General features: G+C 64.8%; 58 protein-coding genes and 1 tRNA gene (1 of these 59 cut by a window edge). 21 read left to right on the forward strand and 38 right to left on the reverse strand.

Annotated elements, in window-relative coordinates; all coding sequences use genetic code 11:
• The coding region (locus NN5_RS05085; protein ID WP_245656244.1) for an OmpA family protein at positions 1-390 on the forward strand (390 nt) is incomplete at its 5' end.
• 155 nt (positions 391-545) lie between these two features.
• On the opposite strand, the gene queC is transcribed toward NN5_RS05085, so the two are convergent.
• The 6 genes from queC to NN5_RS27155 form a co-directional block, all read right to left on the reverse strand.
• The gene (gene queC, locus NN5_RS05090) at positions 546-1,241 is read right to left on the reverse strand and encodes a 7-cyano-7-deazaguanine synthase QueC (RefSeq protein WP_067732944.1); all 696 of its coding nucleotides are present in this window, start codon (positions 1,239-1,241) and stop codon (positions 546-548) included.
• Between the two features lie 50 nt (positions 1,242-1,291).
• Positions 1,292-1,609 carry a hypothetical protein gene (locus tag NN5_RS05095; RefSeq protein ID WP_084384745.1) on the reverse strand — a complete coding sequence of 106 codons (318 nt, stop codon included), beginning with the start codon at positions 1,607-1,609 and terminating at the stop codon, positions 1,292-1,294.
• A gap of 172 nt (positions 1,610-1,781) precedes the next feature.
• Positions 1,782-2,690, reverse strand: a complete 909-nt coding sequence (gene hslO, locus NN5_RS05100; RefSeq protein ID WP_067732945.1) for an Hsp33 family molecular chaperone HslO — start codon at positions 2,688-2,690, stop codon at positions 1,782-1,784.
• Positions 2,687-3,613 (reverse strand): ornithine carbamoyltransferase, encoded by a 927-nt coding sequence (gene argF / locus NN5_RS05105; RefSeq protein WP_067732946.1) that lies wholly within the window; start codon positions 3,611-3,613, stop codon positions 2,687-2,689. The genes hslO and argF overlap by 4 nt, the downstream gene beginning before the upstream one ends.
• Positions 3,613-4,803: an aspartate aminotransferase family protein gene (locus NN5_RS05110; protein ID WP_067732947.1), complete on the reverse strand. Its 1,191-nt coding sequence runs from the start codon at positions 4,801-4,803 to the stop codon at positions 3,613-3,615. The genes argF and NN5_RS05110 overlap by 1 nt, the downstream gene beginning before the upstream one ends.
• A 136-nt stretch (positions 4,804-4,939) precedes the next feature.
• Positions 4,940-5,698 (reverse strand): cold-shock protein, encoded by a 759-nt coding sequence (locus NN5_RS27155; protein WP_067732948.1) that lies wholly within the window; start codon positions 5,696-5,698, stop codon positions 4,940-4,942.
• A 297-nt stretch (positions 5,699-5,995) separates the two neighbouring features.
• Here NN5_RS27155 and NN5_RS05120 point away from each other — a divergent pair, with 297 nt between their 5' ends.
• Positions 5,996-6,424: a protein tyrosine phosphatase family protein gene (locus NN5_RS05120; protein WP_067732949.1), complete on the forward strand. Its 429-nt coding sequence runs from the start codon at positions 5,996-5,998 to the stop codon at positions 6,422-6,424.
• A gap of 12 nt (positions 6,425-6,436) precedes the next feature.
• On the opposite strand, the gene NN5_RS05125 is transcribed toward NN5_RS05120, so the two are convergent.
• The 13 genes from NN5_RS05125 to hisN all read right to left on the reverse strand — a co-directional run bounded on the left by NN5_RS05125 (position 6,437) and on the right by hisN (position 18,687).
• Complete coding sequence (locus tag NN5_RS05125; RefSeq protein WP_067732950.1) at positions 6,437-6,775, reverse strand: P-II family nitrogen regulator; 339 nt, start codon at positions 6,773-6,775, stop codon at positions 6,437-6,439.
• Positions 6,776-7,049: 274 nt separating this feature from the next.
• Positions 7,050-8,375 carry an ammonium transporter gene (locus tag NN5_RS05130; RefSeq protein WP_067732951.1) on the reverse strand — a complete coding sequence of 442 codons (1,326 nt, stop codon included), beginning with the start codon at positions 8,373-8,375 and terminating at the stop codon, positions 7,050-7,052.
• A 14-nt stretch (positions 8,376-8,389) separates the two neighbouring features.
• A complete protein-coding gene (locus NN5_RS05135) occupies positions 8,390-8,728 on the reverse strand; it encodes a P-II family nitrogen regulator (protein ID WP_007687500.1) in 339 nt (112 codons plus the stop codon).
• Between the two features lie 151 nt (positions 8,729-8,879).
• Positions 8,880-9,587 carry an endonuclease/exonuclease/phosphatase family protein gene (locus tag NN5_RS05140; protein ID WP_067732952.1) on the reverse strand — a complete coding sequence of 236 codons (708 nt, stop codon included), beginning with the start codon at positions 9,585-9,587 and terminating at the stop codon, positions 8,880-8,882.
• A gap of 203 nt (positions 9,588-9,790) precedes the next feature.
• The gene (locus NN5_RS05145) at positions 9,791-11,314 is read right to left on the reverse strand and encodes a peptide chain release factor 3 (RefSeq protein ID WP_067732953.1); all 1,524 of its coding nucleotides are present in this window, start codon (positions 11,312-11,314) and stop codon (positions 9,791-9,793) included.
• Positions 11,315-11,358: 44 nt separating this feature from the next.
• Positions 11,359-12,108 (reverse strand): SDR family oxidoreductase, encoded by a 750-nt coding sequence (locus tag NN5_RS05150; protein ID WP_067732954.1) that lies wholly within the window; start codon positions 12,106-12,108, stop codon positions 11,359-11,361.
• Between the two features lie 23 nt (positions 12,109-12,131).
• On the reverse strand, positions 12,132-13,013 hold the full coding sequence (locus NN5_RS05155) for an aldose 1-epimerase family protein (protein WP_067732955.1): 882 nt from the start codon (positions 13,011-13,013) through the stop codon (positions 12,132-12,134).
• A 32-nt stretch (positions 13,014-13,045) separates the two neighbouring features.
• Complete coding sequence (pheT, locus tag NN5_RS05160) at positions 13,046-15,460, reverse strand: phenylalanine--tRNA ligase subunit beta (RefSeq protein WP_067732956.1); 2,415 nt, start codon at positions 15,458-15,460, stop codon at positions 13,046-13,048.
• Between the two features lie 30 nt (positions 15,461-15,490).
• On the reverse strand, positions 15,491-16,591 hold the full coding sequence (pheS, locus tag NN5_RS05165) for a phenylalanine--tRNA ligase subunit alpha (RefSeq protein WP_174523877.1): 1,101 nt from the start codon (positions 16,589-16,591) through the stop codon (positions 15,491-15,493).
• 119 nt (positions 16,592-16,710) lie between these two features.
• Positions 16,711-17,070, reverse strand: coding sequence for a 50S ribosomal protein L20 (gene rplT, locus NN5_RS05170; RefSeq protein ID WP_067732957.1), 360 nt, complete (start codon positions 17,068-17,070; stop codon positions 16,711-16,713).
• Positions 17,071-17,083: 13 nt separating this feature from the next.
• Entirely contained in the window at positions 17,084-17,287 is a 204-nt protein-coding gene (rpmI, locus tag NN5_RS05175) for a 50S ribosomal protein L35 (protein ID WP_067732958.1), read from the reverse strand.
• A gap of 155 nt (positions 17,288-17,442) precedes the next feature.
• On the reverse strand, positions 17,443-17,880 hold the full coding sequence (locus NN5_RS05180; RefSeq protein ID WP_067732959.1) for a gamma-glutamylcyclotransferase family protein: 438 nt from the start codon (positions 17,878-17,880) through the stop codon (positions 17,443-17,445).
• A 24-nt stretch (positions 17,881-17,904) separates the two neighbouring features.
• Positions 17,905-18,687 (reverse strand): histidinol-phosphatase, encoded by a 783-nt coding sequence (gene hisN / locus NN5_RS05185; protein WP_067732960.1) that lies wholly within the window; start codon positions 18,685-18,687, stop codon positions 17,905-17,907.
• A 170-nt stretch (positions 18,688-18,857) separates the two neighbouring features.
• Here hisN and NN5_RS05190 point away from each other — a divergent pair, with 170 nt between their 5' ends.
• Complete coding sequence (locus NN5_RS05190; protein WP_067732961.1) at positions 18,858-19,820, forward strand: helix-turn-helix domain-containing protein; 963 nt, start codon at positions 18,858-18,860, stop codon at positions 19,818-19,820.
• 17 nt (positions 19,821-19,837) lie between these two features.
• Here the strand turns inward: NN5_RS05190 and NN5_RS05195 are convergent, their stop codons facing one another.
• Both NN5_RS05195 and glpX read right to left on the reverse strand, forming a co-directional pair.
• The gene (locus tag NN5_RS05195) at positions 19,838-20,773 is read right to left on the reverse strand and encodes a ribose-phosphate pyrophosphokinase (RefSeq protein ID WP_067732962.1); all 936 of its coding nucleotides are present in this window, start codon (positions 20,771-20,773) and stop codon (positions 19,838-19,840) included.
• A gap of 170 nt (positions 20,774-20,943) precedes the next feature.
• Entirely contained in the window at positions 20,944-21,927 is a 984-nt protein-coding gene (gene glpX / locus NN5_RS05200; protein WP_067732963.1) for a class II fructose-bisphosphatase, read from the reverse strand.
• A 207-nt stretch (positions 21,928-22,134) separates the two neighbouring features.
• On the opposite strand from glpX, the gene NN5_RS05205 reads away from it, so the two are divergent.
• Positions 22,135-22,485 carry a hypothetical protein gene (locus tag NN5_RS05205; RefSeq protein WP_067733020.1) on the forward strand — a complete coding sequence of 117 codons (351 nt, stop codon included), beginning with the start codon at positions 22,135-22,137 and terminating at the stop codon, positions 22,483-22,485.
• Between the two features lie 36 nt (positions 22,486-22,521).
• Here the strand turns inward: NN5_RS05205 and NN5_RS05210 are convergent, their stop codons facing one another.
• Together NN5_RS05210 and NN5_RS05215 are read right to left on the reverse strand one after the other, a co-directional pair.
• Entirely contained in the window at positions 22,522-23,829 is a 1,308-nt protein-coding gene (locus NN5_RS05210) for a homoserine dehydrogenase (protein WP_067732964.1), read from the reverse strand.
• A 121-nt stretch (positions 23,830-23,950) separates the two neighbouring features.
• Positions 23,951-24,796, reverse strand: coding sequence for a hypothetical protein (locus NN5_RS05215; protein ID WP_067732965.1), 846 nt, complete (start codon positions 24,794-24,796; stop codon positions 23,951-23,953).
• 363 nt (positions 24,797-25,159) lie between these two features.
• Between NN5_RS05215 and NN5_RS05220 the strand changes: the two genes are divergently transcribed.
• From NN5_RS05220 to NN5_RS05240, 5 genes are all read left to right on the forward strand, one after another.
• The gene (locus tag NN5_RS05220; RefSeq protein WP_067732966.1) at positions 25,160-25,816 is read left to right on the forward strand and encodes a TonB family protein; all 657 of its coding nucleotides are present in this window, start codon (positions 25,160-25,162) and stop codon (positions 25,814-25,816) included.
• Positions 25,817-25,879: 63 nt separating this feature from the next.
• Positions 25,880-26,647, forward strand: coding sequence for a MotA/TolQ/ExbB proton channel family protein (locus tag NN5_RS05225; protein WP_067732967.1), 768 nt, complete (start codon positions 25,880-25,882; stop codon positions 26,645-26,647).
• A 120-nt stretch (positions 26,648-26,767) separates the two neighbouring features.
• Positions 26,768-27,301 carry an ExbD/TolR family protein gene (locus NN5_RS05230; protein ID WP_174523878.1) on the forward strand — a complete coding sequence of 178 codons (534 nt, stop codon included), beginning with the start codon at positions 26,768-26,770 and terminating at the stop codon, positions 27,299-27,301.
• A 29-nt stretch (positions 27,302-27,330) separates the two neighbouring features.
• Positions 27,331-27,765, forward strand: coding sequence for an ExbD/TolR family protein (locus NN5_RS05235; RefSeq protein WP_067732969.1), 435 nt, complete (start codon positions 27,331-27,333; stop codon positions 27,763-27,765).
• Between the two features lie 122 nt (positions 27,766-27,887).
• A complete protein-coding gene (locus NN5_RS05240; protein ID WP_067733021.1) occupies positions 27,888-28,316 on the forward strand; it encodes an ExbD/TolR family protein in 429 nt (142 codons plus the stop codon).
• Between the two features lie 36 nt (positions 28,317-28,352).
• On the opposite strand, the gene NN5_RS05245 is transcribed toward NN5_RS05240, so the two are convergent.
• Positions 28,353-30,818, reverse strand: a complete 2,466-nt coding sequence (locus tag NN5_RS05245) for a ligase-associated DNA damage response DEXH box helicase (RefSeq protein ID WP_067733022.1) — start codon at positions 30,816-30,818, stop codon at positions 28,353-28,355.
• Between the two features lie 171 nt (positions 30,819-30,989).
• Here NN5_RS05245 and NN5_RS05250 point away from each other — a divergent pair, with 171 nt between their 5' ends.
• Positions 30,990-32,264 (forward strand): MgtC/SapB family protein, encoded by a 1,275-nt coding sequence (locus tag NN5_RS05250; RefSeq protein WP_067732970.1) that lies wholly within the window; start codon positions 30,990-30,992, stop codon positions 32,262-32,264.
• On the opposite strand, the gene pgmG is transcribed toward NN5_RS05250, so the two are convergent.
• The 3 genes from pgmG to NN5_RS05265 are packed head-to-tail and all read right to left on the reverse strand — an operon-like array spanning position 32,261 to position 34,813.
• Complete coding sequence (pgmG, locus tag NN5_RS05255; RefSeq protein WP_067732971.1) at positions 32,261-33,679, reverse strand: phosphoglucomutase/phosphomannomutase PgmG; 1,419 nt, start codon at positions 33,677-33,679, stop codon at positions 32,261-32,263. The two genes, NN5_RS05250 and pgmG, sit on opposite strands and share 4 nt — an antisense overlap.
• A gap of 7 nt (positions 33,680-33,686) precedes the next feature.
• A complete protein-coding gene (locus tag NN5_RS05260; protein ID WP_245656248.1) occupies positions 33,687-33,974 on the reverse strand; it encodes a J domain-containing protein in 288 nt (95 codons plus the stop codon).
• A gap of 29 nt (positions 33,975-34,003) precedes the next feature.
• Positions 34,004-34,813, reverse strand: a complete 810-nt coding sequence (locus tag NN5_RS05265; RefSeq protein WP_067732972.1) for a division plane positioning ATPase MipZ — start codon at positions 34,811-34,813, stop codon at positions 34,004-34,006.
• Positions 34,814-34,952: 139 nt separating this feature from the next.
• On the opposite strand from NN5_RS05265, the gene panC reads away from it, so the two are divergent.
• From panC to NN5_RS05315, 9 genes are all read left to right on the forward strand, one after another.
• On the forward strand, positions 34,953-35,816 hold the full coding sequence (gene panC, locus NN5_RS05270; RefSeq protein ID WP_067732973.1) for a pantoate--beta-alanine ligase: 864 nt from the start codon (positions 34,953-34,955) through the stop codon (positions 35,814-35,816).
• Positions 35,817-35,931: 115 nt separating this feature from the next.
• A complete protein-coding gene (locus NN5_RS05275; protein ID WP_067732974.1) occupies positions 35,932-36,702 on the forward strand; it encodes a CsgG/HfaB family protein in 771 nt (256 codons plus the stop codon).
• 560 nt (positions 36,703-37,262) lie between these two features.
• Positions 37,263-37,949: a response regulator transcription factor gene (locus NN5_RS05280; RefSeq protein WP_067733024.1), complete on the forward strand. Its 687-nt coding sequence runs from the start codon at positions 37,263-37,265 to the stop codon at positions 37,947-37,949.
• Complete coding sequence (locus tag NN5_RS05285; RefSeq protein WP_084384746.1) at positions 37,946-39,301, forward strand: sensor histidine kinase; 1,356 nt, start codon at positions 37,946-37,948, stop codon at positions 39,299-39,301. The genes NN5_RS05280 and NN5_RS05285 overlap by 4 nt, the downstream gene beginning before the upstream one ends.
• A 228-nt stretch (positions 39,302-39,529) precedes the next feature.
• Positions 39,530-40,534, forward strand: a complete 1,005-nt coding sequence (locus tag NN5_RS05290) for an MlaA family lipoprotein (protein ID WP_067732975.1) — start codon at positions 39,530-39,532, stop codon at positions 40,532-40,534.
• On the forward strand, positions 40,531-41,769 hold the full coding sequence (locus NN5_RS05295; RefSeq protein WP_067732976.1) for a glycosyltransferase family 4 protein: 1,239 nt from the start codon (positions 40,531-40,533) through the stop codon (positions 41,767-41,769). The genes NN5_RS05290 and NN5_RS05295 overlap by 4 nt, the downstream gene beginning before the upstream one ends.
• Positions 41,770-41,865: 96 nt before the next feature.
• Positions 41,866-41,939: transfer RNA gene (locus NN5_RS05300), tRNA-Gly, on the forward strand.
• 75 nt (positions 41,940-42,014) lie between these two features.
• Positions 42,015-42,266, forward strand: coding sequence for a hypothetical protein (locus tag NN5_RS26580; protein WP_067732977.1), 252 nt, complete (start codon positions 42,015-42,017; stop codon positions 42,264-42,266).
• Positions 42,267-43,010: 744 nt separating this feature from the next.
• Positions 43,011-43,283 (forward strand): hypothetical protein, encoded by a 273-nt coding sequence (locus tag NN5_RS05315; RefSeq protein WP_067732979.1) that lies wholly within the window; start codon positions 43,011-43,013, stop codon positions 43,281-43,283.
• Positions 43,284-43,312: 29 nt separating this feature from the next.
• Here the strand turns inward: NN5_RS05315 and NN5_RS05320 are convergent, their stop codons facing one another.
• The 10 genes from NN5_RS05320 to NN5_RS05365 all read right to left on the reverse strand — a co-directional run bounded on the left by NN5_RS05320 (position 43,313) and on the right by NN5_RS05365 (position 51,977).
• On the reverse strand, positions 43,313-44,347 hold the full coding sequence (locus tag NN5_RS05320; protein WP_067732980.1) for a hypothetical protein: 1,035 nt from the start codon (positions 44,345-44,347) through the stop codon (positions 43,313-43,315).
• 4 nt (positions 44,348-44,351) lie between these two features.
• Entirely contained in the window at positions 44,352-46,883 is a 2,532-nt protein-coding gene (locus tag NN5_RS05325; protein WP_157081018.1) for a fimbria/pilus outer membrane usher protein, read from the reverse strand.
• 3 nt (positions 46,884-46,886) lie between these two features.
• Complete coding sequence (locus NN5_RS05330; protein ID WP_245656250.1) at positions 46,887-47,639, reverse strand: fimbrial biogenesis chaperone; 753 nt, start codon at positions 47,637-47,639, stop codon at positions 46,887-46,889.
• A gap of 47 nt (positions 47,640-47,686) precedes the next feature.
• A complete protein-coding gene (locus NN5_RS05335; RefSeq protein ID WP_067732982.1) occupies positions 47,687-48,280 on the reverse strand; it encodes a hypothetical protein in 594 nt (197 codons plus the stop codon).
• Positions 48,280-48,900, reverse strand: a complete 621-nt coding sequence (locus NN5_RS05340) for a hypothetical protein (protein WP_067732983.1) — start codon at positions 48,898-48,900, stop codon at positions 48,280-48,282. Before NN5_RS05340 ends, NN5_RS05335 begins: the two co-directional genes overlap by 1 nt.
• Position 48,901: 1 nt before the next feature.
• Complete coding sequence (locus NN5_RS05345) at positions 48,902-49,468, reverse strand: hypothetical protein (protein WP_067732984.1); 567 nt, start codon at positions 49,466-49,468, stop codon at positions 48,902-48,904.
• Between the two features lie 18 nt (positions 49,469-49,486).
• Positions 49,487-50,062 carry a hypothetical protein gene (locus NN5_RS05350; RefSeq protein WP_157081019.1) on the reverse strand — a complete coding sequence of 192 codons (576 nt, stop codon included), beginning with the start codon at positions 50,060-50,062 and terminating at the stop codon, positions 49,487-49,489.
• A gap of 48 nt (positions 50,063-50,110) precedes the next feature.
• Complete coding sequence (locus NN5_RS05355) at positions 50,111-50,635, reverse strand: hypothetical protein (protein WP_067732986.1); 525 nt, start codon at positions 50,633-50,635, stop codon at positions 50,111-50,113.
• Between the two features lie 29 nt (positions 50,636-50,664).
• A complete protein-coding gene (locus tag NN5_RS05360) occupies positions 50,665-51,246 on the reverse strand; it encodes a hypothetical protein (protein ID WP_157081020.1) in 582 nt (193 codons plus the stop codon).
• Between the two features lie 98 nt (positions 51,247-51,344).
• A complete protein-coding gene (locus NN5_RS05365) occupies positions 51,345-51,977 on the reverse strand; it encodes a hypothetical protein (RefSeq protein ID WP_157081021.1) in 633 nt (210 codons plus the stop codon).
• Between the two features lie 462 nt (positions 51,978-52,439).
• On the opposite strand from NN5_RS05365, the gene NN5_RS05370 reads away from it, so the two are divergent.
• The gene (locus NN5_RS05370) at positions 52,440-53,096 is read left to right on the forward strand and encodes a hypothetical protein (RefSeq protein ID WP_067732989.1); all 657 of its coding nucleotides are present in this window, start codon (positions 52,440-52,442) and stop codon (positions 53,094-53,096) included.
• Positions 53,097-53,206: 110 nt separating this feature from the next.
• Here NN5_RS05370 and NN5_RS05375 read toward each other — a convergent pair whose 3' ends face one another.
• Positions 53,207-54,748, reverse strand: a complete 1,542-nt coding sequence (locus NN5_RS05375) for a bifunctional aminoglycoside phosphotransferase/ATP-binding protein (protein WP_245656251.1) — start codon at positions 54,746-54,748, stop codon at positions 53,207-53,209.
• Between the two features lie 153 nt (positions 54,749-54,901).
• On the opposite strand from NN5_RS05375, the gene NN5_RS05380 reads away from it, so the two are divergent.
• Positions 54,902-55,477: the beginning of a UbiA family prenyltransferase gene (locus NN5_RS05380; RefSeq protein WP_067732990.1), read on the forward strand. It continues 810 nt past the right edge of the window; only the first 576 of its 1,386 coding nucleotides appear in the window; its start codon is at positions 54,902-54,904; the stop codon falls past the right edge of the window.

The raw sequence follows: 55,477 nt of genomic DNA on the forward strand, positions 1-55,477 counted from the left end.
CCGCCCCCGCCGCCCCCGCCGCCCCCGCCGGCAGTGGTCTGCAACAAGGGTCCGTACATCGTGTTCTTCGACTGGGATAAGTCGGACATCACGCCGGAGGCCGCGACCATCCTCGACAGCGCGATCAGCGCTTACGGCAACTGCGACAATGTTCCGATCATGCTGGCCGGTTACACCGACCGTTCGGGCACCGTGCAGTACAACATGGGCCTCTCGGAGCGTCGTAACGCTTCGGTCCGTGCGTACCTGACCAGCCATGGCGTCGCCGACGGTGCGATCTCGAGCCAGGCGTTCGGTGAAAGCAACCCGCGCGTTCCCACCGCTGACGGTGTGCGCGAGCTGCAGAACCGCCGCGTCGAGATCACTTACGGTCCGGGCTCGGGCATGTAAGCGAACCGGCAACGGTAAAGATTGGGGGCTCGGAGAAATCCGGGCCCCTTTTCTTTGGCCGCCGCCATACACGCAAAGAAAAAGCGGCGGTGGTGCCTTGGCACCGCCGCCGCTTTTGTTGTGATGCCGGGGAGCCCCGCCCCTCAGCCCGAGTGTCAGGCCGCGTAAGGCGTCGGGTCGATCAATCCGGCCTCGGCAAAGCCCGCCTTGCGCAGGCGGCAGCTGTCGCACAGCCCGCAAGCGCGCCCATCGGGCTGGGGGTCGTAGCAGGACCAGCTCATGCCCGCATCCAGCCCCAGCCGGTGCGCCTCGCGCGCGATATCCGCCTTGCCCAGATACTGCAGCGGAGCATGGATCTTCATGCGCTGCCCTTCCGCGCCCGCCTTGGTCGCCAGTTCGGCGATATTCTCGAAGGCCGCGATGAATTCCGGACGGCAATCGGGATAGCCCGAATAGTCCAGCGCATTGACGCCGATGAAGATGTCGCTCGCCCCGATCGCCTCGGCCCAGGCCAGAGTCAGCGACAGGAACACCAGGTTGCGCGCAGGCACATACGTGACCGGGATTTCCGGCCCCACGCCGTCTTTGGGAACAGCGATATCGTCGGTCAGCGCCGAACCGCCGAACTGCCTCAGATCGAGCGGCAGAACCACATGGCGCTGCGCATTCAGATGCCGCGCGATTTTGCCCGCCGCCTCGATCTCGCAGCTGTGGCGCTGGTTGTAATCGATGGTGAGCGCGTTGATGGCAAAGCCGGCTTCACGCGCGAGGCCAGCCGAAACCATCGAGTCGAGACCACCGGACAAGAGTACGACGGCCTGCCGGGGTTGGGAGGATGAAGATGTCTGCATAGCCGACGGCTACGCTGCCGGGAGCCCGCTGACAACCAGCTCTTCGCGGCTCACTTGCCGCAAGCGCCGACCTTGCGCCCTTCCGCCGAGAACGAGAAGGGAAGGCCGTTCTCGATGCCCTGGCTGTCGATCTGGACAAGGCCGTTGCTTTCACGGCGGACGCGGGTTCTGCCATAGCCCCGGCCCTTGCAGGTGTACTGCACCGTGACTTCGTTCGGCTTGTCGTCGACGACAACCTGCGTGCAGGCAACTCCCCGGTGCCTGAGCTGGATCAGCTTGCGGCCATTGTCGAGGCACAGGTTGTGCACCGCGCCGCCCTCACCGCGCTCCCGAAGCTCCCAGGCGCCGGTTTCGAGCTGATCGAGCATCCGCAGTTCCTGAGCCTGAGCCGAAACCGCAAGCCCTCCCAGGGCCGCGACGAGTAAGGACGCACACCAGCGCTGCAACTTTCTTCTCCGGGACACGATAACCGCCATTATCATGCACAATGTATTGTTAGCAGGACGCCGGAATTCAAGCACAGAACGGATGAAGCCACGCTTAAACCGGAATGCGAAGGATCTTCGAACAGAAAGCACAGTCGACCGGAATCGTACCATCGTCATCGCGCATTTCGGCCCGCTGGTCTTCCGGAAAGCGCGAGAGGATCGACTGATAGTGCTCGACAGTGCAACGGCATCCGCGCTGCAACAGGGCAAGCGGCTCCACCCGCACTTCCTTTTCCTCGTGGAACAGCCGCCAGACCAGTTCTTCCATCGTCAGCGCGGGATCGACGAGTTCCTCGGGCGTGATGCTGCCCGCCATGATCGAGACATGCTCCCAATCCGGGTGATCCTCGCCCGCGTGCAGCCGTTCCTTGCCTTCCTCGCTGTCCGGCAGGTGCTGGAGGAGCATACCCCCGGCCATGCAGCGCGGGCCGTTCAAACGTACGGAAATCCGGATGAGCGACGGGATCTGCTCCGACTGCGCGAAGTAGTTCTCGCAAGCTTGTGCCAGCGAGGCGCCTTCGAGCGGAACCACGCCCTGATAACGCTCATCGGTCGCGGCCAGATCGAAAGTGATGGCCAGATAGCCCTTGCCGAACAGCGCTTCGAGCGTGGGATAATCGCCGAGCGCGGCAACGGCCGCCTCGTCGTGGCGCACATAGCCACGCACTTCCCCGTCGCGGTAATCGCACACCAGAAGATCGACCGGGCCGCCTTCCGACTGGGCCTGGATCGTCAGTTGCGATCCCTTCTCCTTCAGCAAGGCCCCCATCAGCGCCGTCAGCACCAGCGCTTCGGCCAGAAGCTGCTTGATCAGCGGCGGATAGTCATGCGCCGACAGCACGGTTTCCAGCACGGGACCAAGCCGGACCACCCGCCCCCGCGCATGGCGCGCGGGAACGGAAAAGGCCAGAACCCGGTCGAAACCGGTGTCGTTGTCCCGAAGCAGGTAGCTGTCGGTCACAGCTTGCCCAAGGACCAGAGCAGGACCGATTTCTGTGCGTGGATGCGGTTTTCCGCCTCGTCCCAGACCACCGACTGCGGTCCGTCGATCACCTCGTCGGTCACTTCCTCGTTCCGGTGGGCCGGCAGGCAGTGAAGGAACTTCGCGTCCGGCGCGGCCGCTGCCATCAGCGCGGCATTGACCTGATAGGGCTGCATCGCCGCGACATGCTGCTCGCCGCCGGCCTGGCCCATCGAAACCCAGGTGTCGGTCACGACGACTTGCGCACCGGCCACAGCTTCGAGCGGGTCCTGCGTCAGGATCACCTCGCCGCCCGCCGCGCGGGCACGGGCGATGAAATCGGCATCCGGTTCATAGCCTGCAGGGCCGCCGATGCGGATCGTGAACTTCATCAGCCCCGCCGCCTCGATCAACGAGTTGGCGACATTGTTGCCGTCCCCCAGCCAGGCCATCTGCAGGCCCGGCAGAGCATGGCCGTGTTCGACGACCGTCAGCAGGTCCGCGACGATCTGGCACGGGTGCGACAAGTCGGTAAGGCCATTGATGACAGGGACATCGGCGTAATGCGCCAGTTCCTCGATCTTCGCATGATCATCGGTGCGGATCATGATCGCATCGACCATGCGGCTGAGCACCCGCGCGGTATCGGCCACGGTCTCGCCGCGGCCGAGCTGGGTGCTGCCGGCTTCCATGATCAGCGCCGAACCGCCGAGCTGGCGCATGGCCATGTCGAAAGAGACACGCGTGCGGGTCGAGTTCTTCTCGAAGATCATCGCCAGCACATGCCCCGCAAGCGGCGCATCGGCGTCCGACTGGCCCTTGGGCCAGGCCTTGCGCGCCGTTTTGCGGTCCATCGCATCGTTGATCATGGCGGCGAGCACGTCGCCGCCGGCATCGGACAGGCTCAGAAAGTCACGTGTCATCAGCCGACCCCTTCAAGCTGATAGCTGGCAGCCGCCGCCGACAGCTTGTCCATGAATTCGTCGATGTGGCTGTCGTCGATCACGAGCGGCGGCAGGACGCGCACGACATTGTCGCCGGCCGATACGGTCAGCACATTGTGGTTGTCGCGCATGTGCGCCACGAAAGCGCGCGGTTCGGTCTTGAGCTTGATGCCGATGAACAGGCCGCGGCCGCGCACTTCCTCGAACAATTCCGGATAGTTGCCGATGAACTGTTCGATGCGCGATTTGAGGCGTTCGCCCTTGGCCCGCACTTCGGCCAGAAAGGCCTCATCCGGGATCACATCGAGCACAGCGCCGATTGCCGCCATGGCGAAAGGATTGCCGCCATAAGTCGAACCGTGCGTGCCGATCACCATGCCGCGCGCCGCCTTTTCAGTGGCAAGGCAGGCCCCGACCGGGAAGCCCCCCCCAATCCCCTTGGCCGTCGCCATGATGTCCGGTTCAATCCCGTACTGCTCGTAGGCGTAGAACGTGCCGGCGCGGCCGACACCGCTCTGCACTTCGTCGAGGATCAGCATCAGGTCGTGCTCATCGCACAGCTGGCGCAGGCCCTGCAGGAATTCCTCGGTGGCGATGCGAATGCCGCCCTCGCCCTGGATCGGTTCGACCAGGAAGCCGGCCGTATTCGGGCCGATAGCAGCCTTTACCGCTTCAAGGTCGTTGAATTCCAGGTACTTGAAGCCAGGCAGCAGCGGGTAGAAACCCTTATGCATCTTCTCCTGGCTCGACGCGCTGATCGTGGCGAGCGTGCGTCCGTGGAACGCGTTGTTGAACGTAATCAGTTCGAACTTTTCATCGTTGCCCGCCGACTGGTGATAGGCACGCGCGGTCTTGATCGCGCATTCTACCGCCTCGGCGCCGGAATTGGTGAAGAACACCGTGTCCGCGAACGTCAGATCGACCAGCCGCTGGGCGATGGCTTCCCCCTGCGGACTGCCATAGAGATTCGAGACATGCATCAGCGTCTCGGCCTGCTTCTGCAACGCGCCGATCAGTCCGGGGTGCGAATGCCCGAGCGCGTTCACTGCAATACCGCTGGCGAAATCCAGGAATCGGCGGCCATCCTCACTGATGAGATGGCAGTGCTCGCCGCGAACGGGCCGTACACCGCACCGGGGATAAACAGGCATCAGCGGAGTGATCGACATGTCGGTATTCCTTGAAAACGAATCAGTAATGTGAACATCGGAAACGACAAATGGCGGCCCTTGGCAGGCCGCCATTTGCGCGCATCTAGACTTTTGCAGTGCCCCGGTCAAACCACCGGGGGCAAGGCAGGCCGGATCAACCCTGATGCGGCGTAAGGTTGACCGCCGAGTACTTGCCTCGTCGATCGACCTCGATGTCGAATTCCACCCGATCACCTTCGTTGAGCCCGGACATGCCCGAACGCTCGACGGCACTGATGTGCACGAACGCATCCGGCTGGCCGTCATCACGGGTGATGAAACCGAAGCCCTTCATCGAATTGAAGAACTTGACCGTGCCAGTGGCCTTTTCGCCAGTAAGCTGACGCTGCGGCGCAGCCGGTTCGCGCTTGGCAACCGGAATCACATCGCCGACAACCACGAGGTCGCTGGCGGAAATCTTGCCGCCGCGGTCAACCAGCTGGAATTCCAGCTGCTGTCCTTCGGCCAGACCTTCCAGGCCGGCACGCTCGACTGCGCTGATATGCACGAACACATCATCGCCGCCTTCATCGCGCTGGATGAAACCGAAGCCCTTGGCTCCGTTGAAAAACTTTACGACGCCCTTGCCCTGGCCAACGACCTGGGCCGGCATGCCGCCGCCACGGGGACCACCGCCACCGCCGCCGCCGAAGCCGCGGCCACCACCGCCGCCGCCGAAGCCGCCGCGATCACCGCCGCCGAAGCCACCACGATCGCCGCCGCCGAAACCGCCGCGATCACCGCCGCCGCTGAAGCCACCACGATCACCGCCGCCGAAACGATCCTGCCCGCCGAAGAACGGATCGAAATCGTCCTCTCCGAACCGATCCCGCTTGTCGCGTCCCCTTCCGCGACGACCTCTATCAAAACCCATCTTTACGAACGTACCTTACGCTGCGCCCAAAAAGCACGCGCCCGGACACGTGGACGAGACCGCGCCGGGCGTCAGGGCAGGAATGAACAAGGCTCATCCCTTTCCTGCGATGATGGCTCTTACACGAGTCCCGAGGCAATAGCGAATAGAAATACGCGCTAGTTTGCGCCTGAACGCCCTTTCTGTTTCGATTTCAACCTGCAATTTGCCTTGCGTGTTCGTCAAAGGGGGTCTTGAAGAACACGAGACCGGAGTCCCATCTGGTCCGAGATCGTTTCCCAACGGAGATTCCCTGCGATGTTCCGCCAGATTACCGACACCGTCTTTGCCAGTCCGCAGATCGGCACCGATGCCATTGCAGAAGCCAAGGCGCTCGGAATCGTGAAGATCATCAACAACCGCCCCGAAGGCGAAGAGGATGGCCAGCCCGCCGGCGCCGCGATCGAGGCCGCCGCACGGGATGCGGGACTGGACTATGTCGCCATCCCGGTGACTCATGCCGGCTTCAGCCAGGGCCAGGTCGATGCCATGCTGGAAGCGCTGGACAGCGCGGGCGGCCCGGTGCTCGCCTATTGCAGGTCGGGCACGCGCTCCACTCTGCTCTGGGCACTGGCCCGCGCCAAGGCCGGGGACAATCCCACCGTCATCGCATCGAAAGCCGCCTCTGCCGGATACGACGTTACCCCTGTCCGCCAGCTGATCGAGATGCTCGCCGCTGGCGGCTGAAGCCGCGGACGCTCAGAGGGCCAGATCGCCCTGCTCGCCCGTACGGACGCGCAGGACGTCAGCCAGATCGAACACGAAAATCTTGCCGTCACCGATCTCGTCGGTGTGGGCGGCCGCGCTGACAATCTCGATGACTTTGTCCGCAAAGGCATCCGATACCGCGATCTCGAGCTTCAGCTTGGGCAACATGCTCGATGTGTATTCGGCGCCGCGATAGACTTCCGTCTGTCCTTTCTGCCGGCCGTAACCGCTCACTTCGGTCACCGTCAGCCCCGATACGCCTAACGCGCTGAGCGCATCCTTCACATCGGTGAACTTGAACGGCTTGATGATGGCGGTGATGAATTTCATGCTGCCCCGCGCCCCCTGATTTCGTCCCCTGACTTCGCCCGGAGCCGGACGGCAGACACTGCCAGTCCGGACACACCGATGTGTCTCATATTGCCGCCAGCCACACAAAGAAAAACCGGCGCAAAGGCCGGCAATCGTCAAAAAAGGGCCACGAAAAAAGGGCCGGAGCGGCTGGCTCCGGCCCATTGAGTTTGTGTTCGCAGGAGGAACATCGGTTGGCGACGACGGATGGGAGGAGAGGAGGAAGTACCCGCCGCCGCCAAACTCTTGGATCTTAGTTGTAGGCGCGCTCGCCGTGTTCGCCGATGTCGAGACCTTCGTGCTCGACTTCCTCGGTGACACGCAGCCCGGTGATCAGCTTGGCGATGAAGATCGCGATCACGGTGCCGATGGCGGCCCAGACGATCGAGACCATCACGGCCTGGATCTGGATCCAGACCTGAGCGCCCATGGCGGTCGAGCCATCGCCCGGACCACCGAGACCCGGCTGATAGACGATGCCCGTGCCGATGGCGCCGATGATGCCGCCGATGCCGTGGACACCGAAAGCGTCGAGCGAGTCGTCGTAGCCGAGGGCCGGCTTGACCTTCGAAACCATCAGGAAGCAGACGATCGAGGCAACCGCGCCGAGCACGATCGCACCGAACGGACCCGAGTTACCGGCAGCGGGGGTGACGGCGACGAGGCCGGCAACGATACCCGAGCAGAAGCCCAGAGCCGAACCCTTGTGGCCGCTGAACTTCTCGGCGAGCATCCAGAACAGACCGGCCGAAGCGGTGGCGACGAACGTGTTGATCATGGCGAGACCGGCGGTGCCGTCAGCCTCAAGTTCCGAACCGGCGTTGAAGCCGAACCAGCCCACCCACAGCAGGCCGGTGCCGACCATGGTCAGCGTCAGCGAGTGCGGCGGCATCGGCTCGGCCGGGAAGCCCTTGCGCTTGCCGAGGATCAGAGCGGCAACCAGCGCCGAGACACCGGCGTTGATGTGAACGACCGTACCACCGGCGAAGTCCAGAGCGCCCAGCTTGAACAGCAGACCGCCGCTGGCCCAGACCATGTGCGCGATCGGGAAATAGACGATGGTCAGCCACACGACGGCAAATGCCATCACGGCCGAGAACTTGATACGTTCGACCGTCGCACCCAGCACCAGAGCCACGGTAATCGCGGCGAAGGTCATCTGGAAGCAGACGAAGACGTATTCGGAGATCACTTCGTCAGAGAAGGTCGCGGCCGTCGACGTCGGCGTGACCGACGACAGGAACAGGCTGCCGCTGCTCATGAAGTTGCCGATGAAACCTTCCGAGGTCACCGGGCCGAAAGCCATCGAGTAGCCGTAGATCACCCAGATGAGCATCGCGAGAGCCGCGACGGCGCCGATCTGGGTCATGGTGGAGAGCATGTTCTTCGAACGGGTCAGACCGCCGTAGAACAGGGCGAGGCCGGGAAGGATCATGAGCAGGACCAGGATGGTCGACGTCATCATCCAGGCATTGTTGCCAGGGTTGGGAACCTTGGCCGCTTCTTCGGCCCAGGCCGGCATGGCGGCAAACAGCGACGCGGTCAGAGCGCCGGCGCCGCAGAGAATCTTGCGGTTCATCGTGGAAAGCCTCCTCAAAGCGCGGTGTCGCCGGCTTCGCCGGTGCGGATGCGCACGGCCGAAGCGAGGTCGAGAACAAAGATCTTGCCGTCACCGATCGCCTCGGTGCTGGCAACCTGCTGGATCGTTTCGACGATCTTCGGTGCGAGATCATCAGGTGCGGCGACCTCGATCTTCACCTTCGGCAGCATGTTGGTCGAATACTCGGCCCCACGATAAATCTCGGTCTGGCCCTTCTGGCGCCCGAAGCCCTTCACCTCGGAAACGGTCATGCCGGCGACGCCGATCGCGCCGAGCGCTTCACGCACCTCGTCCAGCTTGAAGGGCTTAATGATGGCGATGATGAACTTCATGCCTATCCCCTGTTTGCCGCCGGCCCCAGCGCCGGCTGCAGCGGTTATAGGCAAGAGATGTGCCAATTTACCAATCGGCAAGATTCTAGGGGCGCTCACCCGGATTGCCGCACAAGAGGCACGTTACATCGCCCGATTCGTGAGCACGTGCCTATTTTTTAGGCAGAAAAAGCGCCGCTTTGACTGGCAGATGGTCAGAACCTGTCGCGGACAACGGGCTGTGATGCACGTTGGTTCCCAGAACCTCCCACTCCGGCGAAACAATAATGCGGTCGAGCCGCGCGATGGGGCGCCGGGAGGGAAAACTGCGTCCCGGAGAAAGCACCCGCCAGACCTCGTCGTCGAACTCCTGAAGGCATCCCCCGCGCTGGGACCACTCGTTGAGGTCCCCCATGAGAACGGTCGGCACATGGTGATCGCAATCCGCGCAATGCGCGAGCACACTGCGGATCTGATGGCGGCGCCGCAATCCCGACAAATCGAGATGCATACCGATCGCGCGGACCCGGCGCCCCTCCAGCATGAGATCGGCCCGGATCGCCCCGCGCGGCTCGACCACCGGCAGCGGCACCGGTGCAGCCTCGATCAGATCGATGCCCTTGCGCACCAGCAGGGCATTGCCGTGCCAGCCCAGACTGTCCGGCTTCATCGACAGCGGCACCGGCACGTAGTCGGTCGCGGCCTGGATGGCATCGAGCGGCAGCACCGCCATGCGCCGCCCGAAACGGCGGTCCACTTCCTGCAGGGCGACAATGTCCGCGTCGATCTCCAGCAGAATGCGCAAGATGCGCTCATGGTCGCGCCGCCGGTCGAGACCGACTGCCTTGTGGATGTTGTAGCTGGCGAACTTGATCTGCAAGGCTGGGTTCCGGTCTGGTGGCGGCAAAGGACCTTATACCACGCCTCGTTGATTTAAACTCCCGCCCCCTTCGTCATTGCGAGGAGGCAAAGCCGACGCGGCAATCCAGAGCCAGCGCAAACCGCCCTGGATTGCTTCGCCCTGCGGGCTCGCAATGACGAAGGAAGGGAAAAGGCATCATCAGCAGGTTTGGTATTGCCCCCTCAACGCTCCTTGGTGGCGCTGAAGGTCAGTTCCGGATTGCGTTCCTGCTGGTAGCCGACGTCCCAGGCGGACCGGGCCATGAACACCGGGTCGCCGTCGCGGTCCTTGGCGAGATTCATTTTGTTGAAATCGCCAAAGTCCCTGAGCGCCTGATCGCTGCCCTTGAGCCAGCGCGCGGTATCGAAGGGCGAGGCTTCGAGCATCGCCTCCACCTTGTACTCCGCCTCCAGCCGCGAAATCAGCACATCGAGCTGGAGCTGCCCGACCACGCCGACGATCCACTGCGAGCCGATCTCGGGATAGAAAACCTGAATCACGCCCTCTTCCGAAAGATCGTCGAGCGCCTTCCTCAGTTGCTTGGTCTTGGTCGGGTCCTTGAGCGCGACGCGGCGCAGGATTTCCGGCGCGAAGTTGGGTAGGCCGGTGAAGCGGATCTGGTTCTTCTCCGAAAGCGTATCGCCCACCCGCAAGGTGCCGTGGTTGGGAATGCCGATGATATCGCCCGGCTCGGCGCTGTCGGCAATTTCGCGGTCCTGCGCGAAGAACAGGATCGGCGAGTGGATCGCAATCGGCTTGCCCAGCCCCGAAGGCGTCAGCTTCATGCCGCGCTTGAACGTGCCCGAGACCAGCCGCATGAAGGCGATACGGTCGCGATGCATCGGGTCCATATTGGCCTGCACCTTGAAGATAAATCCGGTAACTTCCTTGTTCTCCGGCTCGATGGGGCCCGCCTCGGTCGGCTGCGGGCGCGGCGGCGGGGCGTACCTGGCAATGGCGTCGATCAGTTCAGCCACGCCGAAGTTCTTGAGGGCGGAACCGAAGAAAACCGGAGTAAGGTCGCCCGCGCGATAGGCCTCCAGATCGAATTCGGGATAGCCGGCCACGGCCAGCTCCAGCTCTTCCGCCACGTCTTCAGGCAGCGTGACGTTCTCGTCGACCTTGCCGAGGAATTCCTTGCTGCCGCCCTCGGGACGGCTGACCTTGCCGCTGGCGATGTCGAGAATACCCTCGAACAGCCCGCCCATGCCGACCGGCCAGGACATCGGGCAGACGTCGAGCGCCAGCTTGTCGGCCACTTCGTCCATCAGATCGAAGCAGGCGCGGCCTTCGCGGTCCACCTTGTTGATGAAAGTGATGATCGGCAGCGAGCGCAGGCGGCAGACTTCGAACAGCTTGCGCGTCTGCGGCTCGATGCCCTTGGCCGCATCGATCACCATGATCGCGGAGTCGACCGCCGTCAGCGTGCGGTAGGTATCTTCCGAGAAGTCCTCGTGGCCCGGCGTGTCGAGCAGGTTGAAAGTGATGCCGTCCTTCTCGAACGTCATCACCGAGCTGGTGACCGAGATGCCGCGCTGCTGCTCGATCTTCATCCAGTCCGAACGCGCACGCCGCGCCTGGCCGCGGGCTTTCACCTCGCCGGCAAGGTGGATGGCGCCGCCCTGCAGCAGCAGCTTTTCGGTCAGCGTGGTCTTACCCGCGTCAGGGTGCGAGATGATCGCGAAAGTACGGCGTGAATTGCTCATCCGCGCGCCTTTAGGGGCGCACAGGGATTACCGCAACGGCTGCCTTACCCTTCCCGTGCCACCTGGAAGCCCGCGAACGACTGGCTGACGGGCATCAGTTCCAGCGTGTTGATGTTCAGATGCGGCGGCAGCGAGGCAACCCACAGCACGGTTTCGGCAATGTCCGCGCCGGTCATCGGGTTGGCGCCTGCGTAAAGCTGATCCGACGCTGCCTGATTGCCGCCGGTGCGCACCAGCGTGAATTCGGTTTCCACCATGCCCGGCTCGATCGAGGTGACACGCACGCCCGTGCCCGACAGGTCGGAGCGCAGGCCCAGCGAGAACTGGCGCACAAAGGCCTTGGTGCCGCCATAGACGTTTCCGCCGGTATAGGGATACGTCGCCGCCACCGAGGACAGGTTCACCACCGCCGCCTTGCTGGCGATCAGCGCGGGCAGCAGCTTGTGCGTGAGCGAGACCAGCGCGGTGACGTTGGTATCGATCATCGTCTTCCAGCTCGCAAGATCGGCATCCTGCGCCTTTTCCGTGCCGAGCGCGAGGCCTGCATTGTTCACGAGGCAGTCGATTTTCGCAAAGCCCTCGGGCAGCGAATCGAGCGCGGCATCGCGGGCCGCTTCGTCGCGCACGTCGAACACGCAAGGATGCACCCGGTCCGCGCCCAGTTCCTCCACGAGCGCTTCAAGCCGCTCGGCCCGGCGGCCGGTGGCGATCACTTTCCAGCCTGCCCTGACGAAAGCACGGGCACAGGCTTCACCGATACCGGAGGTAGCACCGGTGACGAGAACGGTCTTCATGGCAGGCTCCTTCAATCGCCCATTCAATCGGCGGGCAGGACCGTCACATCCATGCTGAACGTGCGGGCCGCGCCGGGTTCGAGATTCACGATTCCCGGCTTCTTGCGGAAATCGCCCGAAAAGCCAACCGGATCCGCATGGCCCTGCCAGGGTTCTATGCACAGGAACGGTGCGCCGGGCTTCTGCCAGACGCCGAGCATCGGCATGTCCGGGAAAGCAATGGCCAGCTGCGCCCCGCCGGGCGTGCCGAAGGTGAGCGAACGGCTGGCCAGATCGGTCCAGATCATCGCGTCCGCCTCGAACAGCGCGGAATCGAGTGCGAGATGGTGGCCATCGACAGGCGTGGGCTCCCCGCCGGGCAGCATCAGACCCGTGGCGAGATCGAGGCGGCGGACCACCTGCGGCTCGGGACTGGCGAAGGCAATCACATGGTCCGCCTTCGCTGTTCCGCCGGGCAAAGGCCAGGCAAAGGCGGGGTGATAGCCGAAGCTGAACGGCAGCGGGACATCGCCGGGATTGCGCACAGTCGCGCTCGTATGCAGCGTCGTGCCTTCGAGCGCGAAGGCCATCTCCAGCTCGAAAGCGAAGGGATAGACCGCGCGCGTCTCCTCACTGTCGCGCAAGCGGAAGCGCGCGTGGTCCTCGCCGGCCTCCACGAGCGTGAATGCCGAGCGGCGGGCAAAGCCGTGCCGGGCCAGTTCGTATTCCCCGCCGTCCACCCGGTAGCGATTCGCAGCAAGGCCACCGACGATGGGGAACAGCACCGGCGCGTGCCCGGACCAGAAGGCCGGATCAGCGTTCGTCATGAACTCGCGGCCATGCGCATCCGTGAGCGACCAGAGCTCGGCGCCGAAGGGATTGATCCGGGCCGTGAGATCGCCGGAACTGATGGTCACGAACTCCATTTCCGGCACCGGCGATCTCCTGTTTCCCCTGGTCAGCCGCGCAGGACGGCCCCGAGTTTGGCGGCAGCGGCAGTCACCTTGTCGGTGATCGCCTTCAAGTCTTCGTCCTTATAGCTCTTTTCGAGCGGCTGGAGCGTAACTTCAAGCGCCAGCGACTTCTGTCCTTCCGGAACGCCCTGCCCGCGGAAGTCATCGAAGAGGCGGGCCGCAACGATATTCACCTTGTCCGCCCCTTGCACCACGCGCACCAGATCGCCGGCAGGCAGCTCCACAGGCACCAGGAAAGCGTAGTCGCGCGTTACGGCCTGTAGCGCAGGCGGCGCGTAAGAGACGCGGGCAAAGGTGGCAGCGCCCTTCTTGCCGGGAATCGCATCGAGATAGATCTCGACCAGCGCGACCGGGCCATCGATGTCGAACTGCCGGGCCGCCGTGGGATGCAGCATTCCGAAGCGGGCCAGCACGTTCTTGGGGCCAAGGCGCAACGTGCCCGACTGGCCGGGGTGGAACTGCGGCCCGGCCTCCCCCATAACTTGAAGCTTGTCCGCCGGCGCGCCCGCCTCGGCCAGCAGCGCCAGCGCTTCGGCCTTGGCGTCATAGGCATCGAACGGCACGGCCTTGCCCGTCGCCCAGCCGCGCGGCGCCTTGTCGCCCGCGAGCACTACGCCCAGCGCCATGCGCTCGTCGCTCGCTCCGTCCTTGCCGCGCAGATAGCGGCGGCCGAGTTCGAACAGCCGCAGCGAGGATGCCCCTCGATCGAGATTGCGCTTCGCCGCCGACAACAGCCCCGGCAGCAGCGAAGGCCGCATGACCTTCATGTCCTCGCTGATCGGGTTGGACAGCGTCCACAGGCCGCCGTTTCCGTCCGCGAAGGCATCCGCCTCGACCTGCGGCAGGAACGACCACGTAACCGCCTCCTGCAGCCCGCGCGCGGCAGCGGCGCGGCGCACGCGGCGCTCCTGCTTCTGCGCCGGCGTGGCGGTTGGCCGGGCGACGCCATCGGTGCGCGGCAGCGCCACGCTCTCGACTTTGTCGAGGCCATGGATGCGGACGACTTCTTCCACCAGATCGGGCGCACCGTCGACGTCCGGGCGCCAGCCGGGCACGGTGACGGCCCAGGCCTTGTCGAATCCGGCCTGCTCGGCCACCGCCACGAAGCCCAGCGCTTCGAGAATGCGCTGCTGTTCCTCCAGCGGGATCGAAACGCCGCCCAGCTTCTCGGTCAGGACAGGATCGAAGTGGACGATCTTCGGCGTGGCCGGCGCGGCGCCTGCCCGCACGACTTCCGAGGCCTCGCCGCCGCACAGCGTCTGGATCAGCCGGGTCAGATGCGCGAGGCCGGAATCGAGGAAGCTCGGATCGATGCCGCGTTCGAAACGGGCACGCGCATCGGACGTGAGATTGAGCTTGCGGCCGGTCTTGGCGATGCGTTCGGGATCGAAATAGGCGATTTCGAGCAGGATATCGGTGGTCCCATCCTCGCAGCCCGAATGCTCGCCGCCCATGATCCCGGCAATGTCGTGGACGCCGCTGTCGTCGGCAATCACGGTCATGTCCGAATCGAGCGTGTATTCCTTCTCGTTGAGCGCCAGCACGGTCTCGCCGTCCCTGGCCCGGCGTGCGAAGACCGCGCCGTTCAGCTTGGCCAGATCGTAGGCGTGCGCCGGGCGGCCATAGGCCAGCATCACATAGTTGGTGGCATCGACCAGCGCCGAAATCGGGCGCTGACCGGCCGACATCAGGCAGTCCTGCAGCCACTGCGGCGAGGTGCCGTTCTTCACGCCCTTGATGACGCGGCCGTAGAAGGCCGGGCAGCCTTCCGGATCGTCGGTGCGGATCTCGACCGGGCACGGGAATTCGCCCGCGATGTCGAGCTGCTCGATCGGCCTCAGCGTGCCAAGCCCGGCCGCCGCCAGATCGCGAGCGATGCCGTAAAGGCCCATGCAGTCGGGACGGTTCGGCGTAATCGCCACTTCGATCACCGGATCGGCGCCATGATAATCGGCGAAAGCCGTGCCGACCGGTGCATCCTCGGGCAGTTCGATGATGCCGTCGTGGTCCTCGCCGAGTTCGAGTTCGCGCGTCGAGCACATCATGCCGTTCGATTCGACACCGCGAATGGCCGACTTCTTGAGCACCAGCCCGTTCGCGGGAACCGTGGCACCGGGAAGGCCGAGCACGCCGACAAGGCCCGCACGGGCATTGGGCGCGCCGCAGACGACCTGCAGTGGCTGGCCGTCACCGGTATCGACCGTCAGAACCTGCAACTTGTCCGCATCCGGGTGACGCGCGGCGGTCAGCACTTTGGCGACACGGAAGCCGGTCAGCTTTTCGGACGGGTCCTCGATGCCTTCGACTTCCAGGCCGATGGCGTTGAGCTTGGCGGCAACCTCTTCGACCGTCGCTTCGGTTTCGAGGTACTGCTTGAGCCAGGAGAGCGAGAATTTCATGTTCGTTTATCCTTCCGCGATCCTGGTCGTTCAGGCCGGCGTACCGACGCCGCCCGAAAGGGTCGGCACGTCGAGGGCGGAGAAGCCGTAATGGGAGAGCCAGCGCACATCGCCGTCGAAGAAGGCGCGCAGATCGTCCATGCCGTATTTCAGCATGGCAAGACGGTCGACGCCGACGCCGAAGGCGAAACCCTGCCATTCGTCGGGATCGAGCCCGCCGGCCTTGATGACATGGCGGTTGACCATGCCGCTGCCGAGCACTTCCATCCAGGCGTGGCCGGGCTCATCACCCGAACCGCCGACCACGCGGCGACCGCCTTCATTGGCATAGCCCACGTCCACTTCCACCGAAGGTTCGGTGAAGGGGAAGTAGCTGGGGCGCAGGCGCAGGACGATGTCGTCGCGCTCGAAGAAGGCCTTGAGGAAAGTCTCCAGCGTCCACTTGAGGTGGCCGAGGTGGATGTCCTTGTCGATCACCAGCGCTTCGACCTGATGGAACATCGGCGTGTGCGTGGCGTCGCTGTCGGAGCGGTACACGCGGCCCGGCGCGATGATGCGCAGCGGCGCGCCTTCGGAAAGCATCGTGCGGATCTGCACCGGCGAGGTATGCGTGCGCAGCACCATCTCACGGTCCTGCGCGTCACGGTCCGGGAAATAGAAAGTGTCGTGCATTGCGCGCGCCGGGTGGGTTTCCGGCATGTTGAGCGCGGTGAAGTTGTGCCAGTCGTCCTCGATCTCGGGACCGGTGGCCACGGCAAAGCCCATGTCGGCGAAAATCTCGGCCAGTTCGTCCATCACTTGCGACACGGGATGGACCGAGCCCTTCGGCATTTCCGGCGCCGGGAGCGAAAGGTCGATGGTTTCCGACGCCAGCCTGGCATCCAGCGCCGCCGATTCCAGCGCATCCTTGCGCGCGCCCAGAGCCGCGGTGACGGCTTCCCGCAGCGCATGGATCTTGGGTCCTTCCACCTGCCGCTCTTCCGGGCTCATCTTGCCCAGCGTCTTGAGCAGGCCGGAGACCGAGCCTTGCTTGCCCAGCGCCGAAACGCGGATCGCCTCGACCCCCGCGAGGTCAGCCGCCTCGCCGATCGCGCCGAGCAGTTCGGCCTTCAATTGTTCGATGTCGCTCACTTCACTTCCTCTCGCGAATCGCAGTGGCGCCTAAAGATGACGCGAAAAGGGCGCGGCCGGCACCTGCCGACCACGCCCTTTCGGATCGCGCTATAAAACGAAACCTTCGTGTCGGCGGATTACGCCGGCAGCGCTGCCTTCGCCTGCGCGATGACGGCGGTAAAGATCGCGCCTTCGTTCATCGCGAGGTCGGCCATCGCCTTGCGGTCGAGCTCGATGCCGGCGAGCTTAACGCCGTGCATGAACTGCGAGTAGGTCAGGCCTTCGTTGCGGACGGCAGCGTTGATGCGCTGGATCCACAGGGCGCGGAAGTTGCGCTTCTTAACCTTGCGGTCGCGATAGGCGTACTGGCCGGCCTTTTCGACGGCCTGACGGGCAACGCGGATCGTATTCTTGCGGCGGCCGCGGTAGCCCTTGGCCTGGTCCAGAATACGCTTGTGCTTGGCGCGGGTGGTAACACCCCTCTTAATACGGCTCATGTGTCAGCGCTCCTCAGTTCAGCCCGTAGGGCGCCCACTTCTTGATCGTCTTGGCATCGGCGTCAGAGATGACTTCGGTGCCGCGATTCTGGCGGATGTACTTGCCGTTATGGCTCATGAGGCGGTGGCGCTTGCCGGCAACGCCGTGCTTCACCTTGCCGGTGGCGGTGATCTTGAAGCGCTTCTTCACACCGCTCTTGGTCTTCAACTTGGGCATTTTCGTCTCCTGTTCAGGGACACGTCCCGCCGGCCCTGGCAGCCCTTTTCGCCAGGCCGACCCGCGAATCTCTTTGTGAAAGACTCAAGTCGTGTCGATTGAAGGGCGGCCCTTTAGTGCGGGAAGGGCCGAAAGGCAAGAGCGCAGCGCCCAGCTCAGGACCCGTTGCGCAAAGTCGAGAACGGCCGGCGCCGCGTCCGCCGCAGCCAGTCCGGAAAATCGCCCCCGGCAATCGCCGGAGCCTTTGCCGGCAAGGCGATGCGCCAAAGATAGACCTGCGCCCTGACACGGCCTCCGCAGGCCGTTCGGACCGGCAGGCCAGCGCGGCGGTACTCCAGCCCTTCGTAGCGGTCCAGCCGCGCCAGATCGCCGGGAGCCAGGCTGAGTTGGCAGAGCGTGCCCCGCACCCGCGCGCCCGACTTTGCGGGAACCAGTGCCGGGAACCAGCCATTCCCGCCGCGAATGGCGAAGAGGCGCCCGGGCACGCTGGCCGCCTCGCCTTTCACCAGCCGCGCCGCGATCCAGCGCGCCATGCGTGTCCCCGCCTGCGGCTGCAAAGTGCCGTAGACGAAAAGACGCAAAGTCCGGCTCAACGGGGCCTGCTCAACGGGTCTGGCTCAATGATGGCAAGCCAGAGCTTCGATCACGTCTTCCAGCCGCGCCGGATCGCCGATGGCGAGAACATGCCCTTCCGATTCGGCATGGAGCGGATCGCCGTTCCAGTCGCACATCGTGCCGCCCGCCCCTTCGACAACAGGCACCAGCGCCGCCCAGTCGTGCAGCTTCAATCCGGCCTCGCAGACCAGATCGATCTGGCCGCTCGCCAGCAGGCCATAATTGTAGCAATCCCCGCCCATCATCATCCGGCGGTGATCGGTGCGCGCGGCCAGCGCCATGAAGTGATCGCCCTGATGGTCGTCGAAATACTGCGGCCCGGTGGTCGCCAGCATGGCCTCGGACAGTTCGCGGCACGAGCGGGTGCGCACGGGCTTGCCATTGAACGTGGTCGGCTGGCCGCTGGCGCCGATCCAGCGCTCGCCCAGGATCGGCTGGTCGATGATCCCCAGCACCGGCCAGCCATCGACCAGCAGCGAGACCAGCGTGCCGAAAATCGGCCGGCCCGCGATAAAGGAAACGGTTCCGTCGATCGGATCAAGCACCCAGGTCCGGTTCGACGTGCCGGCCTCGTTCCCGAACTCCTCGCCGATGATCGCGTCCTGCGGCACCTCGGCCTGCAGGATGCGGCGCATTGCTTCCTCGGCCGCGCGGTCGGCGATCGTGACCGGTGAGGCATCGGCCTTGCGCTCGGCATCCAGACCGCTGCGAAAATGGGGGCGGATGGCCTGGCCGGCCGCCTCGGCGAGCCTCACGGCGAGAGCGATGTCCTGTTCGATTTTCATGGCAGCCCTGTGCCCATGGGATACCGCTGCGGTCAAGCGGCCATCGCGCATTCGCTAAACCTGTAATAAAATGGCAGGGAACAATAGCCCGATGTGGGCTTTCCCACGTTGCACGACTGTTTCACGAGACGTATTTTCCTCATTCAAAGGGGTCGTGGCAAGAGCGGGGTATGGAACACAGCAAGCGGCCGGCGATCGATCCGGCGATCGCACCGGAACAGGGGTTCACGAAAGGTGGACAGCCCCTGTCTTACAATCGTGCTCCGGCACCCGATCTGGCCCCATGGGTGGCGCGCCTCTACGTCACGAAAGTCTCGGCGCCTGCCGACTACACGCTGTCATGCGGATTGTTCAGCGATGCCGCCTTCCTCCGTATCCAGCTCGCCGGTAAATGGACGGCTGAAACCGCAAGCGGACACGAGGCCTTCAACCGCGAGGCCCTGTTCTTCGGGCCGCAGACGAAACGCATGCCCGTCACTGTCACCGGCAGCTTCACCAGCGTGGGCTTGGCGATGCGACCGGGCGCCTGCACCGCGCTGCGGGGGCCAAGACTTGCCGAGTATCTCGACCGGATGGTGCCCACAGCCGCCATCAGCCTGCCTTCGGAACAGATCCTGGCGATGTTGCCGCCCGACGCCATGCCCGAAGACTGGCTTCACGCTCTGGAAGACCTGGTGCGCGATCGGGTCGAGCAGATGGACGGGGCCAAGCCCGACCCGATCGCCGCCCGCTTCGAGGAAATCACGTTCAGCGATCCGGGAATGTCCGTCGGTGAGGCGGCCCGGCTTTGCGGCGTGGAACGGCGCAAGCTGGAACGCGTGGCCAACCGCGATTTCGGTATGCCACCCAAGCAGGTCCTGCGCCGGGCCCGCGCGCTCGACATGGCCAGCCATTTACGCGGCGTCGCCGATTCGGATGAAGGCGAGGAGATGGCGCTTCGCTACTATGACGAAAGCCACCTGATCCACGAGTTCACGGCGCTGTTCGGCATGTCTCCACGCCAGTTCGTGAAGAAGCCGCAGCCGATTCTCACCCTTTCGCTCGAATCGCGTCAGGCACGAAGGCTCGAAGCGCTCCACCGGCTCGCGCCCGGACAGGCTAGGCCCTGGGAACAGGAACAGGACCGGACCTGAGGCCGGTCCGGCAAGCCTCAATCGAACAGGCTGGAGACCGAGCTTTCGTCGGCAATACGGCGGATCGCCTCGCCGATCAGCGGCGCAATCGTCAGCACGCGGATGCGGTCGGACTGCTTGGCGGACTCGGTCGTCTGGATCGAGTCGGTGATCACCAGCTCCTTGAGCGCCGAATTGCTGACGCGCGAAACGGCCGCGCCGGACAGGACGCCGTGCGTGATGTAGGCAGTGACGCTTGTCGCGCCTTCGTCCATCAGCGCCTGCGCCGCATTGCACAGGGTGCCGCCCGAATCGATGATGTCGTCGATCAGGATGCAGGCCCGGCCCTTCACGTCGCCGATAATGTTCATGACTTCCGACTGGCCGGGACGGTCGCGGCGCTTGTCGACGATGGCCAGCGGCGCATTGTCGAGACGCTTGGCGAGCGCGCGGGCGCGCACCACGCCGCCGACGTCGGGCGAGACCACCATCAGCGCCTGATCGCCGTAACGGGCCTGGATGTCCGCCGCCATGACCGGCGCGGCGAACAGGTTGTCGGTCGGGATGTCGAAGAAGCCCTGGATCTGCCCGGCGTGAAGATCGACCGACAGCACGCGGTCGGCGCCCGCCTCGGTAATCAGGTTGGCCACCAGCTTGGCCGAAATCGGCGTGCGCGGGCCCGGCTTGCGGTCCTGGCGGGCGTAGCCGAAGTAGGGCACCACCGCCGTGATGCGCTTGGCCGAAGCGCGGCGCAGCGCGTCGATGCAGATCAGCAGCTCCATCAGGTTGTCGTTCGCCGGGTAGCTGGTGGGCTGAACCACGAAGACGTCCTCGCCGCGCACGTTCTCGTGGATCTCGACGAAGATCTCCTCGTCGGCGAAGCGGCGAACGCTCGCATCGGTGAGCGGCAGCTCCAGATATCCTGCGATCGCACGTGCGAGCGGAAGGTTGCTGTTGCCGGACATGATCTTCATGGCGAATCCCTCAAACAAACGGCCGGAGGTGTTGGCTGATCGCGCCCGCCTCTAGCCATGCGTCATGCGAATGCAATAGAGTACCCGCCGTTTTCACCGGAAGCGGGCAAAGCAAAGGCCGGCCCCGGACGATCCGGACCCGGCCTTTGTGAAAATCTGCATGTGACCGGTCAGACGATGCGGTGCTCGCCCTTGATCCAGCGCACGGTGCCCGAGCTGGCGCGCATGACGACGCTCTCGGTCGTCATCTTGCCGCCCTTGAGGTGCTTGACGCCATCGAGCAGCGAGCCGCTGGTCACGCCGGTGGCGGCAAAGATGCAGTCACCCTTGGCGAGTTCCTCCAGCTTGTAGATCTTGTTCAGATCCGTGATGCCCCACTTGCGCGCGCGGGCGCGTTCGTCGTCGTTGCGGAACAGCAGACGGCCGTTGAACTGGCCGCCCACGCAGCGCAGCGCAGCCGCCGCGAGCACGCCCTCGGGCGCGCCGCCGGAGCCCATGTACATGTCGATCGTCGTGTTCTCGTCGGTCACGGCGATCACACCGGCAACGTCACCGTCGCCGATCAGCACGACGCCGCAGCCCAGATCGCGCAGTTCGGCGATCAGCGCCTCGTGACGCGGACGGTCGAGGACGCAGACGATGATCTCTTCCGGCTTCACGCCCTTGGCCGCAGCCACGGCCTTGACGTTCTCGGTCGGGGTCTTGTCGAGGTCGATCACGCCTTCCGGGTAGCCAGGGCCGACCGCGATCTTGTCCATGTAGACGTCGGGCGCATTGAGCAGGCCGCCTTCTTCGGCAGCCGCCAGCACGGCCAGCGCATTCGGACCGGCCTTGGCCGTGATCGTGGTGCCTTCCAGCGGGTCGAGCGCGATATCGATCTTCGGCCCCTTGCCCGGCGCGCCGCCGACCTTCTCGCCAATGAAGAGCATCGGCGCTTCGTCGCGCTCACCCTCACCGATGACGACAGTACCGTCGATGTAGAGTTCGTCAAAAGCCTTGCGCATGGCTTCGACAGCGGCATGATCAGCAGCCTTCTCGTCCCCTCGGCCGACCAGGCTGGAAGCAGCAATGGCAGCTGCTTCGGTAACCCGAACCATTTCGAGAACCAGAACGCGATCAAGGACTTTACTTGCGGGAGTCGACTTTTCGGGCATGTTCACTCCGGATTAATCCTGGGAGGCAAGGTCTGGCCCGCTTAGACAGAGGAATTGGAATTGTCGAGAAGCTGGAAAGTCCTTTTCGCACTTGCCGCAATGGGTCCTGCCCCGGCGTTGGCCCAGACAGCGGCCCAAACAGCGGCCCAAACAGCGGCCCAAACGACGAATGAGCCGAGCGAGGAGGACCGCGCCATTGCCGAAAAGATGCTGGGAATAGGCGGGCGGATCACGCCCGACAGGTCCCGCAACCATTGCCTGCGCACGATCAAGCAGGGCGAAATCACGGTCTGCGCGCCTGACGAGGATGAATTCCGCGTCAAGTCGAGCGCGGATCTCGATCCCGATTCCGCAGCAGCGCTGAACGACGGCCGGCTGCATACGCCGGATGTCGCGGGCGGCGGCATCTTCAAGGGCAAGTCGACGATGAGCGGAATGTGCATGATTCCGCCCTGTCCGCCCGAACAGCCCTATCTGATCGACTTGTCCTCAATCCCGGAAGCCCCCGCCGGATCGGACGCGGACAAGATCGCAAAAGGCGAAATGCGCGCGCCCTGAGGCCGCCTGCGGCGGCTTCCGGGCGCGTGCAGGACCTCAGTCGCCGATGATCTGCATCACCAGCGGCTGCGCCGTCAGGCTGTCCGACCCCTCGAGGATCCGCATGGCCTCGCTCACCGCGCTCTCGGGCACCTCGTGGGTCACGAGGGCCAGGATCACCTCGCCATCATCGTCCGGGTCGCCCTTCTGGATCAGGCTTTCGATCGAGACACCGGCGTCGCGCATCGCCGCCGTGATATCGGCCAGCACGCCGGGGCGGTCGGGCACCGTGAAGCGGATATAGGACCGGCCGAGGCGATGGCCGGTCGGCGCCGGCTCCATCGCTTCCAGATCGCCGGCCGGCATCGAGAACGCCGCCCCCTTTTCGCCGCGGGCAATGTCGATGATGTCGGCAACCACGGCGCTGGCGGTCGGGCCGTCGCCGGCACCGGCACCCTGAAACAGCAGGCGGCCCATGAAATTGCCCTCGGCAACGACGGCATTGGTCGCACCATCGACATGGGCCAGCGGATGATCGAACGGCACCAGATGCGGGCGCACGCGCTGGAACAGGCGCGGCTCGCCTTCGCTGCGGTCGATTTCGGCAGTGCCGATCAGGCGGATCACATAGCCCAGCGCACGCGCCTGCTCGATATCCGCCGCCTTGACCCGCGAGATGCCCATCGTCTCGACCGCATCGAACCGAAGCCGCGCCCCGAAAGCGATGGAGGCCAGGATCGCGAGCTTGTGCGCCGCATCGATGCCTTCGATGTCGAACGTGGGATCGGCCTCGGCATAGCCCAGACGCTGGGCATCGGCGAGCACGTCGCCAAAGTCCGCGCCCGTGTCCTCCATGGTCGAGAGGATGTAATTGCACGTCCCGTTCAGGATGCCATAGACCCGGTCTATGGCATTGGCGGCCGCACCTTCGCTCAGCCCCTTGATGACGGGAATGCCGCCAGCCACCGCCGCCTCGAACTTGAGCGGAACCCCGGCCTGCTCCGCACCGGCGGCCAGTTCCAGGCCATGGTGGGCGATCATCGCCTTGTTGGCGGTGACAAGGCCCTTGCCGTGCTTGATCGCCCCGCGGGCCAGAGTCAGCGCCGGGCCGTCCGAGCCGCCGACGAGTTCCACCACGACATCGACATCGCTGCGCGCAGCGATCGCCGACGGATCGTCTTCCCAGGCATAGGGAGACAGATCGACACCGCGGTCCTTGCTCCGATCCCGCGCGCTCACGGCCGTAATGCGGATGGGACGCCCGGCACGCCGCGCGATCAGTTCGGCATTCGTCTCGATGAGACGGACGACGCCGGTTCCGACAGTTCCCAGACCTGCAAGTGCGATTTTGAGCGGTTCAACCATAATGCTCCCTTTCGGGAGCGCGCCCTAGGGCAGGCACAGGCGAATTTCCAGCACCTTCGCACCACCTGCCCACACTGCCCATCCACACTGGCCGCCCACACCGGCCGCGCTGGACAAACCGTCAGGACAGATTGCGCCGGCACACGCCCAGTTCACCCAGAACCGTGCGGTAATCCGCTTCCGCCTGCTGCTTCGCGGCGAAGCCTTCTGACACATTCGCACCGGGCGGCGGCACGTTGGGCAGGAAGCAGGCCAGGCGATACCAGGCCAGAGTGTCCGGCTGCGGAGGATGCCCCAGATCGGCCACCAACTCCGAGAACGACACCCCCCAGACCGGCGGGCCATTGCCGTCGTGGCGCACGGTGATCGAGGCCGCCGACCCGTTTTCGGTCTTGAGGAAGATCTGGGTCTCGCCCTGGCCTGCCAGATTTCCGGGCGCATAGAACAGCTCGCGCACCCCTGTCACTTTCGCCGGCGCGTCGGGCGAAACCAGCGATTTGAGAATGGCGCGCAGCCGCGCCTCGCCGGCAGCGGTACGCTGCCATTGCGCGGTCCGCGTGACCAGTTGCAGTTCGCCGGGCCGTCCGGGAACCGCCCGGGCGAACAGGAAAACCCTCTGTTTCTTGAGCTTCGGCGGCTTTCCGCGCGCGTCCAGCGGCAAATCCACAAGATATTTGACCGATTCGCCCAGCGGCGCGCGTCCCGTCAGCAGCGCCAGCGTCTTGGCCTCGATGTAGAAGCGGCCGTAGCCCGGCTGCCGTCCGGGCGCTCTTGCATCTTCCACGCGCACCATCTTCGCCACTTCGACGAGCACCACCAATCCGGCCGAATCGGAAAGATCGGCAATGTCTGCAAAAGTGGGCTCTACCCCCGTCGGCGCGTCAACCTGCGCCAGCGCCGGAACCGCCGAAATCGCCAGCATCGCGCCGCCCAGAGCCGCCCAGAGGTGTTTCGATTTCACTGCCATCGATGACAATCTCCGTGGAAATGCCGCATGTTATAATCACGAGCTGAGACAGGCTCAAAATTGTGCGTGCATAGCTTGGCGCGAACATCCCTGAATTGCGGGTTAACCCTTGAACCGCGGATAAGGCGTTGCGCAGGGGTGGCTTCACCGCTAAGGAAACTCGCGAAACGGGGCGAAAATACAAAAATGCTCCTCGGTCCGCTTGCCCGTCGCACGTTTACGGCTGGTGGACTGTCAGCCGTCAGGGTGGGTAATTTAGAGTTTCGTCATGGGCTCCGCTTCCGGGGGGAGACTATGGGCGCCCTTGGACTTGTCTGCTTTTTGGATATGTTCCGGGGCTTGGTAATGGAGTGAAGGGTCTGAATGGCTTACGCTGACCAGCAAATGAGCGGTAATAAGATTACCGCGCTTGTCATTGTCGCGCTGATCCATGTCTTCGTCGGCTACGCGCTCGTCACGGGCCTTGCCTATGAGGCGGCGAAGAAAGTGATCAGCAAAGTAACCACGGTTGATATCAAGGAACCGGAGAAGCCCAAGGAGGAGCCCCCGCCGCCGCCTCCGAAGGAAGATACGCCGCCGCCGCCGATCGTGGCGCCGCCGCCGCCGATCAACATTGCCCCGGCCCCGCCGCCGGTGCAGACCGTGATCACTCCGCCGCCGCCGCCGCCGGTGGTCATCCAGACGGCTGCGCCGCCCCCGGCCCCGCCGCCTCCGGCGCCGTCAAAGGCCCGTGGCGCATCGCCCAAGGGCCAGGGCAGCTGGGCTGCACGCATCCAGGCGAACTACCCGACCCGCGCCGCTCGTGAAGAGCGTGAAGGCCGCGTCGGCGTGCGCGTCACGATCAATGCCGAAGGCCGCGTGGATTCCTGCTCGGTCACCAGTTCGAGCGGCAGCCCGGATCTGGACGAGGCGGCTTGCGACGGCATGACCCGTTACGCTCGCTTCAACCCGGCCCTGGATGCCGCGGGCAATCCGACCGGCGGCTCCTATGCGACCGCGATCGTTTACAAGCTTAACTAATTGACGGCCCGGCCGGGCTGCTGCTCCCGGCCCATCCTGCATTCTTCTTGAGAGGTAAATCGCATGCTTATCGTTGATATCCTTGCCGCTGCCGCTGAAGCTGCGCCGCAGAACAAATTCGGCTTCACCGAAGCGCTGAAGCAGGGCGGCTTCATTGCCTATGCCACTGTGATCATTCTGGGCACCATGTCGTTCGGCTCGTTCTACATCCTGTTCACCAAGTGGTTCGAACAGTCGAAGATCATTCGCCAGTTCGGCGCTGTCCGCACTTCGTTCTGGAAGGCTCCGACCCTGAAGGAAGGCGCAGCCAAGCTCGAGAAGAACAGCGCATGGCGCCAGATCGTCGACGACGGCGTTAAGGCTGAAGAAGAAGCTCTGAAGCTCAAGGACCCGACCGAATCGCACGACTGGCTGCACGGCTCGCTGGCCCGTTCGGAAGCCTCGATCAACGCCCGCCTTGCTGGCGGCCTTCCGTTCCTTGCCACCGTCGGCGCGACCTCGCCGTTCATCGGTCTGTTCGGTACCGTCGTCGGCATCTACCGCGCCCTGATCGCCATCGGCCTCGCCGGTTCGGCCTCGATCGACAAGGTCGCCGGTCCGGTCGGTGAAGCTCTGATCATGACCGCTCTGGGTCTGCTCGTCGCCGTTCCCGCCGTTCTCGCCTACAACTACCTGCAGGCCCGCAACAAGCGCATCGCCGAGCTGCTGACCGGCTTCTCGACCGACGTGCTGGCCAACATTGCTTCGGGCGGCGCCGTCAAGCCCGCCATGGCCGCTGCTCCCGCCAAGGCTGCTCCTGCCAAGCCGGCTGCCGCTCCGGCCAAGTCGTAAGGAGCACGGGTTCGCGGAACCGGGCCGTCCGGTTCCGCTTCCCGCGGGAGACAGGCGGCGGCACGGTGCATGCGCAATCCGCCGCCCGCCTCCAGGCAACGCAAGGATTAGGATAAGACTATGGCGATATCCACGGGCGGAGGTGGTGCAGACGCACCTATGTCCGACATCAACACGACGCCGCTCGTCGACGTCATGCTGGTGCTGCTGATCATCTTCCTCATCGCGGTCCCGGTCGCGATCCAGACGATCGAAAAGCTTCGCATCCCGGTCATCGTGGCCGTCGAATCGAAGGACAAGGTCGAAAACCTTCTTCTCACCGTCTCGACTACCGACGATGCAGGCCGCAGCGCTGGCGAACCTGGCTACCAGGGCGCGTCGCGCAACGGCGAATGCCGCATCTACCTCAACAACATCACGCCGGTCACTTCGGAAGAGCTGCGCGACAAGGCCTTCAAGCGTCTTGACGCGATCGTGAAGCGCGCGGGCGGTCCTGAGGCTCTCATGCAGAACCCGGACCAGATCCCGCAGGTTCACATCCGCGGTGACGTCAATGCTCCCTGGCGGTGCATTGCCGGCGCGATCTACAACGTCCAGATTTCGGGCTACCCGACGGTTGGCTTCATCACCAACCCGATCGACCCGAACGCGTGACGTTTCGGCAGGAACAGGAGTAACTTTCCATGGCAATGTCAGGCGGCAAGGACGATGGCGCGCCGATGATGGAGATGAACACGACGCCGTTGATCGACGTCATGCTCTGCCTCCTCATCATGTTCATCATGTCCATCCCGGTTGCGACCCACTCGATCGATATCGACCTGCCGGTTGCGACCCCTCCGACGGACACCCCTCCGCCGATCGATCCGGTGAAGAACAAGGTGGTCCTCACGGTCAACAACGAGATCATGTGGAACGGCACTCAGATCGATGGCCAGCGCCTGCTGACCACGCTTGAGGCGACCACCCACATGGACCCCGAGCCGGAACTGCAGTTCCAGCCCGAGCCCAATGCCAGCTATGACCTGTCGGCTCAGGTGCTGCAGATCATCAAGGCCTCGGCCGTGACCAAGTTCGGTTTCGTCGGCAACGAGCAGTTCTCGGAATTCGGCAAGTAAGCCGGAAACCAACCGGGTCCTTCGCGGATCCCACGAAGGGGCGGAGCAATCCGCCCCTTTTTTGTTGCGCGGATACCGGGTAACGTGCCTCCCGGCGCGGAGCAGTCAGAAAGGACATGCTCATGACGTCTGCCGTGCGCGCCATATCCCAGGATCCCATCGCCGCCATCAACACGACGCCGCTGATCGACGTCATGCTGGTCCTGCTCATCATGTTCGTGATCACGATCCCCGCTGCCACCAACAGCGTCGATATCGACCTGCCCGGCAAAAGCGCCGTGCCGCCCGTCATACCGGACACCATCAAGAACAAAATCACGCTGACGGGCCAGGGCACGATCCTCTGGAACGGCACGCCCGTGACGTCACCGCAGCTATCCGCGCTGCTGCGCCAGACCGCGCGGATGCCGGTGGAGCCCGAGCTTCAATTCGAACCCGCCGCCGATGCCGCCTACGATCGGACCCTGAACGTGGTCGATACGATCAAGACCTCGGGCGTCACCCGTTTCGGTTTCGTCGGCAACGAACGCCACCGCGCGTTCGGGAAATAGGTCCGGCTTCTGTCCCCGGTGCGCACGCACCGGGGATCACTCCCCTTCCCCGTCAAGGCGCGGCTCGTCCACCCGCATCGCCATGGCCGCGAGGCTTTCCGCTTCCACCAGCAGTTCCTCATCCGCCGCCCCTGACGGCAGGCTTTCGCGCCCGATCATCGAAAGGGCAGGAACGGCCAGCGGACTGATCCGGTCGAGATGGACATGATCGATCTCGCGCGCCGCCCGCTCCAGCACATCGGCCACGCGCGCCACATCGGTCATGCGCGCCCGGGCATCCGCCCAGGCCGCCTCGATCAGCAAGTGATCGGGTTCGTACTTCTGCAGCACGTCATAGATCAGGTCGGTCGAGAACGTGACCTGCCGCCCGGACTTGCGCTTGCCCGGATGCTGGCGCTCGACGAGCCCCGAGATCACCGCCACTTCGCGAAAGGCCCGGCGCAGCAGATAGCTTTGCTGCACCCAGTCGACGAACTCGTGCGTGAGAATGTCCGGGGACAAGAGCGAAGCCGGGTCCTCGACCGGCTTCAGCCCCCAGACCACCAGCGTGTAGTCGGTTGCCACGAAACCCAGCGGCCCGAGCCCCCGGTCTTCCATTCGCCGTGTGATCAACATGCCCAGCGACTGGTTCGCATTCCAGCCCTCGAACGTGAAGTAGCTGGTATAGGCGAAGCCCTGATGCGGAAAGCTCTCGACCAGCAATCGGCCCGGCGCGGGCAAGTGCGAGCGCCAGTCCTGCACTTCCAGCCATTCGCGCACATCATCGGGGAAGCGCGCCCAGCCCGCGCGGTCGGACAGCATCGCGCGCACGCGGCCCGCAAGGTGCGTCGAGATCGGCATACGCTGGCCCATGTAGCTCGGGATGGTCGCCGAACGCTTCGCCGCGCGCACGATCAGGTCGAGATCCTTCAGCGATTCCACTTCCAGATCCAGGCCTGCAAAGCGGAACGTATCGCCCGGCTTCAGACTGGCACCAAAGCCTTCCTCCACCTTGCCCAGCGACCGGCCGTTGCGGAACCGCACCTCCAGCATCTCGGCATCGACGATGATCCCGGCGTTGAGGCGATGGCGCGCGGCATGTTCCGGGTGGGTCAAACGCCAGGTTCCGTCTTTCTCCCGCACGATGCGGCGAAAGCGGTCGTAGGCGCGCAGCGCGTATCCCCCCGTCGCCACGAATTCCAGCACACGGGTGAACACGGCCTCGTCGACCCAGGCATAGGCCTGTGAGGAGCGGACTTCGGACAGGAGTGCCTGTTCACGGAACGGCCCGGCGCAAGCCACAGCCATGACATGCTGCGCCAGAACATCCAGCCCGCCCCGCCGGAAAGCCTCGCCATCGCGCTGCCCTTCGCGCACCGCCTGCTGCGCCGCGAAAGCCTCCAGGAATTCGAAGCGGTTGCCCGGCACCAGCAAGGCCTCGCTCGGGCAGTCCAGCCGATGGTTGGCGCGGCCGATCCGCTGGAGCAGGCGCGAAGAGCCCTTGGGCGCGCCCATCTGCACCACCAGATCGATATCGCCCCAATCGATGCCCAGGTCGAGGCTGGCCGTGCAGACCAGTGCCCGCAATTCGCCCCGCGCCATCGCCCCTTCCACCTTACGCCGCGCTTCCTTCGACAGCGAACCGTGGTGGATGCCGATCGGCAGGTTCTCCTCGTTGGCCTCCCACAATTCCTGGAAGATGTACTCGGCCAGGAACCGGGTATTGGTGAAGACCAGCGTGGTGCGGTGCGCCCTGATCTGCGCGATCAGTTGTGGGATCGCCCAGGTCGCTGCATGGCCGCTCCACGGGATGCGCTCTTCCTGCGGGAGCAGAATCTCCACATGCGGATCGGCGCCGGGCTCGCCTTCGACCAATGCCACGCTGCCGATGTCGCCCCAGGGGGCAAGCCAGCCGCGATAGGCGTCCGGATCGGCCAGCGTTGCCGACAACGCCACGCGCTGAAGATCGGGGCTGAGCGCCTGCAAACGCGCCAGCGACAGAGCCAGCAGATCCCCCCGCTTGCCCGTCGCAAAGGCATGGACCTCGTCGATCACCACCCGCTTGAGACCGGCGAACAGCTCCGGTGCTTCGGGATAGCTGAGCAGCAGCGACAGCGATTCCGGCGTAGTCAGCAGCACATGCGGCGGCCGGGCCCGCTGGCGCGCCTTGCGGTCGGACGGCGTATCGCCGCTCCGCGTCTCGACGCGGATGGGAAGCCCGGTCTCCTCGATCGGGGCGATCAGGTTGCGTTGCACGTCATGCGCAAGCGCCTTGAGCGGGGAGACATAGAGCGTGTGCAATCCCTCGGGCGGAGCGGCGCCGGCAAGCCGCGAGGGGCTGAAGGCCGCCAGCGTCGGCAGAAACCCCGCCAGCGTCTTGCCGGCGCCGGTATCGGCCACCAGCAGCGCGTGCCGCCCGGCATCGGCTGCCGCCAGCATTTCCGCCTGATGGCGCCGCATCCGCCAGCCGCGCGCAGCGAACCACGCCGCGATTTCCGGCGGAACCCCGCTCGCGCCCGTCATCGGCCCCGCCATTCCGCAGTTCTGGATTGCCATGGCATCATCATCGCGGAGCACATTAGGCCGTAAACGCAGCGGGGAAAGGCGATCTCTTGCGGAAGAAAGGCGATAGAGCCTTGCGGAGCCGCCCCCCTTGCCCGAAGACCCGCCGATCAACCCTTGGCAGCCCCTTCGATGACCGCGCTTTCCGACTATTCCCATCTGATCAACATCGCCATGGGCCTTGCCCTTGGCCTGTTGGTGGGTCTGCAGCGCGGCTGGGTCCTGCGCGAACAGGCTTCCGGATCGCGCTTTGCCGGCATCCGCACTTTTGCCCTGATGGGCCTCGCGGGCGGTATCGCCGGCGTGCTCTACGACCATGCGCGCGGCCCCGCGACAGCCCTGCTCGCGGCCGTCATGGTGCTGGTCCTGCTGGGCTACGAACGCACGGCCCATGCCAGCGGACGCATCGACGGCACTTCGGGCGTGGTCGCGCTGCTGACGCTGGCCAGCGGATTCCTGACCGGCACCGGCGAGCGGCTGACAGGCACCGCCGTCGCCGTAGTCATGGTGCTGGTGCTGGCCATGCGCGAACAACTTCACAGCTGGGTGCGGCATCTGAGCGAGAAGGAAGTGCTCTCGATCGCGCGCTTCGCGCTGATTGCACTGGTGATCCTGCCGCTGCTGCCCGATCAGCCTTACGGCCCTTATGCAGCGTGGAACCCGCGCAAGCTGTGGATGGTCGTCGTGCTTGTCTCGGGCTTTTCCTTCGCCGGCTATTTCGCCGCGCGTATGCTCGGCCCCACCCGCGCCGTGATCGCGACGGCCGCTGCGGGATCGGTCGTGTCCTCCACGGCCGTCACCGCCTCGATGGCCACGCGGATGAAGGAGGGCACGGCCGGAACGCCGATCCTTGCCGCCGGAATCTCGACGGCATCGGCCGTCATGTACTTGCGCGTGATGGTCCTGACCGCCACGCTCGCGCCGTTTGCGCTCTTGTCGCTGATACGGCTGGTCGTGCCGGGCCTTCTGGTCAGCCTGGCTTTCACAGCCTGGTATCTCCGCAAGGTCCCCAAGGGCACCGAGCAGGAGCCGCAGGACAAGATGCCCATGCGCAACCCCTTTGACCTCGGACCGGCCTTCGTGCTCACCGCGCTGGTCATGGCCCTGACAGTGGCCGCGCGCTGGATTCTCGAACATTTCGGAGACCGCGAACTGGCGCTGGTGCTGGCGGTTTCCGGCACGGTCGATGTCGATTCGACCATCATCACCATGGGCAACCTGCCCAAGGGAACCCTCTCCCCCGTCAACGCGGCGCTGGTGCTGGCACTCTCGGTCACGCTCAACACCGTGTTCAAGGCCTTCGTCTCGGCCAGCGTGGGCGGATGGAGCAAGGGCAAGCATGGCACCCTGCCTCTCCTGGCCAGTGCCGTCACGGTCGTGATCGGCGGACTTGTGATGGCATTCTAGACGCGCGAGAGGCCCGAAAGCGCCAGCTGCGCGTCAATCTCGCCGATCAGCCGGTCCAGCCCTTCGCGGGTATCGCTTTCGGCGCGGGCGGTCAGCATGTCCTGCGTATTGGACGCGCGCAGCAGCCACCAGCCGTCCGGGGTCGTCACGCGCACGCCGTCGATGTCCACGACTTGCGCTCCGTCTGCGGCCAGCCGCGCCTGCACTTCCGTGACAGCGGCAAACTTGCGTGCGCCATCAACGGGAAAGCGCAGTTCGGGCGTGCTGAAGGTCTCCGGCATGGCATCGCGCAATTCGGCCAGCGTCCGGCCCAAGCGCACGGTCGCGGCCATCAGCCTGACTGCCGCATAGAGCCCGTCGTCGAACCCATAGTAATCGTCGGCAAAGAACACATGGCCGCTCATTTCGCCGCCCAGCGCCGCGCCTGTTTCCTTCATCTTCGCCTTGACCAGCGAATGCCCCGAACTGCCCATCACCGGATGGCCGCCATTCCGGGCAATCGCATCGAACAGCGTGCGCGAGGCCTTGACGTCCGCCACGATGGTCGCGCCCGGCCGGCGGCGCAGAACGTCCTCGGCAAAAATCGCAATAAGCTGGTCGCCCCAGATGACCCTGCCGGTGGCATCGACGGCCCCGATACGGTCGGCATCGCCATCGAAAGCCACACCGAAATCGAGCCCTTCGCGCGAGACCAGCGCCTTCAGATCGGCAAGGTTCGCCTCGATCGTCGGGTCGGGATGGTGGTTGGGAAAATGCCCGTCCACCTCGGTGAAAAGGAGATGATGCTCGCCCGGCAACCTTGCCGCGAGCTTTTCCAGCGCCGGTCCCGCCGCGCCGTTCCCGGCATCCCAGCCGATCCGCAGCGCAGCCAGACGGCCGGGATCGACGCCCGCCAGCCCTTCGAGCAGCCGGTCCACATAAGCATCGAGGACAGCCCGGTCTTCGCAGTGCCCGGCCCCCTGCTCCCAGTCGCCCGCCGCGGCCATGGCGCCAAGGTGCTGGATCTCGGCCCCGAAGAACGGGCGGCCGTGCAATACGAACTTGAAACCGTTGTGATCGCGCGGGTTATGGCTGCCGGTGATCTGGATGCCCGCGTCGATGTCGCTGGCCGAAGCCTCGGCATAATAGAGCATCGGCGTCGGCCCCAGCCCGATGCGCACCACGTCGGCGCCGCTGGCGGCAAGCCCGGCCACCAGCGCCTGCTCCAGCATCGGAGAACTCAGCCTGCCGTCGTAGCCGACCGCGATCCGGCCCCCGCCTTCCCGGCGCACCACGGTCGCGAAGCTGCGGCCAATCGCATGGGCATCCGCTTCACCGAGCGTGGCACCAGCAACACCGCGAATGTCGTATTCGCGCAGGATCGTGGGATCGAGCCTGTGGCCCCCGCCACCATCTGCGTTCGGGCCTGCGCTCATGCCCGGCTCAGGACGGCTGGTCCGGCGTCAGCTCGGCAAGCAGCAGGTCGCGCGCGGCATTGGCTTCGTGCACCTGCTCGCTGCTTCCGCCCCGGTCGGGATGGACCGCGGCAATGCGGCGGCGATGCGCGTCGAGGATGTCCTTGCGGCTGGCCCCCACATCGAGGCCCAGCACTTCGCGGGCATGGACCGCGGCAAACGAGCGGCGCACTTGCGGCTTCTTCTGCCAGGGCCAGCGGCCGACGATCATGCGCCAGGCCACACAGCCCAGTGCAATAAGCCAGATCAGCTTCACGCCCGGATCGCCTTCATCAACACCCGGTCCTATTCCGCCGCGAAGGCGATATCCGGCTGCCTGCGTGCGGGCATCGGCAGGTTGAGGCCCGCCACCAGTCCACGCAGCTCCTGCCGGGCCACCAGATGGCTGGTGCCCAGCTCACCCAGATAACCCTTGTCGAGCAGGGTCAGGCCCGAGGGGAACAGCTCGCGGTAGATAACGCGTTCGGAAAGGCCGCTGGCCACGCGGAAGCCGACGCGCTTGGACAATTCGCTCAGCGCCCCTTCCAGGCGGCGCATGTTGCGCGCTTCCACGTGCTGCACGCGGTTGCGCACCACCACCCAGTCCATCTCGCGGCGCCCTTCGTTCAGGGTCTTCTGCCCGCGCTTCTTGCGGGTTTCCCACATGAGCTCGGCATAGAACGAGAGCTTCTTCACCTTGAAGGTCTCGGCATCGACATGGCCGATGAGGTCGAAGTCGACAAAGCTGTCGTTGAGCGGCGTCACCAGCGTGTCGGCCGTCGTCGCCACATGGCGGGCGAAGAGATCGTCCCGGCCCGGCGTGTCGAAGATCAGGAAATCGTAGCCGTCCGCGATCTGTTCGGCGAGATCGTCAAGCTCGTCGATATCGTCGCCGTCATAGACCGCAAAGCGCGCGCCGGGCAGCGCGATCTCGCGCTTGCGTTCGGTATCCACCCGGTTCTCCAGATAGCGGAACAGCGTGCGCTGACGCGGATCGAGATCGATCGCGGCGACATTGGCGCCCTGATACGCCAGAGCAATGGCGACGTGAACGGCGGTGGTGGACTTGCCGGTGCCGCCCTTTTCATTGGCGAAGACGATACGATGCGCTGCCACGGACTGTGATCGCTTTCCTGCTGCGGGAGGGTTGACCCAACCTTCTACGAATTCAAATGCATTGCCCGAAGGGGCACGCCGCGGCTAATGGCTGGCGCGTCCACCGGTCAAGGCCATCATATCGGAGCAGCCCCAGCCAATGCAAACCGTCCACAGCCTTGATCCACTGCGCCGTGCAGTTGCCCAGTTGCGGGAAGCCGGACCGCTCGCGCTGGTGCCCACCATGGGCGCCTTGCATGAAGGCCATCTGACACTGGTGCGCGAAGCGAAGAAGCAAGCCGCCAGCGTGGCCGTCTCGATCTTCGTCAACCCGTTGCAGTTCGGCGCGGGCGAAGACCTCGATGCCTATCCCCGCCAGCTCGAACGCGACAGCGCGCTGCTGGAAGCGGAAGGGGTGGACCTCATCTGGGCGCCGACCGTCGAGGCGATGTATCCGCAGGGCTTTGCCACCAATATCTCGGTAACGGGCGTTAGCGAGGGCCTGTGCGGGGCAGCCCGCCCCGGCCATTTCGACGGCGTCGCCACGGTGGTGTGCAAGCTGTTTCATCAGGTCCTGCCCGATATCGCCCTGTTCGGGGAAAAGGACTGGCAGCAACTGGCCGTGATCCGCCGCATGGCCCGCGACCTCGATCTCACCCGCCCCCATGTGGACCAGATCCTGGGCGTGCCCACCGTGCGCGAAGCGGACGGTCTCGCGATGTCCTCGCGCAATGCCTATCTGACGCCGCAGGAACGCACGCAGGCCGCGGCGCTTCCCGCGGCGATGAAAAGCGCCATTGCCGGGATCGAGGCCGGCAAGGATGTGGCCGACGAACTGCAGGCTCTGGAAGCCGCCCTGCTCGATGCCGGTTTCCATGCCGTCGACTACGCCAGCCTGCGCGATGCGGACGATCTGGCCGTGCTCGACCGCCGCTCGGCCCAACCGATGCGGCTGCTTGTCGCGGCCAAGATCGGCAAGGCCCGTTTGATCGACAACATGGCCGTTATGCCTTCGAGCTGCTAAGTCACCTTACTGACATCGTCATTTGTTCAAGGGCCAGCAGCGGCCTAGATTCGGGATGTCTTGGGACTGGGCGATCCGCATTTCGCAATGCGGCAGCAAGGAGGGAATATCTGTCATGAAAAAATTCGTCTGCGTACTTGGTGCAATCGCCATTTCGGCCGGTGCAAATCCGGCAATAGCCAAAAGCAAGTCTTCCGCGCGCCAGGAACAGGAACGCGGGACGCAGGAAATTCCCGTCTGCTACAAGAACCTCGGAACGATCGCGATCGTCGAGCCGGACAACAAGTGGTGGCGCGAATTCAACCTCGGCAGCCCGGAAGCGATCCTCAAAGTGTTCGTCCAGCGCTCCCACTGCTTCACGCTCGTCAACCGCGGCCGCTCGCTCCAGAGCAGCGCGATGGAGCGGGCCCTCGCCGAGCAGGGCGAACTCCAGGCCGGATCGAACATCGGCAAGGGCCAGATCAAGGCGGCGGACTACTTCCTCCAGCCCGATATCGTCTCCACCAACAACAACTCGGGCGGCACCAATCTCGGCGGCGTGCTGGGCGGTGTCGGCGGCCTGTTCGGCCGCGGCTTCGGCGCCATCGCCGGCGGCATCAACATCAAGAAGGGTGAAGCCAACGTGACGCTTTCGATCGTCAACGCGCGCACCACTGTCGAGGAAGCGCTGACCGAAGGCTATGCCCGCAAGTCCGATGTCAGCTTCGGCGCGGGTGGCGGCGGCTTCTTTGGCGGCACGTTCGCCGGGGTCGGCGGCGGCGGCTACCAGAACACCCAGATCGGCCAGATCATCGTGCTGGCCTACCTCGATGCCTATACCAAGCTGGTGGACCAGCTCGGCGGCCTGCCCGAGGATGCCTCGGCAGCAGCGCCCGAAGCGCACTGACGGCTGGAAACGCCCGGCATTTCAGGAAAGGGCGGGCCTGCGGGTCCGCCCTTTTTGCTGGGGCCGGCAATCGACCGCCTGGCCCAGGACCTGCAAGGCTGCCGTTCGCTCCCTGACAGCTCCTCCTAACAGCCATTGTCAGGCGACCGGGACGGCGTTGTACCATAGTCTGCCGGACGTCCATTCAACGCAGATCCGGGCCGGGAGATGACGCCTTTCGAAACCATGTCCCCAACAATCGCCGGAACGGCCCTGCTCCCGGATGCAGGCCGGGCCGTGACGCCTGCTGAGCGTACCGGGGAAGCGGACACGTCCATCCCAGTCCCTCCATGTGGCGATCCGTAACCCCCCGCCAGATGGCGGCTTTCACGCCTGCCGCGATCGAGGGCTGGGCAGATCCCCGATCCGGAACGGCCGAATGTGCCGCCACTGGCACCCCCGCCCCGGTGTGCAACGGCGCGTCCATTGCCATCGCGGGCGGGGCATCCTACCGATCATGGAATTCAGGCGACGCGTGCGGTAAAGACGCGATGGGTGGCACCAAAGGGGACAATAGCGGAATGAGCGGGCTCAATATCCTCTATATCGAGGACGATGCGCGCGCTGCCTCGCAAGTTGAGGAACTGATCGCGGGATCCGGCAACACGGTCACCTGGGCGCCGACCGGGGCCGATGGTCTGCGGCGGGCAGGCGCCGAGCGCTTCGATGTGATCATTCTCGACCGTATGCTGCCCGATCTCGACGGGATCACGCTGCTGGGCCGGCTGCGGGAAAGCGGCGTCGGCACGCCGGTGCTGATGCTCTCGGCGCTGGGCCGGACGTCCGATCGCGCCGAAGGGCTCGATGGCGGGGCCGACGATTACCTGGCCAAGCCCTTCGAAGCCGAGGAACTGCTCGCGCGGCTGCGCGCCCTCCATCGCCGCGGCTCGGGCCGCGAACACAGCGCCGTCATCCTCTACGGTGCGTTCGAATGCCACGTGAAGGCCCGCACCGCCTTTCGCGACAACCGGCATCTTTCGCTGAGCCCCAAGGAATTTGACCTGTTCCGGTATTTCATGAGCAATGCCGGGGAAGTGCTGACGCGCGAGATGCTGCTGCGCGATGTGTGGAAAATGAATTTCGATCCGCAGACCAACGTCGTCGATGTCAACATCGGCCGTCTGCGCCGCAAGCTTGAGGACGGATTCGACAGTCCCGCCCTCGAAACGATCTGGGGATCGGGCTACCGGCTGCTGGACGGGCGGTGATCCACCTCGTCGCGATCCGCCATTCGATCTTTGCCCAGATCGTGCTCTGGGCGATCTTCACTGCCGCAGAGATCACTTTCGGCCTGTGGCTGCTTACCGACAGCACCATCCAGCGGACCAATCATCAGGCCCTGGAACGCGCCATCGATCTCGATATGGCGGGCATGGTCGACATTTTCGCCAGCGGCGGCGCGGAAGAACTCTCCAAGCGCATAAGCGACCGTCTGGCGCTGCAGCCGCGCAACGGCAACACCGCGCATTATCTCCTTGTCGATGCGCAGAACCATCGCATTGCCGGTGACATCAAGGGCTGGCCGGCCCTGCGCCCGGCAAGCGGCAACGTCGCGGAAATCCGGCTCGACAACGGCGGCAACGCGTTCGCCCGCACGACCCAGCTGGACCCGGAGCTGCGACTGCTGGTCGCACACGAGCATCACGATCTCGACGTGCTGCTGCGTCAGGTTGCGCTGGCTTTCCTGAGCGGCGGCATTCTGGCCGTTCTGGCTGTGGCGCTCGGCGGCTGGATGGCCGCCCGGCGGCTTGCCGGCCGCATCGAAAGAATCAACGCCGCCTTTCGCCAGCCCGACAATTCGGCGCTGGAGGACCTGTTCCTGGACGCGGGCGGCCGCGACGAGATCGACGAGCTGACGATCCACTCGGGCAACGCGCTCGTGCGGCTCAAGCGGCTGGCCGCTGCCCATCGCGAAACGACCGACCATGTCGCGCACGAAATGCGCACGCCGTTGATGCACCTCGACAACCGGCTGGTCAAAGCGCTGGCCGCCACGCCCGATGCCGAAACGGCCGCCCGCATCGCCGATGCCCGCACCGAGATCCGCGGGATCATCCGTATGCTCGAATCGCTGCTGGACATTGCCGCCAGCGAAGCGCGGCGCGGCGACCGTCACGGCCTGGCCCCCGTCGACCTCAGCCTTCTTGCCGCCCGCCTGGGCGAACTCTACGCCGACAGCGCCGAGGAAACGGGCCGGGCGCTCAAACTCGACATCGAGCCTCAAGTCATCATCGAGGGCGAGGAAATGGCCCTGACCCGGCTGATCACCAACCTGCTCGACAATGCCTTCAAGTTCGTGCCCGCCGGGGGCACCGTCTGGCTCGTGCTGCGCAAGGGGCCCAAGCTGATCGTCAGCGACGACGGCCCCGGCGTTCCCGAAGATCAACGGGAGACGATTTTCGAGAAGTTCAGCAAAGGCGAACGCTCCGCCGGTTCCGATGGCGCGGGGCTGGGGCTGGCCTTGTGCCGGGCGATTGCCGAACGCCACCATCTGAAAATCACCCTTGTGCCGACAGACAAGGGCGCCTGCTTCAGTGTTAGCCCGGAAACCAAGCGCTAGCGTCAAGGCCTCTCGGGAGCCCGTATGAAAATTCGCCTGCCGCGAATTTTGCGCCACCGGCCCGCTCTCGCCCCGGCCGGTGTCTGATGAATTTTGGCCACGCACCTGCGGAAAATCCCCCTTTGCAACGTCTTGCAATTGGCGCGCGCGTCTTCGTGCCCATATAGGTTCCCGCGATAGGCCAATCAGGGTGTTTTTTTGTCGTTAGTCTTATGTGTTGCCCCGTTGATGGTCGCGGCTGCGCCCGCGGCGCTCAACGTACCGCCTGCCGCAGCGGCTCCTGCCGAAGCTGTTACCGAAACTGCGCCTGCCGGAATACCTGACGCAAGCGGCAGCGCGCCGGAAGCGACCGCCGCACCTTCTGCCGCAGCCTCCACCGACACCGAAGCAGAAGCCCCCGCGATTGTCGTCACCGGGCATCCGCCATCGCCCGCCGACCCGGTCGAACAGCTCAACGCAGTGTCCTTCAAGGCCGTGCAGGCGGTCGATTCCGCCGTGGTCGGCCCCATCGCCCACACTTATAAAGTCACTGTCCCCGAACCCGTCCGCGACGGGGTGCACAACGCCCTCGACAATCTCGACGAGCCCATCGTCTTTCTCAACTTCCTGCTCCAGCTCAAGCCGGGCAAGGCCATCGAGACACTCGGCCGGTTCGCCATCAACACCACGCTCGGCGTGGGCGGACTGTTCGATGTCGCCAAGAAGAAGCCGTTCAACCTGCCGCGGCGCTCGAACGGCCTTGCCGATACTCTCGGCTACTATGGCGTCGGGCCCGGACCTTACCTGTTCCTGCCGGTGATCGGATCGACCACGGTGCGCGACCTCATCGCGCGTCCGTTCGACCTGCTGATCCTGCCGGCGATCGCCCCGACGCCGTTCTCCGATCCCAAGGTCGCCCTGGGCAAGGGCATTATAAGCGCGGTCGACGAGCGCGAGCAGAATGACGAGAAGATCGCCCGGATTCACGGGGCAGCGGATCCCTATTACGTCCAGCGCGAGGAATACCTCGCCCGCCGCAAGGCGGAGATCGAAGTGCTCAAGGGCAAGCGCAAGAGCATCTACGACCCGCCCTACTACGAACTTCCCCCATTACCTGCTAAAGACGGTCCGGCCACAGACACCAACGCCCCGAACACCGGCACTCCAGACGCCGCCAACGCCCCAGACACCACCCCCGCTGAAACCGCCCCTGCTGGAACCGCCCCTGCTGAAACCAACGCCGCCGAACCATGATCCCCGCGCCCACCTCTCCAGATTCCGTCCTGTCCACGGCCGTCCCTCCCGCCCTGTCCGCGCTCCGGATCGCCTTCGTCAGCGGAAACTACAATTGCCTGCGGGACGGCGCCAACCGCGCCCAGAACATGCTCGTGCGCTATCTGCTCGAACACGGTGCGCAAGTGCGGGTCTATTCACCCACTTGCGATACGCCCGCGTTCGAACCCGCGGGGGATCTGGTGAGCATCCCCTCCACCCCGCTGCCTTTCGGCCGCAAGGAATACCGCATGGCCTGGCGGCTGCCCCGGACGATCCGCGAGGACATCGCCGCGTTCGCGCCCAATCTGTTCCATATCTCCCTGCCCCTGTTGCACGGCAGGAGCGCCTTGAAACTGGCGCGCCACATGGGCGTGCCGGCCGTCGCCGCGATGCATACGCGCTTCGAGACGTATCCGCGCTACTACGGGCTGGGCTTCATGGAACGCCCGCTGCTGGCCGTGCTGCGCCGGTTCTACCAAGCCTGCGACCACGTGGTGGCCCCATGCGAATCCGCCGCCCGGACGATGGAGGCGCAGGACATGCACAGCCAGGTCGGGATCTGGGCGCGCGGCGTCGATCCCGAAGTGTTCCATCCGGACAGGCGCGACATGGCCTGGCGGCGCGAACAGGGCTTTGCCGACGATCAGCCGGTCATCGCCTTTCTCGGACGGCTGGTGCTGGAAAAGGGGCTGAATGATTTCGCCGCCGCCATTGCCCGGCTGCGCCGCGAAAACCCGGCATTCGGCGTGCTCGTCATCGGTGATGGCCCGGCCCGCGCCCAGTTCGAGCAGGCGCTGGGCGGCACTGCCGTTTTCGCAGGCTACCAGCAGGGTGCCGGCCTGGCCCGCGCCATCGCGAGCGCCGACATCCTGCTCAACCCCTCCTCGACCGAGGCTTTCGGCAATGTCTCGCTCGAAGCCATGGCCAGCGGCGTCCCTGTGATCGCCGCCGACGCCACGGGCAACAGCAACATCGTGATCGACGGCCTGACCGGAGCCCTCATTCCGCCCGGCGACATTGACGGCTATACCGGAGCCCTGCTGCGCTATCTCGCGGACCCCCTGCTGCGCAAAGCCCACGCGTTCAATGCCACGGCCCACAGCCAGTCGTTCACCTGGGACAGGGCCAGCGAAGGAATCGCCCGCATCTATCTTGCGGCAATCGCGGGCCGCCCCCCGGTATCCCGCGAAGTGATATTGACCGACCCCCAGTGATTGTGGCAAGCGCGCTTTGCTTGCGGAACAGTCTGTAAACCGGCCTGTACCCCGTCAGCGCAGCCAGCACGTGGAACCGCGGTTTCCTGCAGGTTTGCGGGTGTAGCTCAATGGTAGAGCAGAAGCTTCCCAAGCTTACGACGAGGGTTCGATTCCCTTCACCCGCTCCATCCTGAACAGGTCCAGAAGCGGTCGCTGGTTCAACGGCACCCGCTGCCCGCATTGCCTCAATCGCAAGACAAGCTATGATCCCCGAGATGCAAGATCGACAGGATCATTTCGCCTACTGTGTCCAACTGGTTGGTGGCATCACCGCTTTTTCGCGGCGCCTCCGGATAGATGAGCGAGCTATCCGGCGGTTCATTAACGGCGAGCGGCCCATCAGCGACGGTCTGCTTCAAGACACCGCGGAGGCATTACGCGAACTCAGCGCGGAAGCCAGCGCGGCGGCAGAAACAATCTCTGCCACTTTGACCACTGAACCACGCGATCCGTAATCGGCTCAGTTCGAACTGCCGTTCGCACCTTGTAGGCGAGCGCGAGTTTCGCCTGTATCCCTACTCACTGGCCGCGCGGCTTCTCATTTCCGCGTAGGCCTTCTCTCGCGCGTCGGGCGTCAAAGACAAAAGGTAACGGCTTGCCTCCTTATAGGTCAGAAACGGCTGGCCATCGGCGATGATGGGGACCGTGCGGCCATTGTAGATCCTGCGCAGCAACCGCCGCTGCGATCTACCCAGCGACTGATCGCAGTCTTCGGTGATGGCAGTATCCTATCCTGGAGAACGTCTGTTCGCTGCTACCATCGCCAGCGCACGCAGGCGAGCCTGCTTGCGCCGCCAAACCGGACATTGGGCGGTTCAAATCGGCTTCCCGAAACCGGCCGTTTGTTCAGGAAGCCCGGATCGACGACGAACGACCGCTGCCCGGCAACGCCCCTTGATAATACTGACTATTTTTCTGAACCCGAACGACCCAAATCAAATTAGTTAACGAGCGCGCTCACGGAGTTAACCTTCGTTGAACACGGCACGTTGAACTTCATGCTTCATAACGGCCCCATGAAAACCTTGGGGTTTACGTCAATGAAGTATATTCCTTCCTTGGTTGCACTTGCTGGTGCTGTTGCTTTTGCTATGCCCGCACAGGCGGACATGCCAGGCACTGTGACACAGGCTGGGCAATACACGATAGGCATTGTCGGCTACGTACCGGTGATTTGCCGTACCCATGTTGATGCGAACATGATCACCCCTGAGAAAGGGACGTTTCAGCTCGGCACGCTCAACAACTTCTGCAACAGCCCCAACGGATACCGCGTCTATGCGGACTATTCGCCGTCGCTCGCCCATGCGCAGATGCTGGTCGATGGCGCACCGGTGGCACTGGCAAAGGGCGGCTCCACGCTGATCACCTCATCCGACCGGGCCTCGATCGACCAGCACGAACTCGCGCTCGCCGTTTCCGAAGGACGCGCGGTCTCCGGCTCGATCAGCTTCCGTATCGAGCCGCTCTGACGCCTGGCAACGACCCCTGCCGGTTCCGGTCAGGGAGCGTTGCCGCAGGCATAGGTCCCGGTGTTCGACGCGATGAGCGGAGTCACCGTGACAGTCAGGGTGTCCGTGTAGGTGGGTGAGGGATTCTTGCCTGCACCGCCTTCCTGCAGCGCGCCCTGGATGTAGAGCTGGTTGCCCGAGGTCAGTCCGGCACGCTGGCAGTCCTTGTCGATGACGGTCACGCCCGCCGCAGCCGTGGTCCTGTCGACAGTTTGACCCAGAAAGCTCAATGCATAGGCGACCTGGTCGTCGGCGGTCGTTGCGCCCGGTTTCTTCAGCAGGAAGCCGTTGGCGGATGACAACTGGACATTATAGGCGCCGGAACTCAGCACCGAGACATAGTTCGTCGCCGCCGTTCGCTGCGGCGTCGTGGCAAGCGATGACGTCGTGATGGCGCCGATTTCGCCGAAGTCCAGCGTAGTGCCGGCGTAATAGGTCCGCAGGGCGCTGAGGACGTTCACGTCGATCGTCACGGCGTTCGCCTGATCGATCGGTGTCTTCTGGTCCTGGAAGCCGCCAGTGCCGTCACAGACGTAGCGGATTCCGAAGCTGATCGGCTTGCCGGCACTGAGGTCCGTTCCGGCCGGGACAGTGACCTTGATGTTGAGAGTTACCGAATCCGGCTGCGCTGCGCCTCCGAAATTGTAGTAGATCTGGCCCGATACGTTCGACTGCGCCTGGGGCAGCCCGTTGGTGGCCCCTTCGTTGTAGAGCACATTGTAATACGTGGTGCCGCCGGGCAAAGTCGCCGCCACCTGATAGTCAGGGCTTCCCGCAGGCTTGGTCAGGATGAAATAGACCTGCTGCGTCTTCTTGCCGCCCGATCCGACGGCGCGCGTCAGCGTGAGCGGGATATCGGCCTGGTTCAGCCCGCTCGTCCCGAACGGGTCGTAATAGATGCCGGTGGACGCCATGGCCGTGCCGGTCACGCCGCATATGTCGGCGGCATGCGCCTGCCCCGCCGTTGCCATCGCCGCCAGCGATGCGATCGCGGCCAGCCACCTCATTTTGAACTTTACCTGCATCGTCTCACTTCCCAACGGGCCTGATCGTGCCGAGCTTCACGATGCCTTCGGCATCGTCCGGAACGGTTATCAGGTAAGTCGATTTCTTCTCGTCGAGCATTTCCAGGCGCCACTGGCCGGGAGCCAGGCCGGTCGCGCCGAAGCGGCCCTGCCGGTTGGTGAACATCGTCACCGGCGGACGTTCGGGGTGGGCGATTTCGGTGGCCTTGCCGGCCACCAGCGACACGGGCTGGCCGTCCACGTCCACCATCTCGCCGATCGCGGTGAAGTGATAGTCGGACCCCACCTCCAGCTTGTAGCCGCTGCGATAGGCCGGATAGAGCTTGTACGAACCCAGACCGATATCCACGCCGGCCGGGGCCTGGGGGACGTCCACAGCGACGGTCCGCTCGGCGTAGGACGACAGGTTCGGCATCGTTGCCGCGCCCAGTTTGCCGCTGTTCGCGGTGTAGCCATAGGCGCTTGGCTCGACGACGACATCGGCAGTCTTCAGGCTCTTGTGCGGGCTGACGACGGCAAAGCTGTCGTAGATCGGCCTGCCGACGGATACGGCGCCATCGGCCAGGGCAATCGACGTGGCCACGCGGAAGTTCGTGCGCTGGCCGATGTCGGACGTGAAGTCGCCGGCAAAGGTGCCGTAATGGCTCACCCCGAGTTCCGCGCGGTTCGCGAAATAGTTGAGATTCATGCTGACATCCGACCCGTAGTCGGAGCGTTGCACGTCAGCCGTGACGTTGTAGCTGCCCACGCCCGAGCCATGCAGGCTCTGGTAGGAAACGCGGGCGCGATTGTCGCGGGAATCGAACTCGCTGCGCACGCTCGACGACGCGCCGAGGCGCACTGTCAGGCTCAGGAAGGCACTGACGTCCTTGCCGCGCGTGTCTTCCTGATAGCGGGCTTCCGCAGTAAGGCTGGCCTGCGGCGACAGCCGCCAGCCGGCCAGCACCCGGTAGTTCTGCAGGTTCTGGTTGTCGCCGCGCCCCTTCGAGAAGCGGGCATCCACACCGGCGTAGAAGCTCGGGCTGAAACTGTGGCTGTAGCCGCCACCCACTTCGTACTGGTAGGGGTTTTCGGCCAGGAAGAAGCTGACCGGCGCGAACCGCTTGGAGCGGTGTTCCGCGAAAAGGTTGAACGTGTCCGACTGGCCGTCGCGGTGCTGGATCAGGCGCTGGAAGGTCGCCTGCAAGGCATAGCCGTCACCCACCCCCTTGCTGTGGCTGAAGGCGGCGCTGGTCCCCAGCGTGCCGATCGAGGATCCGATGACAGCCTCGACGCCGCCCATCTGGATATCGGCGTCGGCCTGGAAATTCGCTCCCAGCGTTACATTGTCGCTGATGCCCCGGCGGTAGAAGCCGGAGGTAATCCATTTATCGGTGTAATGCGGTCCGCTGAGGCCCAGCGGCGACTTGACGCCGGCGTAGAGGCCGAACTCGCTCAATCCCTTCGCGAGCTGGGTCTGGTCCACGAAGACGTTGAACCGCAGGACCTCGCTGCGCCCGGTATCATCGAGCACGTTGAGGCGGATGTCGTTGGCGCCCTGCGCGAACGGAAAGTCGCGCAGGTTGTAGTTGCCGGGCCCTAGCTGAAGACGCCGGACCTGCTCGCCATTGACAAGGACCTCGACTGTCGAGGCGCGTTCCAGCGTGAAGGTGCGGTCGCCTCGCGGACGCACGATCATTTGCGGATTGAGGACGCTGTAGGACCGGAAAATGGAAATGCCGGCCATGTCCGGCGCCGTCTGGAAACTGCGCGCCTGGGGCTGCAGGTCGCCTGCCGTGACGCGCAGCACCTTGTCGGTGTCGTCGTAGACCAGACGCGAGCCAAGGCGCTGGAAATCAGGGCCCAGATTGCCCGGCGTCCAGATGGCGTCGGACTCCGCGACCACTCCGCCCAGACGGGTGGCACCGTTGAGCAGGAAGACCGGGGAATTGAACCCGGTGTCCGCCCCGGTTTCCACAAGGTCCAGCGATCCGCGGATGTTGAGGTAGGCGCTGAAGTCCGCCGGCTGCACGAAGCTGCCCACGGCGGTCCGGTCCAGCGCGGAGACGGATACACGGCGGGACGCGCGCAGTTCCACCGGGATCGTCAGCTGGAGTTCGAGCGTGCGGGGGCTGTAGCCGATCCCGATACCGCTGGAGGCGAAGTCGCCAGGGCCGATGGTGGTGCGGCCGGCAAAGTTGGCCCTGAGGGTGTCGAGGACCTGCGGGTCGATCACGTCCGTCAGCAGCTGCAGGATGCGCGCTGCCGGGAAACTGAGCGAGTCGTCGGGGCCGATGGTGAGCGGGACGTCGCCGAGATAGGCGGCGCCGTCGCGGACCGGCACTGTCAGCATGATCGCGCGGCCGGTGGGATTCAGCGGCTGCGAGCGCGCTGCAGGCACGCTCGGTGGCGGCGTCGCGGCAGCACTCGCGGCCTGCGCCGTGTCATCGTGCAGTCCCTCGGCCGGAATATCGGCCGCAAACACCTCACCGGAGAAAACGAGCGCAAACGCGCTCGTTCCGGCTAACAGGCTGAAACGGATTGCCCCCCCAGACATGGCTTATCTGTTGTCGAAAGCGAAGGATGCCTCGACGGTGCCTTCCGCAGAGGGGAGTTCGACGGGAACCGTAACCGTGCGGGCCTGGCCGCTGCCGATCAGGCCGAAGCCCATGGTCTGCTGGATTTCAGCCGAAGAGAGCGACTTGGAGAAGATCTGCTTGCCCGAGCTGTCCTTCTCGACGATGCGCAGGTGGCCGTTCGACAGATAGCCGTAAGCGGCGGTCTCGTTGTGGACCTGCAGCACAGGCACGGGCTTGCCGGCCGCGTTCTTGCCGATCGATGCGCTTTCGACCGTGAACTGCGGCTTGATGCCGTCGGGGCCGACGCTGACCAGAACCTGGAAATTGTACAGGATCTGGATCGCGGACTGGCCCTCGGGCAGCTTCACCGGAAGCTGGGCCACGGTGATGTAGTAGTGATGGCTCTTGGCGAGCTGCGGGTCGCCGACGTACTGGACGCGGAACGACTGGGTCTGCCCGGGCGGGATCAGCGCCTGCGGCGGGAACACCAGAAGATCCCCCGGATCGACGCCGGTGGCCTTGACGCCATCCGGCGTCAGTTCGAGTTCCTGAATGGTCAGCTCGACGGGCAGATCATTGGTGAAAGTGTTTTCCACCGTCAGGACCTGAGACATGCCCTTGCCGGCCGTCTGGAGGTCGATCACGACAGGCTGGACGGTCATGGCCGACGCTGCCGAAATCGGGGAAACTGCGGCCAGCAGGAAAGCCAATGCACGCTTTGCTGGTCTGATCACGTTCTTCACTCCCAAAAAATCCCTGTGCCCTGTGAGTTGCCGGAAGGTCAGTTTGCCGGAACCAGTTCGACGACGATGGCATCGCTGTATTCACCGGCAACAAGCGGTCCGCCGCCCGCCGGAGTTGAAATGCGGATAGCCATGTCTCCCCGTGCCGGATCGCTGGACGCGATCGAGGCCGTGCCGGCATCGCTCTGACGCACGAGGTTCATGCCGGCCCAGTCGATCGCGACCTGATAGGGCAGGAACTCGCTGAATCCGCCGCCGGCCGTGCTGCCCGCCTGTGCGCCGCTACGCAGCAGACCGCCGTTGTTGCTGCGCACGACCACGGAATGGGAGCTGTTGCACACGACCGGAAAGTCGAGCTCGATCGACGTCGGGCGGGCCATGGCCGTCTGATTGTCGACCAGCTGGGTGATGGTGATCTGGCCGCTGCCCACTGATCCCGCCGCGAACGTGGCGTTCTGCGCGTTGGTCGCGCGGGGCTGGTTGATGACGCAGGCTGCCGGAGCATCGCCGTAGAGATACAGCGGCTGCTGGTCCGGGGCCGCGCCCTGGTCCTGCGCGCGAACCGCGCCGGGAAGCAGCAGGCCGGCGGCCATGGCGGCGCGAACGAAGCAAGACAGGCGCGACAGGCGCATCACCGCGGCTCCAGGAAAATGCGGACCGTGTCGGCGTAGTTGCCCGCCAGGACCGGCGCGTTGACCGCGACGTTCGACGCGCCCTCGGCAATGTCGAGGCTGAGGCTGATGTCGCCCGCGGCGGGCTCGTCGATGTTCACGACCTGCTGGACGAGCTGGCGGACCTTGCCGTCGGTGCGGAGGCTGGAACTTGTCCCGTCCCAGGTCACCTGGGCCTGGTAGGGGACGGCATAGGCGAAGCCGCTGGCACCGCCGCTGACCCGTCCGTCCGTCGGCCACAGGCCGTTGTTCTCGGACTGGATCCGCAGCCGGTGGGGGAAATTGCAGACCGCAGCGAACGCCACGGTGATGCGGGCGGCCCGGATCGCCAGCGTCTGCGGGTCGGTGAACTGCAGGATCTGCAGGGTATTGCCGTCGATCCCGGTGAAATTGACCTGCGATCCGGCCTGAAGCCGCGGGTTCTGGATGGCGCACACGTCGGGGGCGTTCCCGGTTACGGGCAAGGCCTTGCTGGCAATATTCGACTGCGCCGCGGCAGGGCCCGAAAGCAGGCCGCCAAGGCTCAATCCCATGACCAGAGCCAGATGCCCCAGCCCCCCCAGATGACGGTGCGCGCGCATCTTATTCCACCGCAGTCAACGTGACCGTCACCGAACCCTGGTAGTTCGTATCCGACACAAGGCGAAGGGCGCTGCCGCCGCTGGTGCTGAAGCTGCTGAGGCCCACGGTGATATCGCCGGTGAAGGCGGTGTCGCGGGACTGCGTGGCAGCGGCATTACTGACGGCCGAGGTGTCGAAGCTGGCGGGAACGGTGGTCCAGCCGCTCGCCGTGGCGACGTAGTTCACCGTGCGCGAAAAGCCGGAGGGCGGCGTCGTGGTGAAGTTCTGGGCCGTCATCGGCGTCGCCACGATCTGGATCGTGCTGCGGGTGGAGCAGAACGACCCGGCCAGGACCTGGTCCGGCGCGGACAGGTCCGTGCGCAGCAGGCCCGTCGTGGTGTCGGTCAGGACGCCAAGGTCGAACGTACCGTTGCCCGACAGCGTTCCGCCCGAACACAATGCCGGGACCGAGCCGATCACGGCGAAGTCCTTGGCCGAAGTGTCGGTCAGCGTGTCCGACGACTGGGCCTGTGCGTTTGCGGCAAAGGCCGCCAGCGCCAGAGCCGGGATCGCATAGATCAGTCGCATCTTCGTACCTCCGCCTGATTATTGGACCGTGGTGGCCGGGCCCAGCGTGACGATCACCGTTCCGCTGTATTCGCCCGCCACCAGAATGGCATCGCCCGGCGCCGTGAAGCCCGACAGGGCGACTCCGATGTCGGCAATCTTGGGCAGCGGCTGTGTGCCGCCAGTCCCGCTTGCCGAGGCGGACGAGCCATCTCCCAAGGCTGCCGTTGTCGCTGTGGCATCCCCGCTCGCCCAGCCCGTTACCAGCGCCGTGAAGTTCACGGCACGGGCAAAGCCCGGCTGAAGCGTCGAGCTGTCATTGGCGACGAGTGCCGTGGCATCGACTTTGACAGCCGAACCCGCGAAGTTGCAGAAACTGCCCGGCAGGCTCACCGACTGCCCCGGAAGCACGGCGATCCGTCCCGCGCGTGTCCCCGAAGTGGCCGCCATCTGTCCAAGGTCTACCGTCGCACTCGACGGGTCGCCCAGGATACAGATCGAGGCAACCCGGCCATTGACGGCAACGTTCCCCGTATCGGTATCCGTCGCCTGGGCAAAGGCCGCGCCCGGCGCCATTGCGGCGGCGGCTACCAGAAGGCTGTATATCTTCCTCATGGGATCAAATCTCCGGGTTTACGCAACGGCGTCCACCGGCCAACCGGATCAGGTTGCCGGTGCCAGAACGACGTCAACGCTGCCGTTGTACGTGCCAGCCACCAGCAGGCCGGTGGCAGACGCATTGGAGAGCGTGACGACCACGTTGCCAGTGAACATGTTGACGTTGGCCGCCGCCCCGGCGAGCGCATCCGTCGAATCGTCGGTCGCATCGACGCTGTTGGCATTGGCGGTCGCGGTGTAGTCCACGCGGTTGGTGAAGCCGGTGGCTGCCGCGGCGACGTTCGTGATGGCATTGGCCTTCACGGTCACGGTGGCGGCAGTGCTGTTGCACCAGCCCACGAGGGTGGCGTTCTTGGCATTCACCTTGCTGACATCAAGCGTGCCGGCGTTGGTGTCGCTGCCGCCCAGGGCCATTTCGCCAAGCGAGATGGTGGCGCTGGGGGTGGTGAACAGGCAGCGGGCCGCAACCGTGCCGTCGATGCTGACGGTGCCGGTGCTCGATTCCTGAGCCATGGCGGGGCTTGCCAGCAGTGCCGCTGCAGCCGAGGCGAGAAGCCATTTCTTGCGCATGTTGAAGTGTCCTTCCGTTTAGCGGGCGATCACGCGCCGGGCGCGATGACGACCTGGATCTGGCCGGTGTAAGCGCCGGCAACGAGAAGATCCGTGGCGCTGTTCGTTGCGAAACTGTCCGCACTGATCACGACATTGCTCGAACCATTATTGGCAAGGCGCCCGCCGATGGCTGTCGCAGTCAGCGGCGTCGTGGTCGTGGCCGAGAAAGGGACGTTCGGAGTTGTCACAGTCGTCACGGCGACATGGGCCGTGTAATCGATGCTGTTGTCGTATCCGGTGTCCGGCGTCCCGGCTCCGCTGATGGCCAGCGGCGTGGCCGAAATGGCGATGGTCGGGTTGGCCGTGGTGCAGACCACCCGGGCCGCAAGAGCCGAGCCCCCAAGCGACGTGAACGAAGATGCCAGATCAGTACGCATCGTGCCATCGGCCTGGCTCAGTTCACCGAAATTCACGGTGGTGCCGAAAGTGGTGCCGGCCGTTTCGGATACGACGATGCACTTGTCGCCAACTGTACCGGCGAGATTGACAGTTCCGGTGGTGCTCTGCGCCGCGGCGGGCGTGGCAATGACGGTGGATACCGCCAGGGCCATCAACGTTATCTTCCTCATTGCACTTCCCCTAAAGAAACCGGCCCTAAAGAAACGGGCGTGGCCGGAATTGGTCAGGTTTGCCGCGGAAAGCCCGCGGGTATTCGATACGATGCCCGTCATGACGCGGGCGAAATGGTTACGGTCAGCGTGTCGCTGTAGCTGCCGGCGATGAGCTGGTCGGTGCCGGAATAAGCGGGCGCGCTGACGGCGATGTAGGACCCGGCAAGACCGTAGGAGCGCGGGACAAGAAGCCCGTTCGATGCGGATGCCGTGCCGTTGAAGTCGCAAGTCGATCCCGAAATGCCCTGAGCGATCTGGCCGACCGGACAACTGCTTGCGACAGTGCCGGAATCCGACGCGACATTCAGGGCAACCGTGTACGGCGCCTTGTCAGTGTAGCCCGGATCACTGTTGGCCGTGCCCGCCTGCAACGCGCCGTTCAGCGAAGTGACGGCAATACGCCAGGGCGCGGTGCACTCGGCCGTGAACGGGATCTGGCCGGACCATGCGGCCGCGTCGATCACGCCTGCATCCACCGTGCCGCTGGGCGCGCTGTTGGATGCAAACCCGCAGCGTCCGCCGACCGACGCCAGGACGTCGATCTGCATCGCCACACGATCCGGCCCGGATACATATGCGTTCGGATAGTAGGCCGTGACAGGGCTCGTCGAAGCCAATGCAGGCATGCCGCAAAGTGCTGCCGAGGCAGCCAGCGCCGCCCCCAGCACCCGGTCGTGATGTATCTGCAAAATGCTCAACACCGCACATGCCCCACTCGTTTCGAGGGCCACAGCCTCGAAACAGCCACCAAAAAACCAAACTATTGCCGCCAGCTTCCGCCGACGCCGGAGGCCTTCCGAAACCGCTGGCCGCAGAGCCAGGAGAAACCAGAATGCAACCGTAAACCGTAAGCTGTTGTATAACCACGCTACTGCTGGCGGATTTGATTGGAGTCAATCGAGATTCAATGACTTGCAAATGACATGGTTTTAAAAACCATTCATTATCAATATTTTATGACGATTTCCGCCGCAAATATAACAGCGACTGTACCGAATTGACGCGACTTTCATGCCAATGGTGCACAAGCTTGGCATAGTAAACTTCAAGCCCTGTAAGTTAACAAGCGATGTAACCGTCGAGTCGACGTCTTTCGGGTTGTGTTCAGGATGCCCGGCCGGCAGTCTCGCCGCAGATCTGGGGCGATTGCGATGAAGACTTATGAGTTTGCGATCCTGGGGTTCGGCGTGTTTCCCTGTATCGTGGCGCTCGCGCTGCGCGCGATCGATCCGGATCTTCGCATCCTGCTCCTGACCGGCGACAGCGAGGTGGGGGGCGGCGGTCTCGACCTGATGCTGCCAGAGCGGCTCAATGCCGCGGCGCGCGCCGTTCTGGAACCAATGATCGTTCGCGAATGGCCGGCCTACTACGCCCAGGGCAGTGGTGAAGCTGTGCTGACCCACGAGCCTGTGGTCCTCGTCGATCCGGTTCAGGTCTCTCTGGAAGTGGAGGCACAGTTTCCAGGCGATGCGATCGTGACCTCGTGCGGCACCGTGAGCAAGCTGGGGCGCTTCGCGACCTTTCGCGGAGGACAGGCCGAAGTCTCCCAGCTCATCGACCTGACCCGTTGGATGGGCGTTCCCGCTGAAACGAAAATCGTGGGTGCCGATGGCCTGTGGGCGCTCGACCTGCCGGTCATAGCCGAAGCTGAAAGCCCTGGAGAGGAATCGGGGGCCTATTTCGCCATCCCACTAGGCGATGAGCGGATGGCGATCAGGCGATGGAAGGTGAGCGAGGGAGACTCCTCCCTTCGCCCGGCGGTCGCGACAAGCGATATATACGCCATCATGAACGGCCTGAGCTCGTAAACCGAACGCTCCGGCAACGCTGAGGCACGGGCGGCTCCAGAAGAGCGCCCTTCGACATGAAGAACGGCAAATTTCTCCCGCGTTTCTCGTTTCCCGCAGCCTTCCCAAGCTTACGGCGAGGGTTCAATTCCCTCCATCGCCGCCATCAGGACAGCATCCGGCGACCCTCCCGCATTAATCCGCCGCCAGGTCCCGAGATCACCCAGATCATAGCTGAGCTGGCGATCGACCACGGCGGCATTCGCATCCGAAGCATCGCCGTGCCGCGCGCCGACCCGGGTGCGCATCGTGTCGGCGGGGGCTTCGAGCCACAGGCCGGTGAAAGGCACGCCGCAGTGCGCGGCGGCATCGGCGGCGGCACGGCGCTCGGCTGGATCGGCGAAGACGGCATCGACGATGACGTCCATCCCTGCCGCCAGGGTGCGGCGCGACTCTTCCATCAGGGTACGATACACCTCGGCGCTGTGGTCCCGGGTATAGGCTTCGGGTGGCAGCGGCTGTTCGGGCAGAACGCCGGCCAGCCGCTTGCGCAGCACGTCACTGCGCAGCCAGCGGGCGCCGGGCGCGCCGCCGCACAGCGGGGCCAGCTTGCCTGCGAGTGTCGATTTGCCGGTGCCGCTGAGGCCGCCGACCGCGATCAGCCGGGGCGGCTTGCGGTCGAGGAAGGCGAGCGCGGCATCGAGATAGCCGCGCGCCGCCGCGGCCTTGTCCTCGCGCTGGGCGGCATCTGCCTGCCGTTCGGCCGCGCTGGCATTGACATGGGCCCGCACGGCAGCGCGCATCGACAGGAAGAGAGGCATCGCAGCCAAGCCATCGCTTTCGGCCCGCATGTCGCAATAGCGGTTGAACAGGTGCGAGGCTTCGGCATGGAGCCCGCGCTGCCACAAGTCCATGAGCAGGAACGCGAGGTCGTAGAGCACGTCCGTAGTGGCCAGTTCGGGATCGAATTCGAGGCAGTCGAACAAGGTCGGCTGGCCCTGCCACAGGCAGATGTTGGCGAGATGCAGGTCGCCATGGCAGTGCCGGACGTGGCCGGCTTGCCCACGCCGGTCGAGCAACGGGGCCAGAGTTTCGAGACCTTCGAGACTGCGCTGGTGGAGCCGGTCGCACCGGGCGGCGGGCAGCAGCGCTTCGGGCAGGGCCGCCATGCTCGTGCGGTTTCCATCGATCACGGCGCGCACCCGGTCCGCGCCGGGGCCTTGCACCGCTTCCGCCGTATCGTGGAACGCCGCGATGCGATCGGCCAAATCGCGGATCAGGTCCGGCGCCAGCGGTCCCTTGCGGGCCATGGCATCGAGCAGGCATTCGGGCGCGAAACGGCGCATGACCACCACCCAGTCGACCGGCTCGCCTTCGCCCAGCGCCAGACGGCCATCGGGCTGCCTGCCCACGGGCTGAACGGCCAGGTAAAGGTCCGGCGCGGTCCGGCGGTTGAGCACCAGTTCCGCGTCGCAGACGGCCTTGCGCCGGTCCACGGTCGAGAAGTCGAGATAAGGATAGCGCACGGCCCGCTTGAGCTTGAAGGCTTGGTCCCCGGCCAGGAACACCACGGCAGCGTGGGTATCTATCCGCTCCACCCGTCCGGACAGCCCATAGGTTTCCGGCCTGGACAGGAAGGCCATGGTCTCGGTCTGGTCATCGCAATCGCGCAAGGGGCTCTCCTTCGCCGCCAGAGATACGCGAGCGGAGGGCCGCTGGCGAGCTTTCCCGGGCCCGTTTCGATTATCGATAAATTAACCGTATTCGCCCCATGGGTTGTTTCCGCAAGGCGGCGCGCAGGCGCATTCTCCAGGGGACATTCAGCAATGAGCGCTAGCGGTTGGGATACAACGAGACTGGTTCTTGTTGTCGGCCTGAGCGACATTGTCCGGTGGCCGGAAAGCACGCTGGAAGCGTTCTGGAACGCCGCATCGGTGCGCTGGTCGGCCCCGTTCGAAGCGCTGGCGCGCGAACGCCGCGGTGCGCCGCTGCGCGACCGGTTCGAGGCTGCGTCTCTGGCCGCGCCGACACGGCAGGCCTATCGCGACGACGTGCTCGCCTCCGTGCGCGAATGGCGCGGCCGTGGCGGACGGGTTGCGCTCGTTTCGGACGGCCATCCCGAAGCGGCCCGCGCCGTGGGAGCCCACCTCGGCCTGTTCGACGAAATTCACGACGTGGCGGGCCCTGGCACGGCCCGCAGCAACCGCCTCGACGCTCTTCTGGGGCAGGGATGTTATGCCGAATTAGAGCATCTGACAGCTCTACCATCCGATCTGGCGCCGGTATTGAGGCCGGTCCTGACGGCAGCGGAAGTAACGCCGGAAAAGCCGCGCCGCCGGATGCCTGCAGCCCTGCGGCTGGTTCGCCCGCACCAGTGGCTCAAGAATTTCCTGATCTTCGTG

It is taken from the genome of Novosphingobium naphthalenivorans NBRC 102051, assembly GCF_001590985.1.
Classification (GTDB): domain Bacteria; phylum Pseudomonadota; class Alphaproteobacteria; order Sphingomonadales; family Sphingomonadaceae; genus Novosphingobium; species Novosphingobium naphthalenivorans.

Excerpts from the sequence above, each read along its gene's own strand:
- NN5_RS05340 (WP_067732983.1), bottom strand. The coding sequence starts at position 48,900 with ATGCGCGCGCACCGTCATCTGGGGGGGCTGGGGCATCTGGCTCTGGTC.
- NN5_RS05335 (WP_067732982.1), bottom strand. The coding sequence starts at position 48,280 with ATGCGCCTGTCGCGCCTGTCTTGCTTCGTTCGCGCCGCCATGGCCGCC.
- NN5_RS26580 (WP_067732977.1), top strand. The coding sequence starts at position 42,015 with ATGATCCCCGAGATGCAAGATCGACAGGATCATTTCGCCTACTGTGTC.
- NN5_RS05135 (WP_007687500.1), bottom strand. The coding sequence starts at position 8,728 with ATGAAGTTCATCATCGCCATCATTAAGCCCTTCAAGCTGGACGAGGTG.
- rpmI (WP_067732958.1), bottom strand. The coding sequence starts at position 17,287 with ATGCCCAAGTTGAAGACCAAGAGCGGTGTGAAGAAGCGCTTCAAGATC.
- NN5_RS05235 (WP_067732969.1), top strand. The coding sequence starts at position 27,331 with ATGGCAATGTCAGGCGGCAAGGACGATGGCGCGCCGATGATGGAGATG.
- NN5_RS05240 (WP_067733021.1), top strand. The coding sequence starts at position 27,888 with ATGACGTCTGCCGTGCGCGCCATATCCCAGGATCCCATCGCCGCCATC.
- NN5_RS05350 (WP_157081019.1), bottom strand. The coding sequence starts at position 50,062 with ATGAGGAAGATATACAGCCTTCTGGTAGCCGCCGCCGCAATGGCGCCG.
- NN5_RS05355 (WP_067732986.1), bottom strand. The coding sequence starts at position 50,635 with ATGCGCAAGAAATGGCTTCTCGCCTCGGCTGCAGCGGCACTGCTGGCA.
- NN5_RS05320 (WP_067732980.1), bottom strand. The coding sequence starts at position 44,347 with ATGCAGGTAAAGTTCAAAATGAGGTGGCTGGCCGCGATCGCATCGCTG.
- NN5_RS05280 (WP_067733024.1), top strand. The coding sequence starts at position 37,263 with ATGAGCGGGCTCAATATCCTCTATATCGAGGACGATGCGCGCGCTGCC.
- NN5_RS05250 (WP_067732970.1), top strand. The coding sequence starts at position 30,990 with ATGACCGCGCTTTCCGACTATTCCCATCTGATCAACATCGCCATGGGC.
- NN5_RS05220 (WP_067732966.1), top strand. The coding sequence starts at position 25,160 with ATGGCTTACGCTGACCAGCAAATGAGCGGTAATAAGATTACCGCGCTT.
- NN5_RS05325 (WP_157081018.1), bottom strand. The coding sequence starts at position 46,883 with ATGTCTGGGGGGGCAATCCGTTTCAGCCTGTTAGCCGGAACGAGCGCG.
- NN5_RS05275 (WP_067732974.1), top strand. The coding sequence starts at position 35,932 with ATGAAAAAATTCGTCTGCGTACTTGGTGCAATCGCCATTTCGGCCGGT.
- NN5_RS05360 (WP_157081020.1), bottom strand. The coding sequence starts at position 51,246 with ATGAGGAAGATAACGTTGATGGCCCTGGCGGTATCCACCGTCATTGCC.
- argF (WP_067732946.1), bottom strand. The coding sequence starts at position 3,613 with ATGACACGTGACTTTCTGAGCCTGTCCGATGCCGGCGGCGACGTGCTC.
- NN5_RS05230 (WP_174523878.1), top strand. The coding sequence starts at position 26,768 with ATGGCGATATCCACGGGCGGAGGTGGTGCAGACGCACCTATGTCCGAC.
- NN5_RS05290 (WP_067732975.1), top strand. The coding sequence starts at position 39,530 with ATGGTCGCGGCTGCGCCCGCGGCGCTCAACGTACCGCCTGCCGCAGCG.
- glpX (WP_067732963.1), bottom strand. The coding sequence starts at position 21,927 with ATGCCCGAAAAGTCGACTCCCGCAAGTAAAGTCCTTGATCGCGTTCTG.
- NN5_RS05190 (WP_067732961.1), top strand. The coding sequence starts at position 18,858 with ATGGAACACAGCAAGCGGCCGGCGATCGATCCGGCGATCGCACCGGAA.
- NN5_RS05205 (WP_067733020.1), top strand. The coding sequence starts at position 22,135 with ATGCTGGGAATAGGCGGGCGGATCACGCCCGACAGGTCCCGCAACCAT.
- pheT (WP_067732956.1), bottom strand. The coding sequence starts at position 15,460 with ATGAAATTCTCGCTCTCCTGGCTCAAGCAGTACCTCGAAACCGAAGCG.
- NN5_RS05095 (WP_084384745.1), bottom strand. The coding sequence starts at position 1,609 with ATGCTCGATCAGCTCGAAACCGGCGCCTGGGAGCTTCGGGAGCGCGGT.
- NN5_RS05125 (WP_067732950.1), bottom strand. The coding sequence starts at position 6,775 with ATGAAATTCATCACCGCCATCATCAAGCCGTTCAAGTTCACCGATGTG.
- NN5_RS05155 (WP_067732955.1), bottom strand. The coding sequence starts at position 13,013 with ATGGAGTTCGTGACCATCAGTTCCGGCGATCTCACGGCCCGGATCAAT.
- NN5_RS05195 (WP_067732962.1), bottom strand. The coding sequence starts at position 20,773 with ATGAAGATCATGTCCGGCAACAGCAACCTTCCGCTCGCACGTGCGATC.
- NN5_RS05295 (WP_067732976.1), top strand. The coding sequence starts at position 40,531 with ATGATCCCCGCGCCCACCTCTCCAGATTCCGTCCTGTCCACGGCCGTC.
- queC (WP_067732944.1), bottom strand. The coding sequence starts at position 1,241 with ATGCAGACATCTTCATCCTCCCAACCCCGGCAGGCCGTCGTACTCTTG.
- NN5_RS05110 (WP_067732947.1), bottom strand. The coding sequence starts at position 4,803 with ATGTCGATCACTCCGCTGATGCCTGTTTATCCCCGGTGCGGTGTACGG.
- NN5_RS05150 (WP_067732954.1), bottom strand. The coding sequence starts at position 12,108 with ATGAAGACCGTTCTCGTCACCGGTGCTACCTCCGGTATCGGTGAAGCC.
- NN5_RS05210 (WP_067732964.1), bottom strand. The coding sequence starts at position 23,829 with ATGGTTGAACCGCTCAAAATCGCACTTGCAGGTCTGGGAACTGTCGGA.
- NN5_RS05315 (WP_067732979.1), top strand. The coding sequence starts at position 43,011 with ATGATCACCCCTGAGAAAGGGACGTTTCAGCTCGGCACGCTCAACAAC.
- NN5_RS05145 (WP_067732953.1), bottom strand. The coding sequence starts at position 11,314 with ATGAGCAATTCACGCCGTACTTTCGCGATCATCTCGCACCCTGACGCG.
- rplT (WP_067732957.1), bottom strand. The coding sequence starts at position 17,070 with ATGAGCCGTATTAAGAGGGGTGTTACCACCCGCGCCAAGCACAAGCGT.
- NN5_RS05130 (WP_067732951.1), bottom strand. The coding sequence starts at position 8,375 with ATGAACCGCAAGATTCTCTGCGGCGCCGGCGCTCTGACCGCGTCGCTG.
- NN5_RS05215 (WP_067732965.1), bottom strand. The coding sequence starts at position 24,796 with ATGGCAGTGAAATCGAAACACCTCTGGGCGGCTCTGGGCGGCGCGATG.
- panC (WP_067732973.1), top strand. The coding sequence starts at position 34,953 with ATGCAAACCGTCCACAGCCTTGATCCACTGCGCCGTGCAGTTGCCCAG.
- NN5_RS05370 (WP_067732989.1), top strand. The coding sequence starts at position 52,440 with ATGAAGACTTATGAGTTTGCGATCCTGGGGTTCGGCGTGTTTCCCTGT.
- NN5_RS05245 (WP_067733022.1), bottom strand. The coding sequence starts at position 30,818 with ATGACGGGCGCGAGCGGGGTTCCGCCGGAAATCGCGGCGTGGTTCGCT.
- NN5_RS05120 (WP_067732949.1), top strand. The coding sequence starts at position 5,996 with ATGTTCCGCCAGATTACCGACACCGTCTTTGCCAGTCCGCAGATCGGC.
- pgmG (WP_067732971.1), bottom strand. The coding sequence starts at position 33,679 with ATGAGCGCAGGCCCGAACGCAGATGGTGGCGGGGGCCACAGGCTCGAT.
- NN5_RS05345 (WP_067732984.1), bottom strand. The coding sequence starts at position 49,468 with ATGCGACTGATCTATGCGATCCCGGCTCTGGCGCTGGCGGCCTTTGCC.
- NN5_RS27155 (WP_067732948.1), bottom strand. The coding sequence starts at position 5,698 with ATGGGTTTTGATAGAGGTCGTCGCGGAAGGGGACGCGACAAGCGGGAT.
- hisN (WP_067732960.1), bottom strand. The coding sequence starts at position 18,687 with ATGAAAATCGAACAGGACATCGCTCTCGCCGTGAGGCTCGCCGAGGCG.
- NN5_RS05225 (WP_067732967.1), top strand. The coding sequence starts at position 25,880 with ATGCTTATCGTTGATATCCTTGCCGCTGCCGCTGAAGCTGCGCCGCAG.